The organism is Kitasatospora cheerisanensis KCTC 2395, assembly GCF_000696185.1.
In the GTDB taxonomy this organism is placed as follows: Bacteria; Actinomycetota; Actinomycetes; order Streptomycetales; family Streptomycetaceae; genus Kitasatospora; species Kitasatospora cheerisanensis.
The window spans coordinates 6285490-6330023 of sequence record NZ_KK853997.1; the positions used below are offsets into that span (position 1 = coordinate 6285490).

The 44534-nt window shown below is 75.6% G+C and carries 50 protein-coding genes and 5 pseudogenes; 29 read left to right on the forward strand and 26 right to left on the reverse strand.

What is annotated here, in order from left to right; all coding sequences use genetic code 11:
• Positions 1–328: hypothetical protein (locus tag KCH_RS43500; protein WP_035867605.1), on the reverse strand; the 328-nt coding region annotated here is incomplete at its 3' end.
• 58 nt (positions 329–386) lie between these two features.
• Between KCH_RS43500 and KCH_RS28245 the strand changes: the two genes are divergently transcribed.
• Positions 387–1559: an aminotransferase class V-fold PLP-dependent enzyme gene (locus KCH_RS28245; protein ID WP_208865989.1), complete on the forward strand. Its 1173-nt coding sequence runs from the start codon at positions 387–389 to the stop codon at positions 1557–1559.
• 184 nt (positions 1560–1743) lie between these two features.
• Complete coding sequence (locus tag KCH_RS41700; protein WP_157032213.1) at positions 1744–1908, forward strand: hypothetical protein; 165 nt, start codon at positions 1744–1746, stop codon at positions 1906–1908.
• Positions 1909–1915: 7 nt separating this feature from the next.
• Here the strand turns inward: KCH_RS41700 and KCH_RS28250 are convergent, their stop codons facing one another.
• Positions 1916–2446: a GNAT family N-acetyltransferase gene (locus tag KCH_RS28250; RefSeq protein WP_035867607.1), complete on the reverse strand. Its 531-nt coding sequence runs from the start codon at positions 2444–2446 to the stop codon at positions 1916–1918.
• 41 nt (positions 2447–2487) lie between these two features.
• Positions 2488–2814, reverse strand: a complete 327-nt coding sequence (locus KCH_RS28255) for a putative quinol monooxygenase (protein WP_035867610.1) — start codon at positions 2812–2814, stop codon at positions 2488–2490.
• 151 nt (positions 2815–2965) lie between these two features.
• Between KCH_RS28255 and KCH_RS28260 the strand changes: the two genes are divergently transcribed.
• The 3 genes from KCH_RS28260 to KCH_RS28270 all read left to right on the forward strand — a co-directional run bounded on the left by KCH_RS28260 (position 2966) and on the right by KCH_RS28270 (position 6539).
• Entirely contained in the window at positions 2966–4042 is a 1077-nt protein-coding gene (locus KCH_RS28260) for a sensor histidine kinase (RefSeq protein ID WP_244305467.1), read from the forward strand.
• Positions 4043–4181: 139 nt separating this feature from the next.
• Positions 4182–4877, forward strand: coding sequence for a response regulator (locus KCH_RS28265; protein ID WP_084223966.1), 696 nt, complete (start codon positions 4182–4184; stop codon positions 4875–4877).
• A gap of 420 nt (positions 4878–5297) precedes the next feature.
• Positions 5298–6539: an outer membrane protein assembly factor BamB family protein gene (locus KCH_RS28270; RefSeq protein WP_157032214.1), complete on the forward strand. Its 1242-nt coding sequence runs from the start codon at positions 5298–5300 to the stop codon at positions 6537–6539.
• Positions 6540–6546: 7 nt separating this feature from the next.
• Here KCH_RS28270 and KCH_RS28275 read toward each other — a convergent pair whose 3' ends face one another.
• Positions 6547–7701, reverse strand: a complete 1155-nt coding sequence (locus KCH_RS28275) for a PRC and DUF2382 domain-containing protein (protein ID WP_035867615.1) — start codon at positions 7699–7701, stop codon at positions 6547–6549.
• 156 nt (positions 7702–7857) lie between these two features.
• Positions 7858–8343, reverse strand: a complete 486-nt coding sequence (locus KCH_RS28280; RefSeq protein WP_035867617.1) for a hypothetical protein — start codon at positions 8341–8343, stop codon at positions 7858–7860.
• A 336-nt stretch (positions 8344–8679) separates the two neighbouring features.
• Here KCH_RS28280 and KCH_RS28285 point away from each other — a divergent pair, with 336 nt between their 5' ends.
• From KCH_RS28285 to KCH_RS28295, 3 genes are read left to right on the forward strand one after another with little or no spacing between them, the layout of a single operon-like run.
• Positions 8680–9069, forward strand: coding sequence for a hypothetical protein (locus KCH_RS28285; protein ID WP_035867619.1), 390 nt, complete (start codon positions 8680–8682; stop codon positions 9067–9069).
• A gap of 25 nt (positions 9070–9094) precedes the next feature.
• A complete protein-coding gene (locus KCH_RS28290) occupies positions 9095–9994 on the forward strand; it encodes an ATP-binding cassette domain-containing protein (protein ID WP_035867620.1) in 900 nt (299 codons plus the stop codon).
• Complete coding sequence (locus KCH_RS28295) at positions 9991–11535, forward strand: hypothetical protein (RefSeq protein ID WP_341865421.1); 1545 nt, start codon at positions 9991–9993, stop codon at positions 11533–11535. Before KCH_RS28290 ends, KCH_RS28295 begins: the two co-directional genes overlap by 4 nt.
• Positions 11536–11596: 61 nt before the next feature.
• Here KCH_RS28295 and KCH_RS28300 read toward each other — a convergent pair whose 3' ends face one another.
• The 4 genes and pseudogenes from KCH_RS28300 to KCH_RS28315 all read right to left on the reverse strand — a co-directional run bounded on the left by KCH_RS28300 (position 11597) and on the right by KCH_RS28315 (position 14899).
• The gene (locus KCH_RS28300) at positions 11597–12265 is read right to left on the reverse strand and encodes a class F sortase (RefSeq protein ID WP_244305468.1); all 669 of its coding nucleotides are present in this window, start codon (positions 12263–12265) and stop codon (positions 11597–11599) included.
• A gap of 82 nt (positions 12266–12347) precedes the next feature.
• Positions 12348–12866, reverse strand: coding sequence for a hypothetical protein (locus tag KCH_RS28305; RefSeq protein WP_051653539.1), 519 nt, complete (start codon positions 12864–12866; stop codon positions 12348–12350).
• A gap of 181 nt (positions 12867–13047) precedes the next feature.
• Positions 13048–13695 (reverse strand): response regulator, encoded by a 648-nt coding sequence (locus KCH_RS28310; protein ID WP_035867623.1) that lies wholly within the window; start codon positions 13693–13695, stop codon positions 13048–13050.
• Positions 13680–14899, reverse strand: a pseudogene (locus KCH_RS28315) (sensor histidine kinase). Before KCH_RS28315 ends, KCH_RS28310 begins: the two are co-directional and overlap by 16 nt.
• A 110-nt stretch (positions 14900–15009) precedes the next feature.
• Between KCH_RS28315 and KCH_RS28320 the strand changes: the two are divergent.
• From KCH_RS28320 to KCH_RS47405, 5 genes are read left to right on the forward strand one after another with little or no spacing between them, the layout of a single operon-like run.
• A complete protein-coding gene (locus KCH_RS28320; RefSeq protein ID WP_051653540.1) occupies positions 15010–15807 on the forward strand; it encodes an ABC transporter ATP-binding protein in 798 nt (265 codons plus the stop codon).
• Positions 15807–16091 (forward strand): hypothetical protein, encoded by a 285-nt coding sequence (locus KCH_RS41705; protein WP_157032215.1) that lies wholly within the window; start codon positions 15807–15809, stop codon positions 16089–16091. Before KCH_RS28320 ends, KCH_RS41705 begins: the two co-directional genes overlap by 1 nt.
• On the forward strand, positions 16088–16939 hold the full coding sequence (locus tag KCH_RS45110; RefSeq protein WP_244305747.1) for a hypothetical protein: 852 nt from the start codon (positions 16088–16090) through the stop codon (positions 16937–16939). The genes KCH_RS41705 and KCH_RS45110 overlap by 4 nt, the downstream gene beginning before the upstream one ends.
• Positions 16876–18240: an FtsX-like permease family protein gene (locus tag KCH_RS43505; RefSeq protein WP_341865490.1), complete on the forward strand. Its 1365-nt coding sequence runs from the start codon at positions 16876–16878 to the stop codon at positions 18238–18240. The genes KCH_RS45110 and KCH_RS43505 overlap by 64 nt, the downstream gene beginning before the upstream one ends.
• Positions 18216–18443, forward strand: coding sequence for a hypothetical protein (locus tag KCH_RS47405; protein ID WP_425268919.1), 228 nt, complete (start codon positions 18216–18218; stop codon positions 18441–18443). Before KCH_RS43505 ends, KCH_RS47405 begins: the two co-directional genes overlap by 25 nt.
• A 290-nt stretch (positions 18444–18733) precedes the next feature.
• Here KCH_RS47405 and KCH_RS40150 read toward each other — a convergent pair.
• Positions 18734–19960, reverse strand: a pseudogene (locus KCH_RS40150) (FUSC family protein); the annotation flags it as partial.
• Between the two features lie 213 nt (positions 19961–20173).
• Here KCH_RS40150 and KCH_RS28335 point away from each other — a divergent pair.
• Positions 20174–21397 (forward strand): MFS transporter, encoded by a 1224-nt coding sequence (locus KCH_RS28335; protein WP_167574135.1) that lies wholly within the window; start codon positions 20174–20176, stop codon positions 21395–21397.
• Between the two features lie 58 nt (positions 21398–21455).
• On the opposite strand, the gene KCH_RS28340 is transcribed toward KCH_RS28335, so the two are convergent.
• The 9 genes and pseudogenes from KCH_RS28340 to KCH_RS28375 form a co-directional block, all read right to left on the reverse strand.
• Complete coding sequence (locus KCH_RS28340; RefSeq protein ID WP_035867626.1) at positions 21456–21881, reverse strand: hypothetical protein; 426 nt, start codon at positions 21879–21881, stop codon at positions 21456–21458.
• Positions 21882–21993: 112 nt separating this feature from the next.
• A complete protein-coding gene (locus KCH_RS28345) occupies positions 21994–22836 on the reverse strand; it encodes a helix-turn-helix domain-containing protein (RefSeq protein WP_063750193.1) in 843 nt (280 codons plus the stop codon).
• A gap of 46 nt (positions 22837–22882) precedes the next feature.
• Positions 22883–23767 carry a class I SAM-dependent methyltransferase gene (locus KCH_RS43515; protein WP_051653542.1) on the reverse strand — a complete coding sequence of 295 codons (885 nt, stop codon included), beginning with the start codon at positions 23765–23767 and terminating at the stop codon, positions 22883–22885.
• Positions 23764–25239: a 4-hydroxyphenylacetate 3-hydroxylase N-terminal domain-containing protein gene (locus KCH_RS28355; RefSeq protein WP_035867629.1), complete on the reverse strand. Its 1476-nt coding sequence runs from the start codon at positions 25237–25239 to the stop codon at positions 23764–23766. The genes KCH_RS43515 and KCH_RS28355 overlap by 4 nt, the downstream gene beginning before the upstream one ends.
• The gene (locus KCH_RS47410) at positions 25236–25463 is read right to left on the reverse strand and encodes a flavin reductase family protein (RefSeq protein WP_167574137.1); all 228 of its coding nucleotides are present in this window, start codon (positions 25461–25463) and stop codon (positions 25236–25238) included. Before KCH_RS47410 ends, KCH_RS28355 begins: the two co-directional genes overlap by 4 nt.
• Before the next feature lie 98 nt (positions 25464–25561).
• Positions 25562–25876: pseudogene (locus KCH_RS47415) on the reverse strand (flavin reductase); the annotation flags it as partial.
• Positions 25843–27672: an asparagine synthase (glutamine-hydrolyzing) gene (asnB, locus tag KCH_RS28365; protein WP_035867633.1), complete on the reverse strand. Its 1830-nt coding sequence runs from the start codon at positions 27670–27672 to the stop codon at positions 25843–25845. The gene asnB and the pseudogene KCH_RS47415, both read right to left, overlap by 34 nt.
• Positions 27672–28418 (reverse strand): hypothetical protein, encoded by a 747-nt coding sequence (locus tag KCH_RS28370; protein WP_051653543.1) that lies wholly within the window; start codon positions 28416–28418, stop codon positions 27672–27674. The genes asnB and KCH_RS28370 overlap by 1 nt, the downstream gene beginning before the upstream one ends.
• Positions 28419–28524: 106 nt before the next feature.
• Entirely contained in the window at positions 28525–29001 is a 477-nt protein-coding gene (locus KCH_RS28375; protein WP_035867635.1) for a helix-turn-helix domain-containing protein, read from the reverse strand.
• Positions 29002–29090: 89 nt separating this feature from the next.
• Between KCH_RS28375 and def the strand changes: the two genes are divergently transcribed.
• A complete protein-coding gene (gene def / locus KCH_RS28380; protein WP_035867637.1) occupies positions 29091–29738 on the forward strand; it encodes a peptide deformylase in 648 nt (215 codons plus the stop codon).
• A gap of 72 nt (positions 29739–29810) precedes the next feature.
• Here def and KCH_RS28385 read toward each other — a convergent pair whose 3' ends face one another.
• Positions 29811–30284 carry an NUDIX domain-containing protein gene (locus KCH_RS28385; protein ID WP_035867640.1) on the reverse strand — a complete coding sequence of 158 codons (474 nt, stop codon included), beginning with the start codon at positions 30282–30284 and terminating at the stop codon, positions 29811–29813.
• 76 nt (positions 30285–30360) lie between these two features.
• Complete coding sequence (locus KCH_RS28390) at positions 30361–30780, reverse strand: MarR family winged helix-turn-helix transcriptional regulator (RefSeq protein ID WP_341865422.1); 420 nt, start codon at positions 30778–30780, stop codon at positions 30361–30363.
• 103 nt (positions 30781–30883) lie between these two features.
• Between KCH_RS28390 and KCH_RS28395 the strand changes: the two genes are divergently transcribed.
• From KCH_RS28395 to KCH_RS28410, 4 genes and pseudogenes are all read left to right on the forward strand, one after another.
• Positions 30884–32002, forward strand: a complete 1119-nt coding sequence (locus KCH_RS28395) for an epoxide hydrolase family protein (protein WP_035867642.1) — start codon at positions 30884–30886, stop codon at positions 32000–32002.
• Positions 32003–32027: 25 nt separating this feature from the next.
• Complete coding sequence (locus KCH_RS28400) at positions 32028–32207, forward strand: ribbon-helix-helix domain-containing protein (RefSeq protein WP_035867644.1); 180 nt, start codon at positions 32028–32030, stop codon at positions 32205–32207.
• Between the two features lies 1 nt (position 32208).
• Positions 32209–32553 carry a VOC family protein gene (locus tag KCH_RS28405; protein WP_035867648.1) on the forward strand — a complete coding sequence of 115 codons (345 nt, stop codon included), beginning with the start codon at positions 32209–32211 and terminating at the stop codon, positions 32551–32553.
• A gap of 76 nt (positions 32554–32629) precedes the next feature.
• Positions 32630–34200: pseudogene (locus KCH_RS28410) on the forward strand (DHA2 family efflux MFS transporter permease subunit).
• 88 nt (positions 34201–34288) lie between these two features.
• On the opposite strand, the gene KCH_RS46245 reads toward KCH_RS28410, so the two are convergent.
• The 4 genes from KCH_RS46245 to KCH_RS42745 form a co-directional block, all read right to left on the reverse strand.
• Complete coding sequence (locus KCH_RS46245) at positions 34289–34606, reverse strand: DUF2625 family protein (protein ID WP_279635918.1); 318 nt, start codon at positions 34604–34606, stop codon at positions 34289–34291.
• Positions 34603–34983: a DUF2625 family protein gene (locus KCH_RS46250; protein WP_279635919.1), complete on the reverse strand. Its 381-nt coding sequence runs from the start codon at positions 34981–34983 to the stop codon at positions 34603–34605. Before KCH_RS46250 ends, KCH_RS46245 begins: the two co-directional genes overlap by 4 nt.
• A 110-nt stretch (positions 34984–35093) precedes the next feature.
• The gene (locus KCH_RS37940; protein WP_051653544.1) at positions 35094–35315 is read right to left on the reverse strand and encodes a response regulator transcription factor; all 222 of its coding nucleotides are present in this window, start codon (positions 35313–35315) and stop codon (positions 35094–35096) included.
• Positions 35279–35923 (reverse strand): response regulator, encoded by a 645-nt coding sequence (locus KCH_RS42745; protein WP_051653545.1) that lies wholly within the window; start codon positions 35921–35923, stop codon positions 35279–35281. Before KCH_RS42745 ends, KCH_RS37940 begins: the two co-directional genes overlap by 37 nt.
• Positions 35924–36483: 560 nt before the next feature.
• Here KCH_RS42745 and KCH_RS28425 point away from each other — a divergent pair.
• Genes KCH_RS28425 through KCH_RS41725 form a run of 9 tightly spaced genes read left to right on the forward strand, consistent with a single transcriptional unit; the run spans position 36484 to position 43399 of the window.
• Positions 36484–37431 carry an ABC transporter permease gene (locus tag KCH_RS28425; RefSeq protein ID WP_035867650.1) on the forward strand — a complete coding sequence of 316 codons (948 nt, stop codon included), beginning with the start codon at positions 36484–36486 and terminating at the stop codon, positions 37429–37431.
• A 1-nt stretch (position 37432) separates the two neighbouring features.
• Positions 37433–37600, forward strand: a complete 168-nt coding sequence (locus KCH_RS41710; protein WP_157032218.1) for a hypothetical protein — start codon at positions 37433–37435, stop codon at positions 37598–37600.
• Positions 37597–38457, forward strand: a complete 861-nt coding sequence (locus tag KCH_RS28430; protein ID WP_035867652.1) for an ABC transporter permease — start codon at positions 37597–37599, stop codon at positions 38455–38457. Before KCH_RS41710 ends, KCH_RS28430 begins: the two co-directional genes overlap by 4 nt.
• Complete coding sequence (locus KCH_RS41715) at positions 38454–39230, forward strand: ABC transporter ATP-binding protein (RefSeq protein ID WP_051653546.1); 777 nt, start codon at positions 38454–38456, stop codon at positions 39228–39230. Before KCH_RS28430 ends, KCH_RS41715 begins: the two co-directional genes overlap by 4 nt.
• The gene (locus KCH_RS45120) at positions 39227–39430 is read left to right on the forward strand and encodes a hypothetical protein (protein ID WP_244305469.1); all 204 of its coding nucleotides are present in this window, start codon (positions 39227–39229) and stop codon (positions 39428–39430) included. The genes KCH_RS41715 and KCH_RS45120 overlap by 4 nt, the downstream gene beginning before the upstream one ends.
• Positions 39406–40047 (forward strand): ATP-binding cassette domain-containing protein, encoded by a 642-nt coding sequence (locus KCH_RS41720; protein ID WP_244305711.1) that lies wholly within the window; start codon positions 39406–39408, stop codon positions 40045–40047. The genes KCH_RS45120 and KCH_RS41720 overlap by 25 nt, the downstream gene beginning before the upstream one ends.
• Complete coding sequence (locus tag KCH_RS28445) at positions 40044–41657, forward strand: ABC transporter substrate-binding protein (protein WP_035867654.1); 1614 nt, start codon at positions 40044–40046, stop codon at positions 41655–41657. The genes KCH_RS41720 and KCH_RS28445 overlap by 4 nt, the downstream gene beginning before the upstream one ends.
• 46 nt (positions 41658–41703) lie before the next feature.
• Positions 41704–42720 carry an LLM class F420-dependent oxidoreductase gene (locus tag KCH_RS28450; RefSeq protein ID WP_051653548.1) on the forward strand — a complete coding sequence of 339 codons (1017 nt, stop codon included), beginning with the start codon at positions 41704–41706 and terminating at the stop codon, positions 42718–42720.
• Between the two features lie 16 nt (positions 42721–42736).
• Entirely contained in the window at positions 42737–43399 is a 663-nt protein-coding gene (locus KCH_RS41725) for an LLM class oxidoreductase (protein ID WP_244305470.1), read from the forward strand.
• Positions 43400–43516: 117 nt separating this feature from the next.
• Here KCH_RS41725 and KCH_RS41730 read toward each other — a convergent pair whose 3' ends face one another.
• Entirely contained in the window at positions 43517–43834 is a 318-nt protein-coding gene (locus KCH_RS41730) for a hypothetical protein (RefSeq protein WP_157032221.1), read from the reverse strand.
• Between the two features lie 163 nt (positions 43835–43997).
• Between KCH_RS41730 and KCH_RS42750 the strand changes: the two are divergent.
• Positions 43998–44534 (forward strand): annotated as a pseudogene (locus tag KCH_RS42750) (hypothetical protein); the annotation flags it as partial.

Genomic DNA, 44534 nt, shown 5'->3' on the forward strand with positions numbered 1-44534 from the left:
AGGGGTGACGCGCATCCTGGCCGCCACCGAGGTGGTCGCGGCCGTCGCCGACGGCGTGGTGCCGACCCGGCGCGACCGGCTCGGCGGCGAGCCCACCGAACCCGCCGGCGATCGCGTCCTGCTGGGAACCGCGCGCGAGCCGGGCATGTCCGCCGCAGTGGGTGGGGTACAGAAAGCCCTGGGGCTGCCCGAGGTGACGGTGCAGCGCCGCTACCGGGTCCGCACCGGGGAGCGCGATCGCGCGCCCCGGCCCGCAGGGTGTCGACGAAGCCACCCGCGGGACCGCCGACCCGCTGCTCCGCACCACGGCGAACCGGGCCGGCGACATCGTCGCCGGCCTCCAGGACGAACGGGCCCGAACCGTCCGGGCCCGACAGAGAGTTGGCATGATGGACATCACGCACCTGCGGGCCCTGACGCCCGGCTGCACCGAGACCGCCTACTTCGACAACGCGGGCTCCGGTCTGCACACCGAGAACGTCACCCGCACCGTCGTCGACCACCTGCTGCTGGAGTCCCGGATCGGCGGCTACGCCGCCGCCGACCGGGAGCACGAGCGGGTGGAGGGCGTCTACGCCTCGGTGGCCCGCCTGCTGAACGCGCGCCCCGACGAGATCGCCCTGCTGGACAGCGCCACCCGAGCCTGGGACATGGCGTTCCACGCCATCGACTTCCGGCCCGGCGACCGGATCCTCGCCTCCCGCAGCGAGTACCCGTCCAACGGCCTGGCGTTCCTCCAGGCCAAGCGGCGCCACGGCGTCGTCGTCGAGCCGATCCCCGACGACGAGCACGGGCAGGTCGACCTCGACGCGCTCGCGGAGATGCTGGCGCAGGGCGGCGTCCGGCTGGTCGCCGTCAACCACGTGCCGACCTACGACGGCCTGGTCCAGCCCGCCGCCGAGATCGGCGCACTGGCGCGCCGGGCCGGCGCCCTCTACCTGCTGGACGCCTGCCAGACGGCCGGCCAACTCCCGCTGGACGTCCGGGAACTCGGCTGCCACCTGCTGTCCGCCGCCGGCCGCAAGTTCCTCCGCGGCCCGCGCGGCACCGGCTTCCTGTACGTCGACCGGGAGGTGGTGACGCAGCTCGAACCGCCGGCGCTCGACCTGCGCTCCGCCACCTGGACGGGGCCCGACAGCTACGAGATCCGCCCCGACGCCCGCCGCTTCGAGACCTGGGAGCGCAGCGTCGCCGACCTGCTCGGCCTCGGCGCCGCCGTCGACGAGGCCCTCGACCTCGGCCTCGACCCGATCCGCGCCCGCGTCGACACCCTCGCGGAACGGCTGCGCGCCGGACTGTCGGACCTCGACGGGGTGCGGGTCCACGACCGAGGGCAGGTCCGCAGCGGCATCGTCACCTTCACCAAGGAGGGCCGCGAGGCGCAGCAACTGGTCCACGGGCTGCGGGCGTCGGGCGTGACGGTGTCGGCCTCGCAGCCGTCCAGTGCCCGGTTCGACATCCGCCCGGGGAAGCCGTCCGACGTGGTGCGGGCCTCCGCGCACTACTACAACACCGACGACGAGCTCGGCCGACTGCTCGACTGCGTCGCCCAGCTGTGACACCGGGAACGCGGGGCGGCCCGGGCCCCGTCCACCGCGCCGCCTCCCCGTGGGGCCCGCGAGGTGATCTTCCGGCTGCGCGGCACGGACCTCCCGCTGCCGGCCGGCCCGGCCGGCCCTGACGCGGGGCTGCGCCATCGTCGCACTCGGCACCGCCGAGGAACGGCGCGCGCCGCCCGGCGTCATGCCCGTCGAGGTGCGGGCCAAGGTCGGCGAGGCCGGGAACGGGGCCGTGCACGCGGCCACCCGGGCCGGGTTCGTGCTGCTCAACGCCCCCGCCGGGGCGCAGGTCGCCGAGCACGTCGCCACGCTCGCCCGCGCCCCACCGGATCCGCACGAACAGGCCTGACGGCGTCTCAGCCCGCCCCGGCCGCCGCCCGCGCGGCGAGCACCGGGGCGGGCCAGGCGTACTCCAGGCCCGGCAGCCGGAACCCGGGGAAGTCCACGTCGAGCCGCTCGACGGCCTCGCCGCCGTGCCGCTCGTAGAACGCGATCGCCCGGGCGTTGCCGGCCAGCACCTCCAAGTACAGGGCGCTGCCGGGGTGCTGACGCACCGTCCAGTCGAAGGCGTGGGTCAGCAGCAGGTGCCCCACCCCGGAGCCGATCAGCCCCGCCCGGACGTGCAGGTTGTCCAGCAGCACCCGGCCGCCGGGCTCCGGCACCACGTAGGCGAACCCGGCCACGGCCGGCCCGTCCTCCACCAGCGCCAGGTACCCGCCGTCCGCGCCGTCCGCCAACCGCCGCTCCCAGAGCGCCCGCTGCTCCGCGGCGACCTCGCCGGCCAGGTGGTCGGCGGGCATCAGGCCCGCGTACGCGTGCTGCCAGCTCGCCGTGTGCAGGCGGGCGATGTCCCCGGCGTCGCGGGCGCCCCCGGTGCGAATCCTCATCGTCCGGATCGTACCGACGGCGCCCGACCCGACCGGGAGCGTCAGTTCGCGGGCCGCAGCTCGGCCATCTCGGACCAGCCGCTGCCGTCGGTCTTCACGTTGACGATCTCCGGGGTGGTGGCGACCGCGCCGGCCATCTTCGCCATGGCGTCCTTGAAGTGCGCCGAGTTGACGTGCTGCGAACCGGCCTCGTCGTCGGCGAACGCCTCCAGCAGCACGAACTGGTGCGGCACCTCCACGCTGCGCGACCACTCGAAGAACAGGTTGCCGGGCTCGGCGCGGGTGGCGGCCGTGAAGTCCGCGACCAGGTCCAGCCACTCCTCGCTGCGCTCGGGGCGGACGGTGAACTTCACCGCGATAAAGATCACAGGGGTCTCCATTCCTGCTCCGGGGACGGCGCCCCGGACATCGTTCGTGTCGGCTCCAACTCTCCCCCACCTGCGCCGTCACACCCGCACCGGGGTCAACCCCAGGGTTGACGTGTCGCCCCGCCGGGGTGTCTAGGCTGCCCTCGTGCAGATGGGCGGAAGACGGCTGCGCGTCGGTCCGACGGTGGTCGACACGCTGCTCGCGGCGGTGCTGGCGACGGTGACGGTGGTCTACTCCTGGGAGGCCTACCAGGAGCGCTACCGGTTCGAGTCCTGGCGGCCGTTCGACGCCGCCGCGGTCGCGCTCTGCCTGCTGGTGACCCTGCCGCTGGCGCTGCGCCGGCGGGCGCCGTGGACGGTGCTGCTGGTGTCCTCCGCCGGACTGCTGGTGTTCCTGGCCGCCGGGTACCAGCCCTCGATGAACCCGTGGTCCTCGCTGCTGGCCGGCTACAGCGTGCTCGTGCGCCGCCCGCGCAGGCCGGCGGCCGGTGCGGCGGCGCTGGTGGTCGGCGGCCTGTGGCTGGCGGCCGGGTTCGCGGCCCGGGTGGGCGTCGTGGTGTCGGTGGCGCAGGCCGCGCTCGGCCTGGGCGGGGTGTGGGTGTTCGCCACCGGCGTGCGGAGCCTGGGCGAGCGCAACGCCCGCCTCGCCGAGCTGACCGAGCGGTTGAGGCAGGAGCAGCAGCTGCGGGCCCGGCACGCCGTGGTCGAGGAGCGGGTCCGGATCGCCCGCGAGCTGCACGACGTGGTCGCCCACCACCTGTCCGCGCTGGCCGTGCAGGCCGGCCTGGCCGGGTACGTGTTCGACTCCGATCCGGCGGCCGCGAAGGCCGCGCTGGCCTCGATCGGCGCGACCAGCCGGGAGGCGCTGGAGGAGATGCGCGGCCTGCTCCGGGTGCTGCGGGTCGCCCCGGACGTCGAGGAGGACGGGCCCTACCTGCCCGCGCCCGGCCTGGACCGCCTGGACGAGCTGGTCGACCGCTCCCGCGCCGCCGGGCTGGACGTCCGGGTCGCCGTCACCGGCCGGCCGCGCCCGCTCGCCCCGGGCGCCGACCTGTGCGCGTTCCGGGTCGTCCAGGAGGCGCTGACCAACGTGCTCAAGCACGCCGGCGCGGCCGCCCGGGTCACCGTCGCCCTGCACTACGGGGCGGACCGGCTGGAGGCCGAGGTCGGCGACGACGGCGCGGGCGGCGGTCCCGGCCCCAACTGCCCGGCGGGGGGCTCGGTTTGATCGGGATGCGTGAACGCGTCAAACTCTACGGCGGGTCGGTGGACGCCGGCCCTCGGCCGCACGGGGGGTTCGCGGTGGTGTTCTCGCTCCCGGTCCCGGCGGCCGACGCGTAGGGGCGGCGCCGGGCCGCCCCGCCGGCATGGGGGAGACGGCGCGGGTGACGACCGTTCTGATCGTGGACGACCAGGTGCTGATCCGGGCCGGGCTGGCCGCCCTGGTGCGGGCCGCGCCCGGACTGGAGGTGGCCGGCGAGGCCGCCACCGGCGAGGAGGCCGTCGAACTGGCCGCCCGCCACCGCCCGGACGTGGTGCTGATGGACATCCGGCTGCCCGGCATCAGCGGCATCGCCGCGCTCGAACGGATCCTCGCCGATGCCGCCGAACCCAGGCCCAAGGTCGTCATGCTGACCGTCTTCGACCTGGACAGCTACGTCTTCGCGGCGCTGAAGGCCGGCGCCAGCGGCTTCCTGCTCAAGGACACCCCGCCCGAACGGCTGCTCGCCGCCGTGGAGTTGATCGCCGCCGGCGAGATGCTGTTCGCGCCCAGCGTCACCCGCCGGCTGGTGGAGACCTTCGCCGCCCGCGCCGACCCGGACCGCCACCGCACCACCGGCCTGGAGGCGCTCACCGACCGGGAGACCGACGTCCTGCACCTGGTCGGCCAGGGCCTCACCAACGAGGAGGTGGCCGGCCGGCTGGTGGTCACCGTCGCCACCGTCAAGACCCACCTGAACCGGGTGATGTCCAAACTCGGCCTGGCCAGCCGGGCGCAGGCCGTGGTGGTCGCCTACGAGAGCGGCCTGGTGACGCCCGGCAGCCGCGACCGCACCGGCTAGCCGGGCCCGCCGGACGCTCCAACCAGCGCCGTAGCCGGACCAGCAGAGTCAACCCCTGGTTTGACGACCCGTCACGAAGCCCGTGGCTACACTCCCCGGACCGGGCGGCCGGTTGCACACGCACCGTGCCGCCGGGCGGACCGACGAAGAGGGCAACGGGGGCATGACGAACAACAGCGGCGCGGACGGCGACATCGGCTGGGCGGGACCGGCGGGCGCACCGCCCGGGTGGGGCCGCCGCCCCCGCCGAACCCCTACGCGCAGCCCGCCGGGCCGGCCCCGGCCGTCCCGCCGGCGCCGCCGGCCGCACCGGTACCGCCCGGGCCGCCGGGGGCGGCCCCGGGCCCGTACAGCCCGGCTGGGGCAGCCGCCCGGTCCGGCGCCCGCGCGGCGGGGAGGGGCCCGGCCGCGGCGGTGGCCGTGCTCGCGGTCGTCGTGGTGCTGGCCCTGCTCGGCGCCGGCGGCTGGTGGTTCCTCCAGCGTGGCGACGGCCCGTCCGCCGCGGGCGGCGAGCGGCTGCCGGGCAACGCGCTGAGCCGGCAGTGGGAGCAGTCCGAGAAGCGGACCATGGTCACCGGCACCAAGCGCACCGGCCTGCCCGGCCTGTGGTCCACCAGCCAGACCGTGGTGTACGGCGATGGCGGCGGGGTGCGCGGCTACGACCCGGCGACCGGCATGCAGAAGTGGACGCTGAAGCCGCCGGAGCACGTCGGCCAGCCCTGCGCGATGTCCTGGCGGGCGACCGCGAACGGGACGGGCGCGGTCGCGTACGACGCGGGCGGCGGCGACTGCTCGGTGATCGCCTCGGTCGACACCAACACCGGCACCGTGCTCTGGTCGAAGAACCTGGCGGGCAACGCCCGGAGCAACGACCCGGTCCTCACCGTCAACGACAACATGATCACCGCGGACCTCGGCCAGGGCACCCTGGCCCGCTTCGACGCCCGCCTGGGCACCCCCAAGTCGCTGCCCAGGCCGGCCCCGCACAGCGGCGACTGCACCAAGGGGTACGCGCTCGGCGACTACCACGGCGTGATGACCAGCGACTGCCCCGGCGAGGGCGTCACGGTCTTCTCCCAACTGGACGACAAGGGCGGCAACAAGACCTACCCCGGCAACGGCCGCTCCGCGCAGGCGGTGCTCGGCGAGGAGCCGCTGACCGTGCTGTTCGACAGCGACTCCGGGCCCGCGGCGATCCAGACCTTCGGCACCGACGGCCCCGGCCCGACCGTCGAACTCACCGGCGAACTCGAGAAGTTCAACTTCAGCGGCCGGTACCGGGCGGTCGTCGGCAAGCACGTCCTGATCGCCGAGTACGAGCAGACCGACGGCTTCGGCGCGCTCGACCTGACCACCGGCAAACTGCTCTGGCGCACCCCGTACGGCTCGCACTTCCGGCTGGTCGGCGAGGACCACGGCAAGGTGCTGTTCGTCACCGACGGCGCCGACAAGGCGGTCGCCCCGCACCAGGACCTGGTGGCCTACGACCTGGCCTCCGGTCAGCGGACCACGGTCGGCGCACTGGCCCGCCCGGACGGGCGCAGCCCCGGCATCGCCTCCTCCTGCGAGGTCGCCGGCGAGAGCGGCCGCCTGTTCACCGCCTGCGAGCCGCCCGACCTGTCCGGCAGCTTCGCCGTGGACTCCTACAGCACCACCCTCTGACGCGCCGTCATCCGGCCGCCGCCGCGGAGTCGCCCCGGTCCTGGCCGGTGACCGGCCGGGACTTCTTCTCCCCGGGCAGCTCGGCCTCGATGCGCTCCTTGCGGACCTCGCCGGTGACGGTCCGCTGCTCGACGTGCTCCTCGGTGACCAGCCGCACCCGCTCGACCGGCACGGCCTCGGTGCGCACCACCGGGCGCTCCCCGTGCAGGACGACGTCGTACTCGGCCTCCGAGATCGCCTCGCCGGACATCGCCGCGCCGCGGTTCGCCTCGGTGATCGGCTCGCGCTCGACGTGGACCTCCTCGTGCCGGACCGGCACCGTCTGCCGCTCCTCCTCGGTGACCACGTACTTGCGCAGCCGCGCGTGCCCGGTCTCGTACCGCTCGACGCCGACGTGCATCCGCTCCTCGGAGCGGGTCATCGCCTCGTCCTGCGCCGCCCGGGCGTCCGTCCGGCCACCCGCCCGGGCGCCGGTCGCGCCGGAGGTCGCCTTCGAACGGCCGCCCAGTGCGCCGCCGGACGCCGCGGCGCCGGCCGTCGCACCGCCGGTGGCGGCAAGCCCGGTGCCCGCCAGGCCGGTTGTGCCCGTCCCGGTGGCGGTGGCGGGGCGGGTGCCGCTCGTGCTCGTGCCGCTGGTGCTGGTGCTGCTCGTGCTCGTGCCGCCGGTGCCGCCGGTCGGGGTCCGGCCGGTGCCGGGTTTCGCCGTCGCCGCGCCCGCGACTCCGGCCGCGCCCGCCGCGCCCGCCGCGCCGGCCTTGCCGGTGCCGGACGTGCCCGCGCTGCCGCTGTCGCGGTGGGCCCAACCGCCTTCGCCGGGCTGGTTGGCGGCCTTCCAGGCGTCGTCCCAGGCGATGCCGTAGTGGCTGTAGAGTCGCCGCTCCTCGGCCTCGGAGAGGTGTCCGCCGCGGTCCACGTCCACGTTCGGGGCGGCCTTGACCTTGGACTTCGCGAACGGGACCTGGAGGTGGTCGTCGACGACCTGTGCGTCATGGATCGGCACGAAGGACTCGCTGGTTCCGAACCAGCCGGTCTTGATGCTGACCCACTCCGGTCTGCCGGTGGCGTCGTCGAGGAAGAGGTGGTCCGCCTTGCCGATCTTGTTGCCCTCGGCGTCGTGGACGGGATGGTGCAGCATGGAACGGATCTGTCGCTCGGTGATCATGAATTCACGCCTCCTTCACGCTGCGGCACCAGGGCGCATGACCGACCCGCGCGCAGGCCAAACGTCCGAAGGCCGAACGTCGGGAGCGCCCCGGTCGGCGCGCACGGCGGAGGGGAGCCGCCGCGGTGGCGACTCCCCTCCGGTGGGGCCCGGGGGCTACCAGGTGAGGTTGTACTTGCCGAGGTCGGTGTTGGAGATGTGCACCGCGCCGGTCAGGCCCTGGTACGCGCCGGTGCCGCCGGTGATGACGCCGTCGAAGCTGATCGGGTAGGTCGCGGTCAGCGGGTCCTGGATCGGGACGACGGCGGAGAAGGTGACCTGGTCGCCGGTCACGAAGGCCAGGTCGACGGTACAGAAGGCGGTGATCGCGTTGAGGCTGAGCTTGTCCTTGTCGCACATGTCGTAGGCGGTGCCGATGCCGGTGCCGGCCGCGTTCGTCATGGTGGCGGTGCCGCCGAAGCCCGCGCCGACGGCGGTGGCCGCCCCGGCCTCGGAGTTGGTGCCGCTGAAGTCGAGGTTCAGGGTGGGCGGCGTGGCGGCCCGGTGGGTCTCGGTGGTGGACGCGCCGGCCAGCGCGGGAACTCCGGCGACGACGGCGGCGCCGATGGCGAGTGCGACGAGCCCCTTGGCGGTACGAGACATGGATTCCTCCGGTTCGGGTCCGGGCCGAGCGCCCGGACGCGGGGCCCACACCACCACAAATCGGACAGTCGGGGCGGCCCGTGCTCACGGTCCGTACTGAAGGTTTGAGATGCCGCACTCCCCGTCAGGACCCGTGCCCGGCAAGGGATGCACGGCCATCGGGCGTTTCCCGGCGGCGGTCCGGAATCACCCGTTCGCATTCGCATCAACCCGGTGGCGCCCGGATCCGCTGACACAGCGTCAACGGCGCCGGATATCTGCCGAACGGGAGATGGCAGCCGGCCCGCGATCCGGGAGGCTCGGCCCCGTGACCGACCGAGCCGCCCGGAGGAACCGGTGACCCGACGCCCGCACCCGAAGACCGCCCTGCCCGCCCTCGCCCTCGCGGTGACCGCCCTGCTGCCGCTGACCGGCTGCGCCGACGCCTCCGGGGCCGAGCCCGAGGAGAAGACCTTCGCGTTCACCGGCACCGCCCTGGACGTCAAGGCGCACGGCAACCCCGCCGACCTGATCCCCGCCGACCGCACCGACGTCAAGGTCACCCGCTGGTTCGACACCGGCGCACAGGTCGGCAGCAAGAAGCTCAGCTGGAGCCTGGAGAACGGCACCCTCGACCTGCACGCCGGCTGCTCCGGACTGGCCGACTGCGAAGCCAGGTTCCGCATCGAAGTGCCCCGCAACGTCGCCGTCACCCGAGACGGCCGCCCCACCGACCTCAAGGGCTGAGCCAGCCCGACCCGGAGACCCACCCATGACCGACCTGACCATCGAACTCGACGGCATCGCCAAGGAGTACCGGGGCGGCAAACGCGCCCTCGACGGACTCACCCTGAGCCTCGCCCCCGGCCTGACCGGACTGCTCGGCCCCAACGGCGCCGGCAAGTCCTCGCTGATGCGGATCCTCGCCACCGTCACCCGCCCCACCCGCGGCAGCTACCGCTACCGGGGCGCCGACGCGCTCGACCGGCCCGACCGGGTGCGCCGCGAACTCGGCTACCTCCCGCAGGACTTCGGTGTCTACCCGAACCTGACGGCACGGGAGTTCCTGACCTACCTGGCCGCCGCCAAGGGCCTCTCCGCCCGCTCCGCCCGGGCCCGGACCGACCAGCTGATCGAACTGGTCAACCTGACCGAGGCCGTCCGCCGCCCGCTGCGCGGCTACTCCGGCGGCATGCTCCGCCGGGTCGGCATCGCCCAGGCGCTGCTCGCCGACCCGCGGGTCCTGGTGGTCGACGAGCCGACCGCCGGACTCGACCCGGAGGAACGCGTCCGGCTGCGCAACCTGCTCGGCGAACTCGCCGCCGACCGCATCGTGCTGCTCTCCACCCACATCGTCTCCGACGTCGAAGCGGCCGCCGCCGACCTCGCCGTCCTCGCCCACGGCCGGCTGCTCCGCCGCGGCACCCCCGAGCAGTTGCTGCGCGAACTCGACGGCCGGGTCTGGGAGACCGTGGTCGACCCGGCCCTGGTGCCCGGGCTCCAGGCCCGCCACCTGGTCGGCCGGGCCGTGCGCACCGGCGACGGCGTCCGGCTGCGCGTCCTGGCCGGGCACCCGCCCACCCCGGACGCGGTGCCCGCCGCACCGGACCTGGAGGACGCCTACCTGGCCGCCGTGCACGGCGCGCCCGCCCGGCAGGAGGCGCTGCGGTGACCGGCTCCTCCCTCCTCCGGCTGGCCGCCGGGGACTTCCGCGACCGGGTCCGCCGGCCGGTCTACGCGGTGACGCTGCTCGCCGCCGTCGCCCTCGGCTACCTCGCGGTGCCCGCCGCCGACAGCCGCTGGGTGATCATCGACGTCGGCGGCAACCGGGGCGTCTACAACAGCGCCTGGGTCGGCGCGGCGACCGCGCTCGCCGGGGCGCTGTGGCTCACCGTCGGCGGATTCTGGGTGGTGCGCGGCGGCATCGCCCGGGACGCCGCGGGCCGGGTCGGCGAGATCCTGGCCGCCACCCCGCTGCGCACCGGCGGCTACCTGGCCGCGAAGTTCCTCGCCAACCTGCTGGTGCTCGGCTCGATGCTGGGCGTGCTGGCCGGCACCGCACTGGTGCTGCAACTCGTCCGCGGCGAGGACCGGTCGGTCGACCCGCTCGCCCTGCTCGGCCCGTTCGTGGTGCTGGCCCTGCCGATGGTCGCGCTGACCGCCGCGGCCGCCGTGCTGTTCGAGACGGTGCCGCCGCTGCGGGCCGGGTTCGGCAACGCGGTCTGGTTCGTGGTGTCGCTGGCGGTCGTGCTCGGCGGGCAGTCCGCGAACGCCCCGCTCGGCGGACTCGGCGTGCACCAGCTCACGCAGTCCCTGTCCGAGGCCCTGCAACGGCAGCAACTCGTCGCCGGGGAGAGCGAGTTCAGCCTCGGCCTGACCCAGGTCCCGCAGCCGCTGCACGCCTTCGCCTGGGACGGCGCGCAGTTCACCGGCGGCTTCCTGCTGGCCCGGGTGGCGCTGGTGCTGTTCGCGGCGGTGCTCGCGGTGCTGCCCGCGCTGTGGTTCGGCCGCTTCGACCCGGCCCGCAACCCCGGCCGCGCCGTCCCCGAGCCCGCCGCGGCCGGGCCGGACGCCGAACTCGCGCCCGCGGCAGCCTCGTTCGGGCGGATGCCGCACACCCCGCCGGTCCGGTCCGGGGCGTTCGGCCGGCTGCTGGCCGGGCAGACCCGGATCCTGCTGCAGGGCGTGCGGTGGCCCTGGTGGGCCGTCACCGCAGTGACGGGCGCGGCCTCGCTCGCCGCCCCGCTGCCGGTCACCACCGGGCTGCTGCTGCCCGCGCTGTGGCTGTGGCCGGTGCTGATCTGGTCCCGGCTGGGCACCCAGCAGGTCGAGAACGGCCTGGAGGAACTGCTCGCCGCTCACCCCGCGCCCCGGCTGCGGCTGCTCGCCGACTGGGCGTCAGGTGTGCTGCTGGCGGCGGCGACCGGGCTCGGACCGCTGGTGCGGATGCTCGTCGCCGGCGACACCGCCGGGGCCGGGCACTGGCTCGCCGGGGCGCTGTTCGTCCCGGCGCTGGCCCTCGGGCTCGGCGCGGTGGCCCGCAGCCACCGGCCGTTCCAGGCGCTGTACCCGCCGCTCTGGTACCTGCTGGTCAACCAGGTCGCGCCGGTCGACTTCATGGGCGCCGTCCGCACCGCCGCCGGCCGCCCGGACGGCCCGGCCCGCTGCTGGTCGCCGCCGTCGCGGCGGTCCTGCTCGGGGCGGCGTTCCTGACCGGCGCGGCCCGACGCGACGTCAAGCGGTAGCGCGGCGGCGGCCGGCGGCCGCGCGGGCGTCAGGTGGCGGCGGCGCTGCTGGACGTCAGGTGCGCGTACACCACCGTGTTGGACTCGTAGCCGTTCTTCTTGTCGTAGCGGCCGCCGCAGGTGATCACCCGCAGCTCGGCCCGGCCGGTCGTCGAGTACACCTCCTCCGACGGGAACGCCGCCTTCGGGTAGGAGCGCACCGAGTCGATGGTGAAGGTGGCGACCTGCCGGTCCTCCCGGGTGACCGCGATGGTCAGGCCGGGGCGCAGCAGGCCGAGCCGGTACAGCACGCCCGGGCCGCTGCGGTCGTCGACGTGGCCGACCACCACGGCGGTGCCGTCCGCGCCGGGCGGGGTGCCGTCCCGGTACCAGCCGACCAGGTTCGGCCGGTCGGCCGGCGGGGTGTCCAGCGCGCCCTTGGCGTCCAGGCCGAGGTCGGTGAACGCGGCGTCCACCGAGATCGACGGGATGCGCAGCCGGCGCGGCTCGGACGGGGCGAGCGCGGGCGAGTCCGGCGCCAGCGAGACGGTGCGCGAGGGTGCGGACGGGGCCCCGGCGGGCGGCGGCGGCTCGGCGCTCGACAGGCCGTCGTTCACCAGCCAGCCGCCGCACAGCACCGCCACGGCCGTGGCGCCGACCACCAGCGGGTCGGCGCCACGGAACCGCCGGCGGCCGGGGGTCCGCCGACGCGCGGTCAACGCCGGGAGCGGCGAAGCCGGCGTGCCACCAGCCACCCGGCACCGGCGAGCAGGGCCCCGCCGACGGCGATCTCCGCCGGGTTCAGCCCGTGCGAGGAGCCGCCCGCACCGGCCGCGACGCCGCCGACCGGCAGGTGCGCGGGCCGCTCGTGCGGGGCGGCCTGCGGGCCGCCGGGGCGCCGGTGCCGCAGTCGACCGTGAAGGAGCGCTGCTTGGCCGGCGCGGTCGCGCCGACGAAGTTCCAGACCAGCTTGTAACTGCCGTTCGGCAGCGACAGGTTGTTGGTGTGGCCGAGGCCGCCGGCCAGCGTGATGCTGCCGGTCAGCACCTTGGCGGAGCCGGTCGGCGGCTGCTGGTCGACCTCCCAGGACACCAGCTGCGCGGTCTCGAAGTTGAACGCGTCCAGGTAGAACTTGCAGACCTTCGACTCGTCCCGGGTGTCGTTGAACGGGACGTTCGCACTGTGGATCCGCACGATGCCGTTGTCGCCGGGCACGGCGACGGCCGGCGCCGCCGACATCGCGAGCGGCAGCGCCGCGGCACCGACGAGGACTGTGGCGCGCAGGGCAAGCAGGCGTCGCCCGGCCAGGGTTGAGGCCATGGGGGAACTCCGGAGGGGTGGACGGGAGCTGCCGGCACCGCGCCGACACCCCACGAGGTTCACCGGGCCGCCGCCGACCCGCCGCCACAACACTCCGCACCGGTACGACGTTTCGTCCCAACGGTCGAGCCGCCCCCACTCCGACGGCCCGTCAGGACCGGGCCCGCCGGGGCGCGCCGGCTCAGGCGCTCAGGTAGCGGAGCACGGCCAGCACCCGGCGGTGGCCGTCGGTGTCGGCGGGCAGGTCGAGCTTGGCGAAGATGTTGCCGATGTGCTTGTTGACGGCGGCGTCGCTGACGAACAGCTCGGCCGCCACGTTGGCGTTCGAGCGGCCCTGGGCCATCAGCGCGAGCACCTCCCGCTCGCGGGCGCTCAGCCGCTCCAGCGGATCCTGCCGCAGCCGGACCAGCTGCTGCACCACCTCCGGGTCGACCACGGTGCCGCCGGCCGCGACCCGGTCGAGCGAGTCCATGAAGTCCGCGACCGCGCCGACCCGCTCCTTCAGCAGGTAGCCGACCGCGCGCCCCCGGTCGGAGTCCAGCAGCCGCACTGCGTACGACTGCTCGACGTACTGGCTGAGCACCACCACCGGCAGGCCCGGGTGCTCACGGCGCAGCTCGACGGCCGCGCGCAGCCCGTCGTCCGCGTTGGACGGCGGCATCCGGACATCGGTGACGACCAGGTCCGGCAGCTCCGCGCGGGCGGCCGTCAGCAGGGCCGACGCGTCGCCGACCGCGGCCGTGACCGCGTGGCCGAACCGCTGCAGCAGGCCCACCAGACCCTCCCGGAGCAGTACGGCGTCCTCGGCGACGATCACCCGAAGCGGCACGGAACCTCCACGTGGAGCAGGGTCGGGCCGCCCGGCGGGCTGGACACCCGCAGGCGGCCCTCGACGGCGGTCAGTCGGTCGGCCAGGCCGGTCAGCCCACTGCCGCGGGCCGGATCGGCGCCGCCGCGCCCGTCGTCCGTGATCTCCAGGACGAACAGGTCGGCGCGCTGCCGGCCGTGCACGGCGGCGGTGCGCGCGCCGCTGTGCCGGGCGATGTTGGTCAGCGCCTCGGCGATCAGGTAGTACAGGTGCAGCTCCAGCTGCCGGGGCAGCCGGGCCGGCAGGTCGAGGTCCACCGCGACCGGCAGCGGGAAGCGGCTGGCCTGCTCGCGGACCGCCGCCGCCAGCCCGTGATCGGCCAGCACCGGCGGGTTCAGCCCCCGGATCAGGCTCCGCAACTCCTCGTGCGCGGATCCGAGTTGACGCTGCGCCCGGGCCAGGTCGGCGCGCAGCGGGGAGCCCTCCGGCAGGTCCAGCTCCAGCAGGCCGAGGGTCATGCCGAGCGAGATCAGGTGCTGCTGGGCGCCGTCGTGCAGGTCGCGCTCGATCCGGACCCGTTCGGCGTCGAACGCGTCGATCAGCCGCGACCGGGACGCCCGCACCTCGCGCAGCGCCGCGCCCAGCTCCTGGTCCCGCGGCGCGAGCAGCACCCGCACCAGCGCGGCCCGGGCGCCCGCCCAGGACGTCACCGTGTACGGCGAAGCCAGCAGCACCAGCGCGCCGAACACCGTCCACGGCCAGGTGGCGCCGTCCGTCGACGCGAAGCACAGGGCGGGCAGCGCGAACGAGAACGCCAGCACCAGCAGGTCCAGCCACCACAGGGCCGCCGCCGACAGCAGTGCGAAACCCAGCTCCCGCCACGTCGCCTGCTCGGTCAGCCGGGTCGCCGCCCAGGCCCGCAGCCCCGGGCCGTCCGGCGCGCGGTGCGGATCCGGCGCCGGATCGACGTCCACCAGCCGCAGCCGCCACCGCTCCAGCCGGGCCAGCGCCGTCGCCGACAGCACCACCCCAGCAGCGGCGCCACCCCGACCAGCACCACCAGCAGCACCACCCCGGCGACCAGCCCCGCCGCGAGCACCGCGACCGCGGCCGCCCCCACCAGCACCCCGCTCGCCAGGTACGCCGCCGAGCGCCAGGGCCACCCCGAACCGAGGAAGGCCACCGGGCGCTGGGCCATCGCCTGCCAAGCCGTTCGAGGACGCATCCCGGCGACTCTAGCGCCCGTCCCCGCCGCGCGCGGTAGTGCCCGCACTACCTCCGAAGTGGTACCCGGCCCCGTGCCCGGAGCCCGGACGGACCGCTGGAATCGACCCCATGACGACCACTCAGCCCCCGGGCCCGCCCGGCCCGCCGACCTCGCCCGGCCCGATCGCGCCGGTGCGCCTGCACGCCGTCCGCAAGGTGCACGGCACCGGCGAGAACGCCGTGACCGCGCTCGACGGCATCACCCACGACTTCCCGTCCGGCACCCTCACCGCGATCATGGGCCCGTCCGGCTCCGGCAAGTCCACCCTGCTGCACTGCGCGGCCGGCCTCGACCGGCCCACCTCCGGCCGCGTCGAACTCGCCGGGCACGACCTCACGACACTGGACGAGGTGCGGTTGACGAAGCTGCGGCGCGACCGGATCGGCTTCGTGTTCCAGGCGTTCAACCTGGTCGAATCACTGACTGCCGCCCAGAACGTCGAACTGCCCGCCCGGTTCGCCCGCCGCCGGCTGCCCGCCGCGCAGGTCACCGCCGCACTCGACGCGGTCGGCCTCGCCGACCGCGCCCGCCACCGCCCCGGCCAGCTCTCCGGCGGCCAACAGCAGCGCGTCGCCCTCGCCCGAGCCCTGGCCACCCGCCCCGCCGTCCTCTTCGCCGACGAACCCACCGGCGCCCTCGACACCACGACCGGCCGCCACGTCCTCCACCTCCTCCGCACCCTGGTCGACCAGCACGGCCGCACCACCGTCATGGTCACCCACGACCCCGCCGCCGCAGCCGTCGCCGACACCGTCCTCCTCCTCAAGGACGGCCGCCTCACCGAATCCCTCACCCTCCACCCCGGCCGCCTCGCCGCCAACACGGCCACGATCGCGGGCCGGATGGCACAACTGGAGGTGGCGTGATGCCGCGCGCCACCGAACCGCGCTGCGGCCGCGCGCAGTTCACGGGACCCTCCACCACGGACCGGCCCGCCGTCGGCGACACGGTCCGTCAGTCGCCTCGCGCCATGCGCGCCCGGTTGCTGCGCTGCGCCGACGTGCCTGGCCGGGGCGGGAGTTGGCGCGGTGGTCAGGTGGCCGTTGTTCGTGGGCGCCTCGGCGGACTGCGCCTCGCTCTGCTGGCGGCATCGCCCGCAGCCAAGGAGAACCTCGTGCTCGGCGTGACCCGGCCGGAGGTGGCGCGATGATGCTGATCCTTGCCGAACTGCGCAGCCGGTGGGCGGGATTCCTCGCGGCCTTCCTGGCCGTGCTGGTCGGGACCGGGCTGATCACGGCCGCGCTCACCGTGCGGAACTCGGCCGCCCCCGCGGTGCAGTCGCGGTTGGCGGGGGCTGCCGCCGTGGTGGTGCCGCCCCGGGCGGTCGACCCCGACGGCAGCCCGGCGGACCGGGTTCCGTGGAGCGAGGAGGAGACGGCCGGGCTGCTGGCCGCGCTCCGGGACGAGCCGGGGATCGCGGGGGCGGTGGTCGACCGGGCGTTCTACGCGCAGGCGTTCCGGGACGGCCGTCCGGTGCCCGACCAGGGGGCCGCCGAGGCCGGGCACGGCTGGTCCGCTTCGGCGCTCGCGCCGTACCGGCTGGTCGACGGGCGGGCGCCGGCCGCCAGCGACGAGGTCGTGATCGCTGCGGCGCTCGGCGTGCCCACCGGAAGCCGACTGGCCGTCAACCTGACGGCCGGGCGGGCGGAGTTCACCGTCACCGGCACCCTCGACGGCCCCGGCTACTGGTTCGAGGACCGTATCGCGGCCGCCCGCGCCCCCGGCGTCCGGGCGATCGCCCTGCTCGCCGCCCCGGCACCGGGCCCGCCCGGGCGGCCGCCGCCGCGCGCACCGTCACCGGCGGTCGCGCCGAGGTGCTCACCGGTGCCGCCCGGGCCGCGCTCCAGCCCCGGTACCTGGAGCACAAGCGCTTCCTCGCCGACCAACTGCTCGCCGCCGTCGCCGCGTTGGCGCTGTTCACCACCGCCTTCGTGGTGGCCGCCACGCTCGCCCTGCACACCGGGCTGCGCCGCCGCGACCTGGGACTGCTGCGGCTGATCGGCGCCGGTCCCGGCCGGATCCGCCGGATGCTGCTCGGCGAGGCCGTCGCCGTCGCCCTGCTCGGTTCCGCCGCCGGCGGCCTGCTCGGTCTCGCCGCCGCACCCCTCCTCGGCCGCCTGCTGCTCGACCTGGACGCCGCCCCGCCCGACCTGACGATCCGTGACGAAGCAGGGGCGCCGCTGCTCGCCGCGGCCGTCGGCGTCGCGGTGAGCGCATTGGCCGCGTGGGCGTCCGGCCGGACCGCCGCCCGGGTCGCCCCGCTGGACGCCCTGCTGGAGAGCCGCGACGGCGGGCGGGCGACCGGCCGCCTCCGGACCGGCTTCGGCCTCGCCGCGCTGCTCGCCGGCGCGGGCGCCGCCGTGGCCACCGCGACCGCCACCGCCGACGACCGGGTCGCCGCCGCGATCACCGCCACCGCCGCGCTGATCACCGCCGCCGCGCTGCTCGCCCCGGCCCTGGTCGGCCCGCTGGCCCGGGCCGTCACCGGACCGCTGCTGCGGCTGCGCCCCGCCTGGCCGCTGCTGCTGCGCGGCGAGCTGACGGTCTCGGCCCGCCGCGCCGCCGCGGTGGCCGCGCCGGTGATCGCCGCCGTCGGCTTCGCGGTGCTGCTCAGCGGCACCGTGCAGACCATGCGGGCCGCGTACCCGGCCGGCCAGGCGCTGAAGCTCGCCGGGCAGCGCATCGTCACGAACGACGGCACCCCCGGCACCACGGACGAGGCGGTCGCCGCCAACCCCGTCGGCAAGGCGGCGCTGCCGGTCCGGGCGTTCGTCCGGGCCGCGGGCGGCGCGACCACCGCCGTCGACGTCCTCGGCTCCCGCGACCCCGGGTGGGACCGGCCCGACCGAGCGGTCCTCGGCCGGAGCCTCGCCGAGCGGCTCGGCGTCACCGCCGGGCAGCAGTGCGCGGTGCGGTTCGCGGACGGCGTCACCGTTCCGGTGCGGATCGCCGAGGTGCTGCCGGACGATCCGGCGCGCGGCGCGTTCGTGATGTCCCGCGCGCAGGTGCGGGCGCACGACCCGGCCGCGCTGAACGACGACATCTTCGTCCCCGCCGGAGCCCCGGCCACCGCCGTCCCCGGCACGGCCGTCCACGACGCGCTGCGCTACGCCCTGGACGACTACGCCACCGACGCCCGCCTGACGGACGCGCTCGCCGCGCTGCTGATCGCCGTCGCCACCGGCTACGGCGCGCTCGCCGCGGCGAACGGCGCGGCCGCCGCGACCTCGCCGTCCTCGGCACCGTCGGCGCGACCCGCCGCCAACTGCTCGGCCTGGCCGCCCGCGAGAGCGCCCTGACGGTCGGCCTCGGCGCGGCGCTCGGCATCCTGGTGGCCCTGCCCGCCCTGGCCGCCACCGCCTCCGGCCTCTCCCAGGCAACGGGCGCACCCCTCGGCCCCCACCTGCACCTGCCCACTCTCGCCGCGGCCGTCCTCGGCTCGCTCACGCTGACGGTGGCGGCGAGCACCGTCACGACCTGGCGCACCCGGAGCCGGAAGTGACGTGCGGTCAGCGTCGGGCGTCGGTCCGTGTCCCGGGAGTGACGTGCCGGGCAGCCTCGCCCGCCTGCCGACTCCGGCAGCGGCCGTCGTCCGCAGGCCGGTCGCGCGGACGGCCCGCCGCGTGGCGCACGCTCGGCCGTCGGTGACGTGCCGTCGGTGACGTGCCGCCGGTGGGAGGCCTCGGTTCGTGTCCGGGGGCGACGTGCGGGCCGGCCTGGCGGTCCGCGTGGCGGGCTCGCCGGGGCGGGTGACGTGTCGTCAGCTGCCCGTTCGCTCCGGGCGGCGGCGGGGCGCAGGCGGGCCGGGCGGAGGCGTTCGCCGCGGGCGAGGCGGCGGAGGCCGGCGTAGCGGGAGAAGCGTTCGCGGTTGGCGACGGAGGCCCGGTCGAGTTCCTCCATCAGGCGGCGGCTGCGGTGTTCGAGGTCGAGCTCGTCGAGGATGCGGTCGACCTCGGCGAGCAGGGAGCCGTGCAGCTGCCAGGCCTGCGGGTCCTCCTGGACGCGGCGCAGCAGCAGTTGGGCGACGTTCTCGCGGCAGGTCCAGGCGGCGGCGAGCTCGGAGGTGAGGCGCTGTTCGGCCTCCTCCGCGTTGCGGCTGACCTGGGTGGTGACCAGCACCGCGAAGCTCACCAGCGCGCCGCCGATGTGCGCGAACAGTTCCTCCAGGGCGACCGCGACGTCCGGCCGGAACAGCTGCTCGCCGGGGGCGCGGCGCTTGGCGAGGTCGGTGAGCGAGCGGGCGATCACCCGGATCACCACGACGCAGATCTCCAGCGTGTCCAGGCCGGTGCGCAGCACCAGGCGGGACAGCAGGCCCTCGCTGATCCGCGGGTTGAGCCGCAGGCTGTCCTCGGCCTGCCGCAGCGCGCCGTCCACTTCGGCGATCGCCTGGTCCAGCCGGCGCGCCTCGTGCAGGCGCTCGGCGGCCCGCTCGACCGGGACGGGGCGGCCCAGCTCCTCGGCGAGGTCGAGCAGCAGGTGGCGGGCGCGGCGGGCCAGGTCCTCGATCTTCTCCCCGGCGGTGTCGACCCACACCGGCGGCGCGAACACCAGGTTGAACAGCAGGCCGACGGCGGCGCCGATGAGGGTCTCCAGCACCCGGTCCCAGGCCTGCGTGGTGACCTGCGAGACGCCGAGGATCAGCATCGCGCTGATCGCCACCTCCTGGACGAACTCGTCCACCCGCACGAAGCGGCCGACCGTCAGCGAGGCCAGGATGATCAGGCCCAGGCTCCACCAGGACAGGCCGACCACGGTCGAGAAGCCGATCGCGATCAGCACCCCGACGACCACCGAGTTGACCCGTCGCACGCTGGTCTTCAGCGTCGAGTAGACCGTCACCTGCACCACCAGCAGCGCCGTCAGCGGCGCGGTCAGCGGCACCGGTTCACGACTCAGCCAGGTCGCCACCACGTACGCCAGCGTCGCCGCCACCGTGGCCCGGACCGACTGCACCACGAACGGTTCCCTGGCACCGCGACGCACCACCGCCGCCACCGACTCCGGAACAAAGCGCATGCCGCCCTTCTATCCCCCCGGCGGACCGCTCACACGCTGACACTCCCGGAGCGTGTGAGCGGCGGTCACAGGATGAACGCCTGTCTGGTTGGGTTCCCGGGGGCTGCCGAGGATGGCGGCATCGGACCTCCCACATCCCCCGCGCGCGGCCGACGGCGTCCGCGGTCCGAGGACGCGCCGCGTGCCGACACACCGGACGAGGTGGTGGTCGCCGTGAGCGACGTGTCCGACCTTCCGCAGATCTCCGAGCAGCAGCCGGCCCCACCGGGCGGTGAGGCGTTCCGGCGCCGGCGGTACGCCGGGGTGTTCGCGCTGCTGTTCCTGTTCGGGACGGAGACCTTCCTGGTCTCCCCGCTGCTGCCGACCATCGCCGGCTCGATCCACGTCAGCGAGGCCGCTGCGGCGTCCACCGTCACCGCGTACGTCCTGGTGTACGCGGTGTGCGCGCCGTTCCTCGGCCTGGTCAGCGACCGGTTCGGCCGGCGGCGGACGCTGCTGGTCGGGACGGCGCTGTTCGTGCTCTCCAACGCCGCCGCCGCGCTGTCCACGGACCTCGCCCTGCTGGTCGCCTCCCGCGCGCTGGCCGGTCTCGCCGCCGCGGCGGCCGGCCCCGCGATCTGGGCGCACATCGCCGAGACCGCCCCCGACGCGGTCCGCGGCCGCGCCCTCGGGCTCGGCATGGCGCTGTTCTCCACCGGCCAGGTCATCGGCGTCCCGCTCGGCGGACTGCTGGCCGGCGCGGCCGGCTGGCGCGCCGCGTTCTGGGCGCTCACCGTCGGCACCGCCGCCGCCGTCCCGCTGCTGCTCCGTCAGGTCGCGCCCGCCGCAGCCGCTCCCGCCGCCGCGGGCGACGGCGCGATCCGCGCGATCCTGGCCGGCTGGCGGGATCCGGCGCTGCGGCGCGCCCTGCTCGTCAACACCGTCTTCAACGCGGCGAACCTGGGCGCGTACACCTTCCTCGGCGCGGTGCTCGGCGAGCGCTTCGACCTGTCCGTGCAGGCCCTCGGCCTGGTCGGCGTGCTGGTCGGCGCGGGCAGCGTGGCCGGCTCGCTGCTCGGCGGCCGGCTCGGCGACAAGGCCCGCGCGGCGGGCCGCGCCCCCGCCCTGCTGCCGGTCTGGGCGCTGCTGCTCGCCGCCGGCATCGCGCTGGCCGTGGCCGGCCCCGGCCTGGTCCTCTCGCTGCTCGGCGTGCTGCTCTGGTTCACCGCCTCCGGCGCCTTCGTGACGGATCAGCAGACCCTGGCCGGTACCGTCGCCCCGGCGCACCGCGCCACCTCCAGCGCCTGGCTCACCTCCACGATGTACGCGGGCACCGGCCTCGGCGCCTGGGCCGTCGGCGCGTTCGGCGACGTCACCGACGGCTCGCTGATCGTCGGCGTCGCGCTCGCCCTGATCGCCGCGGGCGGGGCACTGGGGGTGCGGGTGCGCAACCGGTGAACGCTCCACCAGGGGGCGGGCGGGGACACCCCCGGCCCGCCCGCCGGCTCACCGGCGCTCAGTGATGCGTCGTCACCTTGTAGACCACGAAGCCCACGGAGCCGACCAGCAGCACCAGCCCCGCGAGCAGCAGGGCCAGGGTCAGGACGCCGGTGACCCGCGCTCCGAGACGGGTCCAGAACTCCGCCCGGCGGCCCTCGGGCGTGTCGGTCCGCCAGGCCGGCGGAAGGTCGATCCGCCGCTCCGCGAGCTCCGCCGCCGCCCGCCGGACGTCCCCCGGGTGGTAGCGGTAGAAGACCGGCGCCGCCCCGTAGGTGCCCCGGCTCTCCCCGCCGATCGCGCGGACGCGGATCCCGGCGCGACGGGCCGCCTGCGGCAGCACCTCCGTGCGCACCGGCCACAGCGCGGCCACCTCACCGCCGGTCAGCCACGGCTCCGCCGCGGGCTCCGGCTCCGCTGCTCCCGGACCGGGTCCGTGCGACATGCACCCCACCCCCTCGATGCGGCCGGGCCCCAGTACACACCGCCCGGGCCCGGTGCCGCCAGAGCGCGCGCCCCGGCGGCCCGCGCGCCCGGCAGGATCCGGAGGAGAGGGCCTACGCCGTCGCCCGCAGCGGACGCTTCGTCAGGTCCGTCATGCGGGCGACGTCCGTTCCCGTCCGCGGGGTGAACAGCAGTACCAGCGCCGAGGGGTCGTCGACCGGGTGGAAGGAGCTGAGGGTCAGCCGGACCGGCCCGACCGCCGGGGGCTCGACCAGGACCTCGCGGGCGGTGAGTTCGGCGACGGTGTGGCAGCCCCACCAGTGCCGCAGGTCGGGGGCGTCCGCTTCGAGGCGGCGGTAGAGCTCGTCGGTGCGCGGGTCGGCGATGGCGGGGCCGGCCTGGGCGCGGAAGTGCTGGAAGACGTTCATGGCGAGCGGCTCCCAGTCGTGCAGGACGCTGCGCAGGTGGCGGTCGACGGCCATCAGCCACATCAGGTTGCGGCGGTCGGCGGGAACGGTCTCGGGCGAGCCCCACAGCGCCGTCCAGGCCGCGTTCCAGGCGAGCAGGTCGAAGTGCCGGTCGAGCAGCACGGCAGGGCTGGCGGGCCAGGAGTCGAGGACGGGGCGGACGGCGTCGGCGAGCCGCTCGGCGGTGCGGTCGAAGGGGACGGGCTCGTGGTAGCCGGCCAGCCGCATGGCGTGCCGCAGGCCGGCCGCGTCCAGGCGCAGCGCGCGCGCCACCGCCTCCAGGACCTGCCGGGAGGCGGTGACGCGGCCCTGTTCGAGCCAGGTGTACCAGGCGAGGCCGACGCCGGAGAGCGAAGCGACCTCCTCGCGGCGCAGCCCGGGGGTGCGCCGCCGCGCGGTGGCGGTGAGTCCGACGTCGGCGGGCTGGAGGCGTTCGCGGTGGGCGCGCAGGAAGGCGCCGAGCTCCTGACTGACGGCGGGGGTGGACACGGCTGGCTCCTCGTCGCGGGCGGCTGCGGGTCGTCGCGCACCCACCCTAGGCGCGTGACGGGCGGTTTCCGGTTTCTGAAACAAACTCCTCACGTGCCGTCAATTCCCAGAGCCGCACGGGCATGTGGCTGACGTGCCCGCGTTCCTCCTGGCGCCGCAGGGCGGCGGCGCCGACGGCCCGGTAGAAGTCGGCGCGGCGCTCGGCGGGCAGCACCCGCGCGTAGTAGTCGCCGAAGGTCGCCGCGTGGAAGTGCTCGTACTGCGCGGCCGACTCGACGGTGACGACCGCGTCGCGTTCGGCGTGGCCGGCGACGCGCAGGTGCGGGGCGAGGACGGCGAGCAGCTCGTCGACGGTGCGGGTGCGGGTGGCGATCGGCAGCACGCCGTGCGCGGCGAGCAGCGCGGGGACGTCCTCGGCGGGGGTGCCGAGCGCGGAGAGCGCGTCGCGCACCAACTCGTCCTCGCCGCCCAGGCCGTGGGCGTCCCGGGCGGGGTGGTAGGTGGTGAGCAGGAAGCGCCCGCCGGGGGCGAGGTGGGCGGCGACCCAGGCGAAGATCCGGTCCTCGTCGGGGTACAGCCAGTGCAGCACCGAGGTCTGGGTGATCACCTGGGCGCGGTACGGGAGCTGCTCGGGCGCGGTGAGGTCGGCGGCGTGCAGCACGGCGCGTTCGCCGTACGGGGCGAGCCGCTGCGCGGCCTCGGCGATCCGGTGCTCGGAGCGTTCCAGGCCGACGGCCAGCCGCAGCGAGGGGAAGCGCAGCAGCGCGCTCTCCAGCAGCTGGCCGATGCCGCTGCCCAGGTCGACGAGCGTCTCGGGACTGCCGGTGACGCGGTCCAGCACCCAGTCCCGGTCGTGGACTTGGCGCAGCCGGCTGGCGTCGGCGTACCCGGCGAGGGTGCGGGCCTGGATCTCGACGGCGGACGGGCTCACGCGCGGGCCTCCTGAACGCTGGTGGCGGGGTCGAGCAGGGCGAGCAGCCGGGCCCTGGTCGCGGACTGGTCGTAGCGGTGGAAGACGTTGATGCGGTTGCGGGCGAGGTCGCCGCGGTGGACGTACTCGTACAGGTCCTGGCGCTGGCCGAAGCCGTCCCCGGTCAGCTCCCAGGCCAGCCTGAACAGCCGGGACTTGAGCTCCACGTCGGTCTCCCGGCCGCGCATGTACCGCTCCAGGTGCGGGCGCAGCCGGGGGTTGGCGAGGTCGCCGGGGGAGGGCTGCATCAGCAGGCCGGACGCGCCGATCCGCCGGACGATGTCGACGGCGTCGCCCGCGACCTCGGCGGACCAGACCCGGGAGGCGAAGGTGTCGCCGGGCGCGAACAGGCCCGCGTCGGTGAGCGCGCCGCGGTTCTCCGCCGCGTCGAGGAAGTACTCGGTGAGCTCGGCGTACCCGGCGAGCCGGCCCAGGTCCTCCTGGATGTTGCGGAACTGGCTGACGCCGATGGACTCGGCGAGCAGGGTGGCGGTGGCCAGCAGCGTGCGCAGGCGCTCCCGGTAGCGGATGTGGCCGACGTAGGCGCTCCAGGCGTTGATCCGGGCCAGGCCGCGGCGGGCCAGGCCGGCGTCGCGCAGCAGGAACACCCGGTCCCACGGCACCAGGACGTCGTCGAAGAACAGCATCGCGTCCTGCTCGTCGTAGCGGGCGCCGAGCGGGTGGCCGTGCCCCCAGGCGGCGGTGCCGAGCGGCTCGCGGGCCAGCGTGATCAGACCCGGGGTGTTCAGCGGCAGCGCGAACCAGACCACGAACTGCTCGGCCCGGCCCTGGGTGAACGACGCCGACAGGTAGACCAGCACCTCGTGCGCCAGCGGCGCCAGCGTGGTCAACTGCTTGGCGCCGCGCACCACGATGCCGTGCTCGTTCTCCGACAGCACGCGCAGCGCCAGGTCGGGATCGTCCAGCGGGTTCGCCGAGCGGTCGATCTGCGGGTCGCCCAGCGCGTGCGACAGCACCAGGTCGTTCTGCGCGCAATGCCGGTACCAGGCCTCGGCGTTGGCCCCGAACCGGGGATCGGCGGAGGCCAGCTGGTGGCGGAAGTCGTGCACGCCGACGGCGATCGAGGCCATGAACGCGGGGGAGCGGCCCTGCTGGCCGAGCGCCTCGGCGTGCCAGAACTCGGCGCTGCGCCGCTGGACGCGCAACTCCTCCAGGGTGGTGGGCGGTTGGTAGGCGCGGGCCAGGCGCAGGCCGGTGTCCGGGTCCTTGAAGGTGAGCAACTCGCGGTGCTCGGGCAGGTGCTGGAGGTCCAGCAGGCGGCCGAGCTCCTCGGCGGCGGGCCGGAACGCGGGGTGCTCGGCCGGGTTGGGGACGCGCTGCCCGTCGAGGTACAGCTCGCGTCCGTCGTCGAGTTCGGCCAGGTAGCGGGCGCCGGTGAGCAGCCCGCGCGGGTCCGGGGACAGCAGGGTCATGCGCCAACTCCTCTGAGTGGTACGTCGGTTGACTGGAGTTCGGGGCCGAGCCGGCGGTACCGGGCGGCGTGGTGGAGCAGCGGGAGGCCCGGGCCCTCGCCGACCGCGAGGGCCGCGCCGACCAGCAGCAGGTGGTCGCCGGCCGGGAGTTCGGCGTGCAGCCGGGCGTCGAACCAGGCCGGCGCGCCGGCCAGGACGGGCGAGCCGGTCGGCGCGGCGAGCACCGGCAGGTCGGCGAACCCGCCCGGGCCCGGCCCGCGCCCGGCAGCGCGAACCGGCGGGCCAGCTCCGCCTGGTGCTCGCCCAGCACCGACACGGCGAACCGGCCGCCCTCGCGGACCGCCGCCGCCAGCGGGCTGTGCCGGGAGATGGCGACGCCGATCAGCAGCGGGTCGAGCGAGAGGGTGCTGAACGAGGAGACGGTCTTCGCGTAGTCGACGCCCGCCCAGCGGGCGGTGAGCACGGCGACCCCGGTCGGCCAGTGCCGGGCGGCCGACCGGAAAGCGGTTTCGGTGAGTGCGGCACGGGCGGCGGCGTCGCCCCGCGCACCGCCCGCCGCGACGCCGTTCGCCGCCGCGCGGTCCGTCTCGCGGGCCGGCGCGCTCACCGCAGACCCACCCGGTAGGCGCGCAGCCACTCGTCGACCTGCACCAGGTGGTCCAGGCCGCCGACCGGGTTCGGCGCGGTGCGCGGGCCGGGCAGCGGCCGGCCCTCGGCGAGGTGACGGCGCACCAGCTCCCGGTCCACCAGGTCGAACACCGGCGCCGCCGGGTCGGCCAGCAGCTCGTGGGCGCGGGCGGTCAGCACCTCGGTGTAGCGCACCGCCGGGGTGGACGGGTAGCCGGACTTCGGACGGTCCGTCACCTGCGGCGGCAGCAGGTCGCGCACCGCGTCCCGGAGCAGCCCCTTGGGCCGGCCGCCGGGGGACTTCAGCTCCCACGGCACGTTCCACAGGTACTCGACCAGCCGGTGGTCGCAGAACGGCACCCGCACCTCCAGGCCGACCGACATCGACACCCGGTCCACCCGGTCCAGCAGCGAGGGCAGCCAGCGGGTCAGCGCCAGGTGGAAGGTCTCCCGTACCTTGGCCGCCGCCGGGTCCTCGCCGGGCAGCCGGGGCACCGAGGCGAGGCTGCTGCGGTACGCGGCGGCGGTGTACTCGGCCGGCCGGACCTCGGCCCGCACGTCCGGGCGCAGCAGCGCGGCCGGGGTGGTGCGGCCGTGCAGCCACGGGAAGGTGCCGGAGGCCAGCGCCGGCGCGTCGTGGAAGTACGGGTAGCCGCCGAACACCTCGTCCGCGGCCTCGCCGGACAGCGCGACGGTGGAGCGCCGCCGCACCTCGCGGAACAGCAGGTGCAGCGAGGCGTCCATCTCGCCCCAGCCGGGCCGGTCGCGGGCCCGCAGCACGGCGGCGCGGGCGTCCAGCAGGTCGTCGTCGGGGATCAGCACGCTGGTGTGCACGGTGCCGATGTGCTCGGCGGCGGCCCGCACGAACGGGGCGTCCTGGCCGGTGCGCCAGGCGTCGGGGGTGCGGTCGGCGCTGCCGGGGAAGTCCACCGAGAAGCTGGTGATCTTGCCCTGGCCGTTCCGCTCCCGGGCGGCCGCGGCCAGCGCGGTGATCGCCGAGGAGTCCACGCCGCCGGAGAGCAGCGTGCACAGCGGGACGTCGCTGACCAGCTGCCGCTCCACCGCGTCGGCGAGCAGCTCCCGCACGGTGGCCAGGGTGGTCGCCGCGTCGTCCTGGTGCGGCGCCGACTCCAGCTGCCAGTACGGGATTTCGCGCACCGTCCGGCGGTTCGCCACCACCACGTGCCCGGGCCGGACTTCGTGCAGGCCGCGGAACAGTCCGTGGCCGGCGCTCGGCGCGGCCGGCAGCGCGAACAGCTCGGCGATCCCCTCGGCGTCCAACTCGGCGGGCAGCAGCGGGTTCTCGAGCACCGCCTTGGGCTCGGAGCCGAACAGCACCCCGTTCGCGTACCGGTGCCAGTACAGCGGCTTGATGCCCAAGTGGTCGCGCACCAGCAGGAGTTCCTCGCGCAGGTGGTCCCACAGCGCGTAGCCGAAGATCCCGTTGAACCGGGCCGCCGCCAGGTGCCCCCACTGGAGGTGCGCGCGGAGCACCACCTCGGTGTCGGAGCGGGTCCGGAACACGTGCCCGTAGGCCTCCAACTCGGCCCGCAGCTCACGGTGGTTGTACAGCTCGCCGTTGTACGCCAGCACCGCGCGGACCGGCTCGCCGTCCGCGAACGGCTGCAGGCCGCCCTCCAGGTCGATCACCGCCAGCCGGGTGTGGCCCAGCGCCGCGTACCGCGACAGCCACACCCCGTCGGCGTCCGGACCCCGGCACAGCAGGGTCTCCGTCATCCGGCGGACGGTCTCCCCACGCAGCCGCAGATCCTCCGCCCAGTCCAGCCAGCCGGTCACTCCGCACATCAGGCCGCTCCTGTCGTCTCGTCGTTCTCCCGCTCCTCGGCGCTCGCCTCCCAGTGGCAGCCGTGGCCGGTCGGCCCCGAGAGCAGGCGGTGCGCCGGGCGGAAGCCCTTGGCGCGGATGTTCGCGGACAGCGCGTGCGTGCAGTACGTGCACGGCGAGGCGAGCGTGATCGTCACCCCGCTGCGGCGGGCCTGCTCGCGGTAGTCCCAGATCGCGCAGTGCGTGATGGTGAGCGCCGCCTGCTGCGGGCCCGGCGGCCGCGCGTCGTCGAACTCGTAGTCGGAGCCGTACAGTTCGGCCTGCCGGGCGATCCGGTGGATCGGGTCCGCCGCGCCCCGGCCGTGGTCCGGCTCGACGGTGCGGTGCACCTCCGCGTTGGACGCGGCCCAGGCCGCGAGCACCTGCTCGCCGTAGTGCCGCACCAGGAAGCGCTCCATCAGCGCCTGGCCGCGGAAGAACAGCCGCTGCCACTGCGCGGACGGCGCGGAGCCGTCCGGCAGGTCGGCGAAGATCTCGCCCTGCAGCGCGAACCACTCGGCGAGCTGCGGCTGGTCGCCGAGACTCACCAGGTACCGGGTCAGCCCGGCCTCCGCCTCGTGCAGCCGGCGGCGCCACAGCGCGGAGCGCTCGCCGTCCGGCATCGAGCGGTACGGCGAGCGCCACCGCTCCTGTCTTTCCTGGTCCCGGTCCACCGGCAGGAGTGCGACCCTGTCCGGCCCGGTCCCGCCCTCGGGCACGACGCCCATCGGTGCTTCTCCCTCCGCCCGGCTGCGTCCTGCCAGCCACGCTAGGCAGCGCCCACCGGCCCCCAGAAGCCCCGAACGGATCCCCCGCGGGCGACCTTCGTCGCCCTCAGCCGGGCAGGAGCGGCACGATCCGGGCCGCCGCGGCGTACGGCCGGGCGCCGCGCGGGCGGTGCTCGCGGCCGACGTACCGGCCCACCAACTCCTCGATCCGGCGCGTCAGTTCGGCGGCCTCGGCGGGCGTCAGGTGCAGGACGGCGGTGAACGGCTCGGCCGGGTCGGCCGGCTCGGCCGGCGGGTGGACGGGGTGCGGGGCGGGGGCGGCGTCGGTCGCCCAGCGCAGCCGCCACGGGCGGGCGCGGCCGCCCTGCGGGACTTCCTCGACCAGGCCGTACCGGGCCAACTGCCGCAGGTGGAAGGAGCACAGCCCCGAGCTGAGCCCGAGCCGGGCGGCGGCCCCGGTGGAGGTCACGGTGCCGGCCTCGGCCAGCAGGTCGAGCAGCGCGAGCCGCACGGGGTGGTCGGGCAGCGGGCGGCGGACGCCCGGCGGCAGGGGCGGCTGGGTCAGGTCGGTCTCCTCGGTCACTTTGCAAAGCGTGCTACTTTGCCAAGCGAATGACAAGCCGTCAGGTCGGCCCCCGCCGATCACCGTCGAGAAGAGGTGCGGTTCCAGGCATGGCCACCACCCCGCAGGACCGCCGGGTCCGGGGCCAGGGCGAACCCGTCGACAGCTACCCCGCGCTCGCCCCCGAGACCGTGCGCGGTGCGGTCCGCCGGATCACCGTGGTCGGCGAGCCGGTCCTGCACCGCCGCTGCCGCCCCGTCACCGAGTTCGGCACCCCCGAACTCGCCCGCCTGGTCGACGACATGTTCGCCACCAACCACACCGCCGACGGCGCCGGCCTGGCCGCCAACCAGGTCGACGTCGACCTGCAACTGTTCATCTGGGACATCACCGACGACTGGGGCGTCCGCCACGTCGGCCACCTCGCCAACCCCGTCCTGGACGAGGCCCCGGCTCCGCACCGCCGCCTGCTCGAAGAGGCCGAGGGCTGCCTGTCCGTCCCCGGCCCGCACCGCACCGTCGCCCGCCCCGACCACGCCGTCGTCCACGGGTACGACCTGCACGGCCGCCCCCTCACCGTCGAGGGCCACGGCTACTTCGCCCGCTGCCTCCAGCACGAGACCGACCACCTGCACGGCCGGCTCTACCTCGACCGGCTGTCCGCGCGCGACCGCAAGTCCGCCCTCCGCGAGATGGCCGACCGCCAGGACGAGGTGTTCGCCCGCCGCGCGGCGAACGCGTCCCGCCTCGGCACGTAGCCGCCGGTGGCGTGAACCGGGCTTTCCGGCACGGGAGTACGGGTACCCGGCCGGCTGCCCGGCGCCGTCCGCCTACCGGTGGGGGACCCCGTGCTCCAGGTAGGCGGTCGTGCCGTGCTCCCGGGCAGCGATCGCGGCGTGCACCCGGCGGGCGAGACGGGGGATCAGGAGGGCGTCGAGCCGGGCCGCCGGGTGGAACGCGCAGGCGCCGATCTCGACCCGGTCCGGCGTGATGGCGGCCCGTTCGGCGTCCGGGAGGACTCCGCCGTCGAAGACGAACAGCAGCTTGTCGCCCTCGGTCGGGTGCGGCGCCCAGTCCGCGGCGAGGAGGCGGCCGACCGGCGGGGTGATGCCCAGCTCCTCCGCCACCTCGCGGGCCGCGCCCGCGCTCGGCGTCTCGCCCTCCCGCAGGTAGCCGCCGGGGATCTCCCAGCCCTCCTTGTACGTGGGCTTCACCAGCAGCACCCGGCCGCTCGCGTCGAAGAACAGCACGCCCGAGGCGGTCCGCGGCCGGGCGACGGCCTCGGGGGGCTGAGGGGCGGTCATGTCGACGACTGTAGCCGCCCGCCGGGTCCTCGCCGTCAGGCGCCGTGCCCGGGGCGGTGGTGTTCCGTCAGGACGGTCAGCAGGTGGACGAGTTCGCTCTGCTGGGCGGGGGTGAGGGGGCGAGGAGCTCGCGCTGGGCGTCGGAGACGAGGGCGTCGAGGCGTTCCAGGTGGCGGCGGCCGGCGGGGGTGAGGGTGATGACGTTGCGCCGGCGGTCGACCGGGTCGGGGTCGCGGCGGACGCAGTCGGCGTCGGCGAGTTCGTTGAGGACGGCGACCATGTCGCTGCGGTAGATGCCGGTGCGGCGGCCGAGTTCGGCCTGGCTGGCGGCGCCCGTCTCGGCGAGGGCGGCCAGTACGGCGAAGTGCCACTTGCGCGCGCCTTCGGTGGCGAGGCGATCGGCGACGATCCGGTCCGCGGCGATCGCGGCGCCGGCGATCAGCCGGCTGGGGATCGCGCGCAGCCGGGTCGGGGCGGGTCCGGGCGGCTGGTCCACGGGCGGGTCCTCCACTCCTTGCGTTAGTGCGACTAACAGTCTACCTTCCGTTAGTGCCACTAACGTTTCGGCGTCCGAGCGACTCTCCCTGGAGCAGAAGACCGTGATCAAGCCGTTCCGCATCGACATCCCGCAGGCCGACCTCGACGACCTGGCCGACCGGCTCTCCCGCACCCGCTGGCCCAACGAGGTCGCCGGCGCCGGCTGGGACTACGGCTTCCCGCTGGCGCGCCTCAAGGAGCTCGCCGAGCACTGGCGGAGCGGCTACGACTGGCGCGCGCACGAGGCCCGGCTCAACGAACTCCCGCACTTCACCACCGAGATCGACGGCCAGCGCATCCACTTCCTCCACGTCCGCTCCCCGAAGCCGGACGCTCTCGCGCTGGTCCTCACCCACGGCTGGCCCGGGTCGTTCCTGGAGTTCCTCGACGTCATCGAGCCGCTGTCGCGCGACTTCCACCTGGTGATCCCGTCCGTCCCGGGCTACGGCTTCTCCGGGCCGACCCGCGAACGGGGCTGGGACACCGCCCGGATCGCGCGGGTCTGGGCGGAGTTGATGCGCCGGCTCGGCTACGAGCGCTACGGCGCGCAGGGCGGCGACTTCGGGGCGGGGATCTCGCTGGCGCTCGGCGCGGTCGCACCCGAGCGGGTCGTCGGCGTGCACGTCAACTACCTTCCGACGCCGCCGGATCCGGCCGCGGGCATCGAACTGTCCGCGGCGGACGAGGAGCGGCTCGACAAGATCCGGCAGTTGATGGCGAACCGGCCGCCCTACCAGGCGCTCCAGGCCCTCACCCCGCAGACCATCGGCTATCCGCTGACCGACTCGCCGGTCGGCCAACTGGTCTGGATCGCCGAGCGGTTCGCGCACTGGACCGACCCGGCGGCACCGATCGACGACGACCGGATGCTCACCGACGTGGCGCTGTACTGGTTCACCGCCACCGCGGCGTCCTCCGCGCGCCTGCACCACGACGCCCCGCGCGGGGGCCTCCCGTGCCCGGTGCCGGTCGGCGTGGCCGTGTTCGCCCACGACATCACCCGTTCGGTGCGGCCGCTGGCCGAGCGGCGGTACGACATCCGGCACTGGTCGGAGTTCGAGCGCGGCGGCCACTTCGCGGCGATGGAGGTGCCGGCGGCCTTCGCCGGGGACGTCCGGGAGTTCTTCACGACCCTGGCGGCAGAGGCGGACAGGAGCGCCTCCCGGGGGCTAGGATGCTAGCAATCTAGCGAGCTAGTATCGGCTCATGGGTGATTCGGAAGTCAAGCAGTTCAACGTGTACCTGCCGCTGGGGCTGATCCGGGAGGTCAAGCACCACGCGATCGAGACGGGCATGTCACTGTCCGCGCTGGTCGCCGAGGCACTGCGGGCCTACCTCGAAGACGCCCGGCAGCAGCGGCAGTCCCCGTCCGACAAGGAGTCGTGAGATGGCAAGCGCGGGATTCGAGGCGGTCTTCGTGGAGACGCACAACTGGGGGAGGAGCGCCAAGTTCTTCCAGGAGCTGGGGTACCGGCTGGAGCCCTCGACGGGTGACGGCTCCGGGGTGTTCCGCAACGGCGACGGGCCGTACCTGGTGCTGGTCGAGGTCCCCGAGGACCGGCAGCCGGCCGTGCAGGTGGCGCTGAAGGTGCCGGACCCGGACGGGTTCCGCCCCGACCCGGTGGTGGAGGTGGTCACCCCGTTCCAGGACACCCACTACGGGACGCGGGAGATGACCGTCCGCGACCCCGACGGCCGGGTGTGGAGCCTGCAGGCCCCCGCCAAGAGCTGACCCGGGGGCGGACGCGATGCGCAGGTGGCGCGGCAATCCCTGGGCGGTCCTGCTGACGCTCAGTCTGGGCTTCTTCATGACCCTGCTGGACCTGACGGCCGTCAACGTGGCCCTCCCCGGCATGATCGGCGACCTGCACGCATCGCTGGACCGGATGCTGTGGGTGATCAACGTCTACATCCTGGTCCTCGCCGCGCTGCTGATCACCTTCGGCCGGCTGGGTGACGTGCGCGGGCCGCGCGCGGTGTTCGTCGGCGGCGTCGCGGTGTTCACGGTGGCGTCGGTGCTGTGCGCGCTGGCCCGGGACCCGGCCCAACTCGTCGCCGCCCGGGCCCTTCAGGGCCTGGGCGCGGCCGCACTGATGCCGCAGACGATGACGATCATCATCGGGACGTTCCCGGCCGAGCGGCGGGCGCCGCCCTCGGCGTCTGGGGCGGGGTCGCGGGCGTGGCCACGATCGCGGGGCCCACCCTCGGCGGGTTCCTGGCCGGTTCGGCCGGCTGGCGGTGGATCTTCCTGGTCAACGTCCCGATCGGGGCGCTCGTCCTGGTGATGGCCCTGGCACTGGTGCCGGACGTCCGCCACGGCGGCCGGCGCAGGATCGACCTGGTCGGCGTGCTGCTCGCCGCGGCCGCCCTGGTCTGCCTGACCTTCGGCCTCACCGAGGGCCAGCGGTACGGCTGGAACGCCGGGATCCTGGCGCTGCTGGGCGCGGCGGCGGTGCTGCTGGTGCTGTTCCTGCTCCACCAGCGCGCCCGGCAGGACCGCGAGCCGCTGCTTCCGTTCGCGCTGTTCCGGGCCCGCGACTTCGCGGCGATGAGCTTCGTCTCCGCGACCGTCCAGGTCGGTATGCTCGGCCTGTTCCTGCCGGTGATGATCTACCTCCAGTCGGTGCTGCGGTTCGGCGCCCTGGCGGCCGGACTCGTGATGGCCCCGGCGATGGTGGTGTCCGCGGTGCTGTCCCCGTTCGCGGGACGGCTGGCGGACCGGATCGGCGGGAAGCCGGTCCTGCTGGCCGGGTTGGCGCTGTTCGCGGCCGGCCTGGCCTGGCTCGCCGGGGTCGTCGGCCTCGGCCGGGCCTGGTGGGAGTTCCAGCCCGCGCTGGTCACGGCGGGCGTCGGCATCGGCTGCGTGTTCGGCCCGATGGTCACGGTCGCCATGTACCACGTGCCGCCCGCGACGGCCGGGGCGGCGTCCGGGGTCCTGAACACGATCCGTCAGATCGGCACGGTGATCGGCAGCGCCGCGGTCGGCGCGCTCCTCCAGAACCGCCTGGCCGCCGCCGTCCGGGACGAAGCGGCCCGGGAGGCCGCCGGCCTGCCCGCCGAGGTCCGCGACCGCTTCCTGACCGGCGTTCGCGAAGCCGCCGCCGGCGGGCGGGAGTTGGGCACCGGACGGGGCGGCGGCCCGACCGTCGACCTCCCGCCCGACACGCCCGCGGAGCTGGCCCGGCAGGTCGACCGCCTGGCGGCGGCCGCCTTCGACCACGGCGTCGTCCACGCCGTCCGCCCGACCCTGCTGCTGCCCGTCGTGGTGGTCGCCCTCGGCGCCCTCGCCTGCCTCCTCGTCCGGGGCCGCCGCCCCGACCGCGCGAGCCCCGCGCCGGCCCCGGCCGACGCCGACTCCCCGGCGCCGGCCCGCAAGTAGCGGAGCGCCCGGTCGGGGTGCAGGCGCAGCGACGCAGCCGCCCGGGGCCCGGGACGGGGCGAGTGGCGCGGACGGCTGCCCGTGCCCGCTACGCGTCGCCGAGGAAGCCCGGGTCGGGGAGGCCGAACTGCCGGGTGAAGTCGGCAGCCAGGCCGAGGAGTTCGGAGAGCGGGACGGGGCGGCGGCTGGTGGCCCGCAGGTCCTTCCGGGCCTCCTGCGACCAGAGGAAGGGGTGGACCGCGATGCCCTGGGACGCCGTCGGGGCGGCGGCCTCCTCGCGCCAGCCCGGCCATCGCAGGCTGTCGTAGAACGATTCCGCCCCGCCCGCCAGCAGCCAGGAGAGCCACGCCGAGTGGCCGACGTCCAGCGGCTCCCACTCCAGCGAGTCGGGGGCGAAGTAGGTCACCCGGCCGGCGCGCCGGGTCGGCCCGCGCCGGCCGGGTCGTGGCCGTTGAGGGCGAAGACCCCGCCGAGCACGTCGTGGCCGAGGACCAGACCCGTCCCCGGGTGCCACGCGGGATCGGGCGCGGCCGGGAACCGGTTGACCCGGCCCAGGCTCGGCAGCCCGTCCCCGGCTCCCGTCCCGCCGCCGTACACCCGCAGCCAGCCGTCGTCGACCAGCAGGCCGCCGGTGTGCAGCGTCAGCGCGCCCAGCGTGGAGCGCGCGGTGACCTGGAGTTGCCGCAGACACCGGCGGCCCTCCCGTTCGTCGACCGGCAGCGCCCGGACCGAGGGGGCGGCGGCCAGTGCGGTCCGGAGCTCCGGCCAGGCCGGGTCGGGCACGTCGAGGAGTTCGGCGAGTTCGCGCTTCCGAGGATGATCGCAGGCCCGGCCCGGCCCGGCCCGGCCGGTGCGCGGGTCAGCCGGTCAGGCCGTGCCAGCCGCTGCGCGGGTCAGCCGGTCAGGCCGTGCCGGACGGCGTAGAGGGCGGCGCGGAGGCGGTCGGACTGGCCGGTCTTCCGCATGGCGTGGGTGAGGTGCTTCTTGACGGTGGCTTCGGCGAGGGCGAGGCGGCGGGCGATCTCCGCGTTGCTGAGGCCGAGGGCGAGGTGGGTGAGGACCTGGCGCTCACGGTCCGTCAGGCCGGCCTGGTCGAGCGGGCGTTCGGCCGGCACGGGGTGCGGGCGGACGGGTGCGGGGCGGGGAGGAAGAGGGTCGCGCCGGCGGCGGCGAGGTGGACGGCGTCGATGATGCGGTCGGGCGGCAGGTCGAGCGGGAAGCAGCCGCTGCCGCCGGCCATCAGGATGCGGCTGGCCTCGGTGGTGGTGCCGGCGCGGCGCAGCAGCAGGATCCGGGCGTCGGGTGCGCCGTCGGGCCGGCGCAGCGCGGCGACGGCGGCGAGGTCGGCGTCCAGGCCCGGCCCGCGGCCGAGCAGGACGAGGTCGGGCCGGACCCGGTGGACGGCGGCGACCGCGTGCCCGGGGTCGGTCGCGGAGCCGACCACGGCGAGGTCGGGCGCGGCGGCGAGGACGCTGCGCAGTCCGGCGCTGACCACCGGGTGACGTTCGATCAGGAAGATGCGGGTGGCGACGGCCTGCGGCGTCGCCCCGGCGGACGGGCACTGCGGGAGGCCGCAGGTGCAGGCGGGCTCGGCGAGCAGGTGGTGGCCCGCCAGCAGGTCGAGCGGGTTGTCGATCTCGGTGTGCAGGGCGTCCATCGCGTGGGCGGCGCGCCGGGCCGGCGGTCGCAGCGTGCGGGTGGCGCCCCTGGTCAGCGCGGGCACGGTTCCTCCCGGCGGGAGGGCGTGACGGGGTGCGGGTGCATGGCGGATCGGTCCCCTCGGAGGCGGCGGGCCGGGGCGCGGGCCCGGCACGGGAGAGGGGGATCGGCCGCGTTCGGAGGCGGCGGCGGGATCCCCGGCGGAGGAAGGGCGGGCGCTCCGGGGCCGGGGTCAGACCGGCGGCGGCGCACCGCGGCGGGGCGACAGGTCTCGTCGAAGCACCTGCGGTGCCACGAGCCGCCGATCCCCCAGAGGGTGAAGTCGGTCCGCCGATATGCCATACCGGAAATCGTATGTACGCCGCTGACGGACGGTCAAGGACGGTCCGCAGCCCGGATGTCGTCCCCACCGCGATACCCCCTCCGGCCGTTCCTATGACCACCGGTACCCGCATGAACACCTGGCTGGCTGCCCGCCCGCACCTCCGCAACCCTCGGCCTGGACAACCCCGACGGGCCGCGCCGCCGAGCACCGAAGACCCTCGCGCCGCCCCGCCGCCGAACCGGAGGACCGCACCGCCCGATGCCCGCCACCCTGACCGCCGCCGCCGGACCGGGCACCCCGTGACCGGATTCCTGCTGCGCCGCCTGCTCCTCGCGGTGCCCACCCTGCTGGGGGTGAGCGCCGTCGTGTTCGCCACCGTCGCGCTCGTCCCCGGCGACCCCGTCACCGCGTTCCTCGGCCCCGGCGCACCCGCCGAGGCCCGGCAGGCGCTGGCGGAACGGATCGGCCTCGACCGGCCGCTGCCCGTCCGCTACCTGGACTGGCTCGGCCACACCCTCACCGGCGACCTCGGCACCTCGACCTCCACCCAACGACCCGTCACCGCCCAGCTGCTGCCCGCCCTCGGCCAGACCCTGACGCTCACCGCCGCCGCGTTCGCGCTGGTGCTGGCCGGCGGAGTCCTGCTGGGCACGCTCGGCGCGCTGCGCCCGCGCGGCTGGACCGGACGCCTGTCCGGCGCGGCCTCCACGCTCGCCGTCTCCGCCCCGCAGTACTCGGTGGCGCTGCTGCTGATCGCCGTGTTCGCCGTCCACTGGCAGCTGCTCCCGGCCGGCGGCACCCAGGACGCGTTCGGCGCCGGCGGCGGAGCCCTCGACCAACTGCGCCACCTGCTGCTGCCCGCGACCGCCGCCGCACTCGTCCCGCTCGGCCTCACCGCCCGCGTCCACCGCGCCGCGCTGTCCGCCGTCCTGGCCGGCGAGCTCGCCGACGGGCTGCGCGCCCGCGGCCTGAGCCGGCTCGCGGTGCTGCGGCACTGCGCGCACAACGCCTCGCCCGCGCTGCTGACCATCGGCGGCCTGCAACTGGCCTACCTGCTGGAGGGAGTCGTCTTCGTGGAGACCCTGTTCGCCCGGCCCGGCCTCGGCCGTCTGCTCTACGACGCGCTCACCGCCCGCGACCTGCCGCTGGTCCAGGGCGGCGTGCTGATCGTCGCCACCGCCTTCGTCGGCATCAACCTGCTGGTCGATGCCGCGCACGCCGCGATCGACCCCAGGGTGCGGAGCTGACATGACGACAAATCGACGTCCGTGCAACGGAACGGACCGGCCCGCGGTGACGCTGGTGCTGTCCGTCCGCACCGGGACGATCCGGCTGGCCGTGCCGCGCGGCGGCGGCCCGCTGAGCCGCCTGCTCTGGGCGCCCGGCGCCGACTCCCGGACGGGGGTGGCCGGATGACCGCCCAGCGACTCCCGGACGGCATCGCCCGGACGCGCGCACGCAGGATCCCGGCCGTCGCCCTGGCCGCGGCCGGGGCGCTGCTGCCCGTGCTGCTGGCCGTCGCCGCGCCGCTGCTCGCCCCCGCCGACCCGTCCGCCGGACAGCTCGCCGACCGGCTGCTCGACCCCGGCAGCGCGGGCCACCTGCTCGGCACCGACAGCCAGGGGCGCGACCTGCTCAGCCGCCTGCTCTGGGCCGCCCGCCCGTCCCTCACCGCCGGCCTGCTGCCGGTCGCGGTGGCCGGCCTGGCCGGCGCCCTGGTCGGCATCGCGGCCGGACTCGGCGGACGCGCCACCGAGCAGGCCCTGCTGCGCACCCTCGACGTGCTGTACGCGTTCCCCGGCGTCCTGCTGGCGATCGCCGTCGCCACCCTGCTCACCCCGGGCCTGGGCTCGACGGTGCTGGCGCTGTCCGTGGTGCTCACCCCGGCCGTCGCCCGGGTCGCGTTCACCGAGACCCGGCGGATCCGCTCCGCCGAGTTCCTGGAGGCCGCCCGGGTCAGCGGCGCGACCTGGCCGGCCCTGGTGCTCCGTCAGGTCCTGCCGGTGGTCGCCCCCGTGGTGCTGGTCTACGCGACCTCGCTGGTCGGCCTCGCCATCGTCTACGCCGCCGGACTGTCCTTCCTCGGCCTCGGCGTCGCCCCGCCCGCCCCCGAATGGGGCGCGATGCTGGACGAGCTGCGCCCCGCGCTCTTCACCCACCCCTGGCTCGCCGCGATCCCCGCCCTGGTGATCCTGGCCGTCTCGGTGCTCTTCAACTCCCTCGGCGAGACGCTGCGGCCCCGGGTCGGCGACGGCACGGAGGCGGCGCGATGACCGGGACGACGGCGCTGCGCGTCGAGGACCTGACGGTCGAGTACGCCGGCGGGGTGCGGGCCGTGGACGGCGTCCGGCTGGAGCTCGCGGCCGGGCAGGCGCTGGTGCTGCTCGGGGAGTCCGGCAGCGGGAAGACCACCCTCGCCCGGACGGTGCTCGGCCTGCCCGGCCGGGGCGCCACCGTCCGCGGCTCGGTGCGGCTCGGCGACACCGAGCTGCTCGGCCTGCCCGAACGGGAGTTGACGCGGATCCGGGGACGCCGGATCGGCTACGTCCCGCAGGACCCGTCCGCGACCCTCGACCCGCTGCGCCGGATCGGCGCCCAGCTCGCCGAGGTGCTGCGCCGGCACGGCCTCGCCGACAGCCGCAGGGCCGCCCGGGCGGCCGCGCTGCCGGTGCTCGCCGACGCCGGACTGCCCGACCCGGAACGGGCGGCCGCCGCCTACCCGCACGAACTCTCCGGCGGGCTGCGGCAGCGCGCCGCGATCGCCCTCGCGGTGGCCTGCGGGCCCGAGCTGCTGATCGCCGACGAGCCGACCACCGCCCTGGACGCCCTGGTCCGGGTCCGCATCCTCGACCTGTTCACCACCCTGCGCACCGAACGCGGCCTCGCGCTGCTCCTGGTCACCCACGACCTGTCCGCCGCCGCCCGGATCGGCGGCACCCTCGCCGTGCTCCGGCACGGCCGGGTGACCGCCACCGGACCGGCCGGGGCCCTCCTCGTCCCGGCCGGGCAGCCCACCGCCGCCGCCCCGGCAGGAGCCCGCCGATGACCGACGAGCGATCGACGAGCGCCCCGCTGCTGCGACTCGACGAGGTCGGCAAGAGCTGGGCGGGCCGCCCGGCCGTGACCGGGGTGAGCCTGGAGGTGCGGGCCGGGGAGGCCGTCGCGCTGGTGGGGAGTCCGGGTCGGGGAAGTCCACCCTGGCGCGGCTCGCACTCGGGCTGCTGCGGCCCGACAGCGGGACGGTGACCTTCGAGGGGCGCGACCCGGCCCGGCTGCGGGCGCGGGCCGACCGCGCCGTGCGGGGCCGGCTCCAGTTCGTGCCGCAGCACCCGCGCGGCTCGCTCAACCCCGCACTGCGGGCCGGCGAGGCGGTCGGCTTCGCGCTCCGCGCGCACGGCGTGCCGCGCCGTCAACGCGCGGCGCGGATCGGCGAGTTGTTCCGGCAGGTCGGCCTCGCACCCGAACTGGCCCGCCGGCTGCCCCGCGAACTCTCCGGCGGCCAGCTGCAACGCGTCGCGGTGGCAAGGGCACTGGCCACCGGACCCGCCCTGGTGGTCTGCGACGAGCCGACCTCCGCACTCGACCCGGACACCCGGCACCGGCTGCTCGACCTGCTGACCGAGCTGCGCGAACGCACCGGCACCGCCTACCTGTTCGTCTCCCACGACCTCTCGGCCGTCGCCCGCTTCGCGAGCCGCACGCTCGTGCTGCGGGCCGGCCGGGTGGTCGAGCAGGGCCTCACCGAGACCCTCTGGAACGCACCACAACACCCGTACACCCAGGCCCTGTTGGACGCATCCGGCCCGCACGTGGCGCTGGCCGGCGCGGGCCTGCACACCGAACCGAGCGAGGAACCGTCATGAGCAAGCACACCCGCACCCGTCCGAGAGCCGCCGCGCTGGCCGCCGCCGCCGTCCTGCTGACGGCCGCCGGCTGCGGCGGCACGGACCCGGGGGCGGGAGACTCGGCCGGCGGCTCCGGCGGCGGCACCCTGGTGATCGGCGCGACCGGGAAGCTGCCCAACCTGGACACCGTGATCGGCGGCGCCGGCTTCGAGGGCAAGCGCCTGCTGAGCTTCCAGATCTACGAAGGGCTCACCCGCTACGAGCTGTTGAAGGACACCAACCGGCCGCCGCAGATCACCGGCGCGCTCGCCGAGTCCTGGCAGGTCGCACCGGACCGGCTGACCTGGACCTTCACCCTCCGCAAGGGCGTCACCTTCCAGGACGGCACCCCGTTCGACGCCGACGCGGTGCTGTTCAACCTGCACCGCTACCTGGACACCGCCAGCCCCGAGTACACCGACGCGCTCGGCGCCGCCGCCAAGGAGTACGCCGGCGACATCGCCGCCTACCGCAAGACCGACGACACCCACATCGAGCTCGTCACCACCGCACCCAACGGGCACTTTCCGGAGGACCTGGCGCACGTCCTGATCGCCAGCCCCACCGCCGTCCGCAAGAGCGGCACCAAGGACTTCGCCCAACACCCGGTCGGCACCGGCCCGTTCGGCTTCGTCTCGCAGACCGAGGGCCAGCAGGTCGAACTCGCCGCCAACCGGACGTACTGGCGCGGCGCCCCCCGGCTGGACCGGCTGATCGTCAAGGCGCTGCCCGACCCGGCGGCCCGCACCGCCGCGCTGCGCTCCGGCGGCGTCAACTGGATCGAGTACCCGAACCCCGACGACCTGGACAGCCTGAAGGCCGCCGGCGCGCAGATCCTCACCAACAGCTACGACCACCTCTGGTACTGGATCCTCGACACCGGCAAGGGCCCGTGGGCGGACGTCCGGGTCCGGCAGGCCGCCAACTACGCGATCGACCGGCAGGCCGTCGCGGGCAACCTGCTGCACGGCACCGCCGACCCCGCCTTCCAGGCCGCCCCGCGGGCCACCGCCGCCTACGACCCGACCGGCGACCGCTACTCCCACGACCCCGCCAAGGCACGGCAGTTGCTCGCCGACGCGGGCTACCCCAACGGGTTCACCACCTCCGTGACGGTGCCGACCGGCGGATCCGGCAACCTGCTGCCGGTGCCGATCACCGAGGCCCTCCAGCGCGACCTCGCCGCCGTCGGCATCAAGGTGGAGATCCGCACCACCGACTGGACCACGCTGATCGGCGCCGAGGCCAAGGGCCAGGTCGCGCTCGGCTCCGACGCCATCGCCCAGTCCACCACGCTGTTCCAGTCCGAGGCGCTGCTGCCGCTGTTCGTCGGCTCCAACAGCCCCTTCTGGACCGGGCACTACGCCAGCCCGAAGGTCGACAGCCTGATCGCGAGCGCCGCCGCCAACCCCGACCCGACCGCCCGGCAGGCCGCCTACCGCACCGCGCTGCGCCAGGTCACCGAGGACGCCCCGTGGCTGTTCGTGGTCAACGACCGCAACCCGCGCGCCCTCGCCCCGACCGTCCACGGACTCGTCCAGCCGCAGTCCTGGTTCCTCGACCTCACCACCGTCCGCGTCGGCAAGTAGCCGACCCCCGGCGCGCGCCACGTACCGTTCGCAGAAAGGCCTTTCGATGACGACCAGCACCTCGCCGCACCACCAGCCGCCGCCCGCCTGGGGCATCACCCTGCCGCTGCCCGGGCTCACCATCGACCGGCACCGCTTCCTGGTGGAACGGCTGCCGGACCTCGGCTACGGCGACGTGTGGAGCGCGGAGGGCGGCGGCACCGACGCGTTCACCCCGCTCGCCGCCACCGCCGCCTGGTCGCCCCACCTGCGGATCGCCACCGGCATCGTCCCCGTCCACACCCGCGGCCCCGCGGTGCTCGCCCAGACCGCCGCCACCCTCGCCCAACTCGCCCCCGGCCGCGTGCTGCTGGGCATCGGCGCGTCCGTGCCCGCGCACGTCACCGACATCAACGGCATCCCGTTCGACGAACCCTTCAAGCGCACCCGCGACGTGCTGCGCTTCCTCACCGCCGCGCTGCGCGGCGAGCACGTCGCGGGCGACTTCGACACCTTCTCCATCACCGGCTACCGCCTGCCGCACCCGCCCGCCGAACCCGTCAAGGTCATCCTCGGCGCGCTCCGGCCCGGCATGCTGCGGCTCGGCTTCACCGAGGGGGACGGCGCGATCACCAACCTGCTGAGTGCCCAGGACCTGCCCAAGGTGCTCGACGTGGTCGGGCCGCAGCCGCCCGGCAAGGAACTCGTCGTCAAGGTCTTCGTCTGCCCCACCGAGGACACCGCGTACGCGCACCGCGCCAGCCGGCCGTTCCTCACCTGGATCCTCAACCGCGAGCCCTACCGCAAGTTCCACCAGTGGCTCGGCAACGGCGAGTTGCTCGCCGAGACGCACAAGCGCTGGGCCGACGGCGACCACGACGGCGCCCAGCGGGCACTGCCCGACGAGGTCGTCGACAGCCTGTTCCTCAGCGGCTCGCCCGAGGAGTGCCGGGAACAGATCCTGCGCTACCAGCAGCCCGGCGTCACCGCCATCCAGCTGTACGTCTCACCGCCCCCCGAGGTGTTCGCCAGCCGCACCCGCCTGCTCGACACCCTCGCCCGCCTCGGGCCCGCCGCGAGGTGACTCCAGGAGAACCGTGATGGACCTCGAACTGCACGGAGAGATACGGGCTGCGCCCACTCCCCTCGAAGTGACCGCAGCGGCAAGAGAGTTGGAGGAGGACGGGTACGACGGCGCACTCGTCCTCCCGTTCGAGGCGGAGGAGTGGCCCGCGGCCGAGTGGGCCCTCGCCGCGACCAGCCGCCTGCGGATCGCCGTCGCCCACCGGGCCGGCACACCCGTGCCCGCCGACGGCCGCTTCGGCACGTACCTGAGCGTCGACGCCGGCTCCGAGGAACACCTCTCCCTCCTCACCCGGCCGCTCACCCTCGGCGGCGCCTCGCCCCGCTCCCTCCAACTCGCCGCCCGCCACGCCCAGGTGTACGACGTCCCGCCCTCCCGCTGCCCGACACCCGCCGCCGAATCGCCGAGGCGCACGCCGCCGCGGCCCGGCACGGCCGCACCCTGCGCATCTCACGCCACGTCACCGTCGTCCTCGCCGAGACCGACGCGGCCGCCCACCGCCGACTCCGCGACCTCCTCCAGCACACCGACGCCCCCACCCGCCGCCACCTCGCCACGGCCTACACCGGCACCCCCGACACCGTCGCCACCCGGCTCCACCTGCTCCGCGCCGCCGGCGTCCAGGTCCTGCACCTGGCCTTCCCGACACCCCAGGCCCGCGCACTGCGACGGGAGTTGATCACCCAGCTCCGCAACCCGTCGCCGCCGCGGCGGAGTTGGTGAGGTCGGAGCGGGCCGCGCGGCGGCGGGCTCCGGCCGGGGAGGGACGACATGACGGAGGGCCGGGTGAGCCGGTTCACAGTGCCGGGTCGGCGAGCTGCGCGGGCGTCAGCTCACCGTCCAGGAAGTCGCCCGGATCGTCCGGGGTGAGGCAGCCCCCGTCGATCCGGGCCGCCAGGACTTCGTCCGGCACCCGCAGGAACAAGTGCCGCACCGGGACTCCGGCCTCCTCCATCACGCTCCCGCCCGCCGCCGGGGTTCCGGTCGAACGGACGTACCCGCACCTCCAGTAGGCTGTGCCGCCGCCGGAGATGAACGGGGGGCGGGCCACGCCGGGCGCACCGGCCGGGCCGCGCACCACCCCGCGACGGGGCCGGCGCACGGGGACGGACACGAAGGACAGCGCGAACAGTGAACGGCGCAGCGACGCACGGCCGACCGGAAGCCGGCCAGCAGGGGACCGGCCCGCAGGGGCAGGACGGAGGCGCCTGGCGGTACCTCCTCGACGAGGGGACGGACCCGGCCGGACGCGTCCCCGTCCATGCCGTGCAAGGCAGTTGGCCCCCCGGGCCGGACGCCGCCTACCGGCCCAACCCGCGCCACCGCCGCCCGCTCGCCGACCCCGTCCCGCTCTCCCCGCCGATGCGCCGCCGCCCGGACTGCCCCCGCTCGGCGCCGGCCGCCGGCCCGCCGGCCGCGCCCTGCTCGCCTGGCTGGAGGACACCCGCGGACCACGCCTCTGCCGGGTCGCCGGCTCCTCCGGCAGCGGCCGCACCCACCTGCTCACCTGGCTGGCCGCCGCCTGCCCGCCCGACCACCCCCGGCCCGGCCGCCGCGTCCACGCCCTGCTGGACGTCGAAGGACTGACGGTCCGTTCGGCCGCCACCCGCGTCGCCGACCTGCTCGGACTCACCGCCGGAAACCCCGCCGACCTGCTCGAAGCACTCCAGGACGGCACCCCGCGCACCGTCGTCGTCACCGACCTCGACCGGGCCGGCGGCCCCGGCCTGCCCGGCACCCCCGAGCGGCTCGCCCGCGAACTCCTCGCCCCGCTGCTGGCGGTCCCCTGGCTGCTGCTCGTCGTCGAAGCCGCC

Bases quoted from the DNA above. Each gene is read 5' to 3' on its own strand.
- KCH_RS28245 (WP_208865989.1), top strand. From the start codon at position 387: ATGATGGACATCACGCACCTGCGGGCCCTGACGCCCGGCTGCACCGAG.
- KCH_RS41700 (WP_157032213.1), top strand. From the start codon at position 1,744: ATGCCCGTCGAGGTGCGGGCCAAGGTCGGCGAGGCCGGGAACGGGGCC.
- KCH_RS28250 (WP_035867607.1), bottom strand. From the start codon at position 2,446: ATGAGGATTCGCACCGGGGGCGCCCGCGACGCCGGGGACATCGCCCGC.
- KCH_RS28260 (WP_244305467.1), top strand. From the start codon at position 2,966: ATGGGCGGAAGACGGCTGCGCGTCGGTCCGACGGTGGTCGACACGCTG.
- KCH_RS28265 (WP_084223966.1), top strand. From the start codon at position 4,182: ATGGGGGAGACGGCGCGGGTGACGACCGTTCTGATCGTGGACGACCAG.
- KCH_RS28275 (WP_035867615.1), bottom strand. From the start codon at position 7,701: ATGATCACCGAGCGACAGATCCGTTCCATGCTGCACCATCCCGTCCAC.
- KCH_RS28280 (WP_035867617.1), bottom strand. From the start codon at position 8,343: ATGTCTCGTACCGCCAAGGGGCTCGTCGCACTCGCCATCGGCGCCGCC.
- KCH_RS28290 (WP_035867620.1), top strand. From the start codon at position 9,095: ATGACCGACCTGACCATCGAACTCGACGGCATCGCCAAGGAGTACCGG.
- KCH_RS28305 (WP_051653539.1), bottom strand. From the start codon at position 12,866: ATGGCCTCAACCCTGGCCGGGCGACGCCTGCTTGCCCTGCGCGCCACA.
- KCH_RS28320 (WP_051653540.1), top strand. From the start codon at position 15,010: ATGACGACCACTCAGCCCCCGGGCCCGCCCGGCCCGCCGACCTCGCCC.
- KCH_RS41705 (WP_157032215.1), top strand. From the start codon at position 15,807: ATGCCGCGCGCCACCGAACCGCGCTGCGGCCGCGCGCAGTTCACGGGA.
- KCH_RS45110 (WP_244305747.1), top strand. From the start codon at position 16,088: ATGATGCTGATCCTTGCCGAACTGCGCAGCCGGTGGGCGGGATTCCTC.
- KCH_RS28340 (WP_035867626.1), bottom strand. From the start codon at position 21,881: ATGTCGCACGGACCCGGTCCGGGAGCAGCGGAGCCGGAGCCCGCGGCG.
- KCH_RS28355 (WP_035867629.1), bottom strand. From the start codon at position 25,239: ATGACCCTGCTGTCCCCGGACCCGCGCGGGCTGCTCACCGGCGCCCGC.
- asnB (WP_035867633.1), bottom strand. From the start codon at position 27,672: ATGTGCGGAGTGACCGGCTGGCTGGACTGGGCGGAGGATCTGCGGCTG.
- KCH_RS28370 (WP_051653543.1), bottom strand. From the start codon at position 28,418: ATGGGCGTCGTGCCCGAGGGCGGGACCGGGCCGGACAGGGTCGCACTC.
- def (WP_035867637.1), top strand. From the start codon at position 29,091: ATGGCCACCACCCCGCAGGACCGCCGGGTCCGGGGCCAGGGCGAACCC.
- KCH_RS28385 (WP_035867640.1), bottom strand. From the start codon at position 30,284: ATGACCGCCCCTCAGCCCCCCGAGGCCGTCGCCCGGCCGCGGACCGCC.
- KCH_RS28400 (WP_035867644.1), top strand. From the start codon at position 32,028: ATGGGTGATTCGGAAGTCAAGCAGTTCAACGTGTACCTGCCGCTGGGG.
- KCH_RS28405 (WP_035867648.1), top strand. From the start codon at position 32,209: ATGGCAAGCGCGGGATTCGAGGCGGTCTTCGTGGAGACGCACAACTGG.
- KCH_RS41710 (WP_157032218.1), top strand. From the start codon at position 37,433: ATGACGACAAATCGACGTCCGTGCAACGGAACGGACCGGCCCGCGGTG.
- KCH_RS28430 (WP_035867652.1), top strand. From the start codon at position 37,597: ATGACCGCCCAGCGACTCCCGGACGGCATCGCCCGGACGCGCGCACGC.
- KCH_RS41715 (WP_051653546.1), top strand. From the start codon at position 38,454: ATGACCGGGACGACGGCGCTGCGCGTCGAGGACCTGACGGTCGAGTAC.
- KCH_RS45120 (WP_244305469.1), top strand. From the start codon at position 39,227: ATGACCGACGAGCGATCGACGAGCGCCCCGCTGCTGCGACTCGACGAG.
- KCH_RS28445 (WP_035867654.1), top strand. From the start codon at position 40,044: ATGAGCAAGCACACCCGCACCCGTCCGAGAGCCGCCGCGCTGGCCGCC.
- KCH_RS28450 (WP_051653548.1), top strand. From the start codon at position 41,704: ATGACGACCAGCACCTCGCCGCACCACCAGCCGCCGCCCGCCTGGGGC.
- KCH_RS41725 (WP_244305470.1), top strand. From the start codon at position 42,737: ATGGACCTCGAACTGCACGGAGAGATACGGGCTGCGCCCACTCCCCTC.